This is a genomic window from Devosia elaeis (assembly GCF_001650025.1).
Taxonomy (GTDB): Bacteria; Pseudomonadota; Alphaproteobacteria; order Rhizobiales; family Devosiaceae; genus Devosia; species Devosia elaeis.
In genome coordinates this window covers 56095-110924 of sequence record NZ_LVVY01000068.1, presented here as the reverse complement: position 1 = coordinate 110924, position 54830 = coordinate 56095, and the positions used below count along the sequence as shown (strand labels likewise).

The 54830-nt window shown below is 62.7% G+C and carries 65 protein-coding genes and 3 tRNA genes (2 of these 68 only partly in view); 10 read left to right on the top strand and 58 right to left on the bottom strand.

Annotation, left to right across the window (positions count from 1 at the left end):
- On the top strand, positions 1-87 hold the 3' portion of the coding sequence (locus A3840_RS06020; RefSeq protein WP_067453388.1) for a P-loop NTPase family protein. 468 nt of this gene lie to the left of the window's left edge; 87 of the gene's 555 nt are visible here — the last part of the coding sequence; its start codon lies beyond the left edge, outside the window; it ends in the stop codon at positions 85-87.
- A gap of 535 nt (positions 88-622) precedes the next feature.
- Here A3840_RS06020 and rplQ read toward each other — a convergent pair.
- From rplQ to rpsL, 31 genes are all read right to left on the bottom strand, one after another.
- A complete protein-coding gene (rplQ, locus tag A3840_RS06015; RefSeq protein WP_067453385.1) occupies positions 623-1045 on the bottom strand; it encodes a 50S ribosomal protein L17 in 423 nt (140 codons plus the stop codon).
- A gap of 31 nt (positions 1046-1076) precedes the next feature.
- Positions 1077-2096, bottom strand: a complete 1020-nt coding sequence (locus A3840_RS06010) for a DNA-directed RNA polymerase subunit alpha (RefSeq protein ID WP_067453383.1) — start codon at positions 2094-2096, stop codon at positions 1077-1079.
- Between the two features lie 101 nt (positions 2097-2197).
- Positions 2198-2590, bottom strand: a complete 393-nt coding sequence (gene rpsK / locus A3840_RS06005; RefSeq protein WP_046104437.1) for a 30S ribosomal protein S11 — start codon at positions 2588-2590, stop codon at positions 2198-2200.
- Positions 2591-2719: 129 nt separating this feature from the next.
- On the bottom strand, positions 2720-3088 hold the full coding sequence (rpsM, locus tag A3840_RS06000; RefSeq protein ID WP_067453380.1) for a 30S ribosomal protein S13: 369 nt from the start codon (positions 3086-3088) through the stop codon (positions 2720-2722).
- Between the two features lie 175 nt (positions 3089-3263).
- The gene (locus tag A3840_RS05995; protein WP_067453377.1) at positions 3264-3833 is read right to left on the bottom strand and encodes an adenylate kinase; all 570 of its coding nucleotides are present in this window, start codon (positions 3831-3833) and stop codon (positions 3264-3266) included.
- Positions 3830-5167, bottom strand: coding sequence for a preprotein translocase subunit SecY (gene secY, locus A3840_RS05990; protein WP_067453373.1), 1338 nt, complete (start codon positions 5165-5167; stop codon positions 3830-3832). The genes A3840_RS05995 and secY overlap by 4 nt, the downstream gene beginning before the upstream one ends.
- Before the next feature lie 238 nt (positions 5168-5405).
- Positions 5406-5906: a 50S ribosomal protein L15 gene (gene rplO, locus A3840_RS05985; protein ID WP_067453369.1), complete on the bottom strand. Its 501-nt coding sequence runs from the start codon at positions 5904-5906 to the stop codon at positions 5406-5408.
- Positions 5907-5919: 13 nt separating this feature from the next.
- The gene (rpmD, locus tag A3840_RS05980) at positions 5920-6108 is read right to left on the bottom strand and encodes a 50S ribosomal protein L30 (RefSeq protein ID WP_067453366.1); all 189 of its coding nucleotides are present in this window, start codon (positions 6106-6108) and stop codon (positions 5920-5922) included.
- Between the two features lie 22 nt (positions 6109-6130).
- Positions 6131-6664 (bottom strand): 30S ribosomal protein S5, encoded by a 534-nt coding sequence (rpsE, locus tag A3840_RS05975; protein WP_046104443.1) that lies wholly within the window; start codon positions 6662-6664, stop codon positions 6131-6133.
- A 19-nt stretch (positions 6665-6683) separates the two neighbouring features.
- Positions 6684-7046 carry a 50S ribosomal protein L18 gene (gene rplR / locus A3840_RS05970; RefSeq protein WP_067453363.1) on the bottom strand — a complete coding sequence of 121 codons (363 nt, stop codon included), beginning with the start codon at positions 7044-7046 and terminating at the stop codon, positions 6684-6686.
- 12 nt (positions 7047-7058) lie between these two features.
- Positions 7059-7592: a 50S ribosomal protein L6 gene (gene rplF / locus A3840_RS05965; RefSeq protein WP_067453362.1), complete on the bottom strand. Its 534-nt coding sequence runs from the start codon at positions 7590-7592 to the stop codon at positions 7059-7061.
- A gap of 36 nt (positions 7593-7628) precedes the next feature.
- On the bottom strand, positions 7629-8027 hold the full coding sequence (gene rpsH, locus A3840_RS05960; protein ID WP_067453359.1) for a 30S ribosomal protein S8: 399 nt from the start codon (positions 8025-8027) through the stop codon (positions 7629-7631).
- 12 nt (positions 8028-8039) lie between these two features.
- Positions 8040-8345: a 30S ribosomal protein S14 gene (gene rpsN / locus A3840_RS05955; RefSeq protein ID WP_067453355.1), complete on the bottom strand. Its 306-nt coding sequence runs from the start codon at positions 8343-8345 to the stop codon at positions 8040-8042.
- A 30-nt stretch (positions 8346-8375) separates the two neighbouring features.
- Positions 8376-8933, bottom strand: a complete 558-nt coding sequence (rplE, locus tag A3840_RS05950; RefSeq protein WP_067453352.1) for a 50S ribosomal protein L5 — start codon at positions 8931-8933, stop codon at positions 8376-8378.
- The gene (rplX, locus tag A3840_RS05945) at positions 8926-9237 is read right to left on the bottom strand and encodes a 50S ribosomal protein L24 (protein WP_067453349.1); all 312 of its coding nucleotides are present in this window, start codon (positions 9235-9237) and stop codon (positions 8926-8928) included. Before rplX ends, rplE begins: the two co-directional genes overlap by 8 nt.
- Positions 9237-9605, bottom strand: coding sequence for a 50S ribosomal protein L14 (gene rplN / locus A3840_RS05940; RefSeq protein WP_067453346.1), 369 nt, complete (start codon positions 9603-9605; stop codon positions 9237-9239). Before rplN ends, rplX begins: the two co-directional genes overlap by 1 nt.
- Positions 9606-9669: 64 nt before the next feature.
- Positions 9670-9903, bottom strand: a complete 234-nt coding sequence (gene rpsQ, locus A3840_RS05935; protein ID WP_067453343.1) for a 30S ribosomal protein S17 — start codon at positions 9901-9903, stop codon at positions 9670-9672.
- Positions 9904-9914: 11 nt separating this feature from the next.
- On the bottom strand, positions 9915-10109 hold the full coding sequence (rpmC, locus tag A3840_RS05930) for a 50S ribosomal protein L29 (protein ID WP_067453340.1): 195 nt from the start codon (positions 10107-10109) through the stop codon (positions 9915-9917).
- 11 nt (positions 10110-10120) lie between these two features.
- Positions 10121-10534, bottom strand: a complete 414-nt coding sequence (gene rplP, locus A3840_RS05925; RefSeq protein ID WP_067453337.1) for a 50S ribosomal protein L16 — start codon at positions 10532-10534, stop codon at positions 10121-10123.
- Between the two features lie 15 nt (positions 10535-10549).
- Positions 10550-11287 (bottom strand): 30S ribosomal protein S3, encoded by a 738-nt coding sequence (gene rpsC / locus A3840_RS05920; protein WP_067453334.1) that lies wholly within the window; start codon positions 11285-11287, stop codon positions 10550-10552.
- Positions 11287-11667 (bottom strand): 50S ribosomal protein L22, encoded by a 381-nt coding sequence (gene rplV / locus A3840_RS05915; RefSeq protein WP_067453330.1) that lies wholly within the window; start codon positions 11665-11667, stop codon positions 11287-11289. Before rplV ends, rpsC begins: the two co-directional genes overlap by 1 nt.
- 3 nt (positions 11668-11670) lie before the next feature.
- Positions 11671-11949 (bottom strand): 30S ribosomal protein S19, encoded by a 279-nt coding sequence (gene rpsS / locus A3840_RS05910; RefSeq protein ID WP_067453327.1) that lies wholly within the window; start codon positions 11947-11949, stop codon positions 11671-11673.
- 3 nt (positions 11950-11952) lie between these two features.
- A complete protein-coding gene (gene rplB, locus A3840_RS05905) occupies positions 11953-12792 on the bottom strand; it encodes a 50S ribosomal protein L2 (RefSeq protein WP_067453324.1) in 840 nt (279 codons plus the stop codon).
- Between the two features lie 18 nt (positions 12793-12810).
- Complete coding sequence (locus A3840_RS05900; RefSeq protein ID WP_046104458.1) at positions 12811-13104, bottom strand: 50S ribosomal protein L23; 294 nt, start codon at positions 13102-13104, stop codon at positions 12811-12813.
- Positions 13101-13721 carry a 50S ribosomal protein L4 gene (gene rplD / locus A3840_RS05895; protein WP_067453321.1) on the bottom strand — a complete coding sequence of 207 codons (621 nt, stop codon included), beginning with the start codon at positions 13719-13721 and terminating at the stop codon, positions 13101-13103. The genes A3840_RS05900 and rplD overlap by 4 nt, the downstream gene beginning before the upstream one ends.
- The gene (rplC, locus tag A3840_RS05890; RefSeq protein WP_067453318.1) at positions 13722-14417 is read right to left on the bottom strand and encodes a 50S ribosomal protein L3; all 696 of its coding nucleotides are present in this window, start codon (positions 14415-14417) and stop codon (positions 13722-13724) included.
- Positions 14418-14498: 81 nt separating this feature from the next.
- Entirely contained in the window at positions 14499-14807 is a 309-nt protein-coding gene (rpsJ, locus tag A3840_RS05885) for a 30S ribosomal protein S10 (RefSeq protein WP_035080820.1), read from the bottom strand.
- Between the two features lie 67 nt (positions 14808-14874).
- Positions 14875-16065: an elongation factor Tu gene (gene tuf / locus A3840_RS05880; RefSeq protein ID WP_067453315.1), complete on the bottom strand. Its 1191-nt coding sequence runs from the start codon at positions 16063-16065 to the stop codon at positions 14875-14877.
- 65 nt (positions 16066-16130) lie between these two features.
- Complete coding sequence (fusA, locus tag A3840_RS05875) at positions 16131-18221, bottom strand: elongation factor G (RefSeq protein ID WP_067453312.1); 2091 nt, start codon at positions 18219-18221, stop codon at positions 16131-16133.
- A 12-nt stretch (positions 18222-18233) separates the two neighbouring features.
- Positions 18234-18704, bottom strand: coding sequence for a 30S ribosomal protein S7 (gene rpsG, locus A3840_RS05870; RefSeq protein WP_067453309.1), 471 nt, complete (start codon positions 18702-18704; stop codon positions 18234-18236).
- Positions 18705-18718: 14 nt separating this feature from the next.
- The gene (gene rpsL / locus A3840_RS05865; RefSeq protein ID WP_035080811.1) at positions 18719-19090 is read right to left on the bottom strand and encodes a 30S ribosomal protein S12; all 372 of its coding nucleotides are present in this window, start codon (positions 19088-19090) and stop codon (positions 18719-18721) included.
- A gap of 482 nt (positions 19091-19572) precedes the next feature.
- On the opposite strand from rpsL, the gene A3840_RS05860 reads away from it, so the two are divergent.
- A complete protein-coding gene (locus A3840_RS05860; protein WP_245676556.1) occupies positions 19573-20679 on the top strand; it encodes an NAD(P)-binding domain-containing protein in 1107 nt (368 codons plus the stop codon).
- Between the two features lie 169 nt (positions 20680-20848).
- On the opposite strand, the gene A3840_RS05855 is transcribed toward A3840_RS05860, so the two are convergent.
- The 12 genes from A3840_RS05855 to secE all read right to left on the bottom strand — a co-directional run bounded on the left by A3840_RS05855 (position 20849) and on the right by secE (position 37524).
- Positions 20849-21967, bottom strand: a complete 1119-nt coding sequence (locus A3840_RS05855) for a Gfo/Idh/MocA family protein (RefSeq protein ID WP_067453306.1) — start codon at positions 21965-21967, stop codon at positions 20849-20851.
- Positions 21968-22174: 207 nt separating this feature from the next.
- The gene (locus A3840_RS05850; RefSeq protein ID WP_067453302.1) at positions 22175-22957 is read right to left on the bottom strand and encodes an ATP-binding cassette domain-containing protein; all 783 of its coding nucleotides are present in this window, start codon (positions 22955-22957) and stop codon (positions 22175-22177) included.
- Positions 22958-22960: 3 nt separating this feature from the next.
- Positions 22961-24085 (bottom strand): ABC transporter permease, encoded by a 1125-nt coding sequence (locus A3840_RS05845; protein WP_067453421.1) that lies wholly within the window; start codon positions 24083-24085, stop codon positions 22961-22963.
- Between the two features lie 78 nt (positions 24086-24163).
- Positions 24164-25114, bottom strand: coding sequence for a sugar ABC transporter substrate-binding protein (locus tag A3840_RS05840; protein ID WP_067453299.1), 951 nt, complete (start codon positions 25112-25114; stop codon positions 24164-24166).
- Between the two features lie 173 nt (positions 25115-25287).
- On the bottom strand, positions 25288-29472 hold the full coding sequence (rpoC, locus tag A3840_RS05835; protein ID WP_067453298.1) for a DNA-directed RNA polymerase subunit beta': 4185 nt from the start codon (positions 29470-29472) through the stop codon (positions 25288-25290).
- A gap of 80 nt (positions 29473-29552) precedes the next feature.
- Positions 29553-33695 (bottom strand): DNA-directed RNA polymerase subunit beta, encoded by a 4143-nt coding sequence (rpoB, locus tag A3840_RS05830; RefSeq protein WP_067453295.1) that lies wholly within the window; start codon positions 33693-33695, stop codon positions 29553-29555.
- A 427-nt stretch (positions 33696-34122) separates the two neighbouring features.
- Positions 34123-34503 (bottom strand): 50S ribosomal protein L7/L12, encoded by a 381-nt coding sequence (rplL, locus tag A3840_RS05825; protein ID WP_067453292.1) that lies wholly within the window; start codon positions 34501-34503, stop codon positions 34123-34125.
- Positions 34504-34560: 57 nt separating this feature from the next.
- On the bottom strand, positions 34561-35079 hold the full coding sequence (gene rplJ, locus A3840_RS05820) for a 50S ribosomal protein L10 (RefSeq protein WP_067453288.1): 519 nt from the start codon (positions 35077-35079) through the stop codon (positions 34561-34563).
- Between the two features lie 437 nt (positions 35080-35516).
- Complete coding sequence (gene rplA / locus A3840_RS05815) at positions 35517-36209, bottom strand: 50S ribosomal protein L1 (RefSeq protein WP_067453285.1); 693 nt, start codon at positions 36207-36209, stop codon at positions 35517-35519.
- Positions 36210-36214: 5 nt separating this feature from the next.
- Complete coding sequence (gene rplK, locus A3840_RS05810) at positions 36215-36643, bottom strand: 50S ribosomal protein L11 (protein WP_067453281.1); 429 nt, start codon at positions 36641-36643, stop codon at positions 36215-36217.
- 116 nt (positions 36644-36759) lie between these two features.
- Positions 36760-37290 carry a transcription termination/antitermination protein NusG gene (gene nusG, locus A3840_RS05805; RefSeq protein ID WP_067453279.1) on the bottom strand — a complete coding sequence of 177 codons (531 nt, stop codon included), beginning with the start codon at positions 37288-37290 and terminating at the stop codon, positions 36760-36762.
- A 39-nt stretch (positions 37291-37329) separates the two neighbouring features.
- A complete protein-coding gene (gene secE / locus A3840_RS05800; protein WP_067453276.1) occupies positions 37330-37524 on the bottom strand; it encodes a preprotein translocase subunit SecE in 195 nt (64 codons plus the stop codon).
- 261 nt (positions 37525-37785) lie between these two features.
- Here secE and A3840_RS05795 point away from each other — a divergent pair, with 261 nt between their 5' ends.
- Complete coding sequence (locus A3840_RS05795) at positions 37786-38052, top strand: hypothetical protein (protein ID WP_067453273.1); 267 nt, start codon at positions 37786-37788, stop codon at positions 38050-38052.
- Positions 38053-38233: 181 nt separating this feature from the next.
- Here A3840_RS05795 and A3840_RS05790 read toward each other — a convergent pair.
- The 5 genes from A3840_RS05790 to A3840_RS05770 all read right to left on the bottom strand — a co-directional run bounded on the left by A3840_RS05790 (position 38234) and on the right by A3840_RS05770 (position 42220).
- Positions 38234-38309: transfer RNA gene (locus A3840_RS05790), tRNA-Trp, on the bottom strand.
- Positions 38310-38522: 213 nt separating this feature from the next.
- The gene (locus tag A3840_RS05785; RefSeq protein WP_067453271.1) at positions 38523-39452 is read right to left on the bottom strand and encodes an aldo/keto reductase; all 930 of its coding nucleotides are present in this window, start codon (positions 39450-39452) and stop codon (positions 38523-38525) included.
- Positions 39453-39625: 173 nt separating this feature from the next.
- A complete protein-coding gene (pcaF, locus tag A3840_RS05780; protein ID WP_067453268.1) occupies positions 39626-40828 on the bottom strand; it encodes a 3-oxoadipyl-CoA thiolase in 1203 nt (400 codons plus the stop codon).
- Between the two features lies 1 nt (position 40829).
- On the bottom strand, positions 40830-41501 hold the full coding sequence (locus A3840_RS05775; RefSeq protein ID WP_067453265.1) for a 3-oxoacid CoA-transferase subunit B: 672 nt from the start codon (positions 41499-41501) through the stop codon (positions 40830-40832).
- Positions 41498-42220 (bottom strand): 3-oxoacid CoA-transferase subunit A, encoded by a 723-nt coding sequence (locus A3840_RS05770; RefSeq protein ID WP_067453262.1) that lies wholly within the window; start codon positions 42218-42220, stop codon positions 41498-41500. The genes A3840_RS05775 and A3840_RS05770 overlap by 4 nt, the downstream gene beginning before the upstream one ends.
- A gap of 119 nt (positions 42221-42339) precedes the next feature.
- On the opposite strand from A3840_RS05770, the gene A3840_RS05765 reads away from it, so the two are divergent.
- Entirely contained in the window at positions 42340-43107 is a 768-nt protein-coding gene (locus A3840_RS05765; protein ID WP_067453259.1) for an IclR family transcriptional regulator domain-containing protein, read from the top strand.
- Positions 43108-43176: 69 nt separating this feature from the next.
- Entirely contained in the window at positions 43177-43485 is a 309-nt protein-coding gene (locus A3840_RS05760; protein ID WP_067453256.1) for a hypothetical protein, read from the top strand.
- Between the two features lie 64 nt (positions 43486-43549).
- On the opposite strand, the gene A3840_RS05755 is transcribed toward A3840_RS05760, so the two are convergent.
- Positions 43550-43634 (bottom strand) — tRNA-Tyr (locus tag A3840_RS05755).
- 197 nt (positions 43635-43831) lie between these two features.
- Between A3840_RS05755 and A3840_RS05750 the strand changes: the two genes are divergently transcribed.
- From A3840_RS05750 to A3840_RS05730, 5 genes are all read left to right on the top strand, one after another.
- Positions 43832-43905, top strand: a tRNA-Gly gene (locus A3840_RS05750).
- A gap of 223 nt (positions 43906-44128) precedes the next feature.
- Positions 44129-44884, top strand: coding sequence for a 23S rRNA (guanosine(2251)-2'-O)-methyltransferase RlmB (rlmB, locus tag A3840_RS05745; protein ID WP_067453418.1), 756 nt, complete (start codon positions 44129-44131; stop codon positions 44882-44884).
- On the top strand, positions 44881-45270 hold the full coding sequence (locus A3840_RS05740; RefSeq protein ID WP_131798258.1) for a hypothetical protein: 390 nt from the start codon (positions 44881-44883) through the stop codon (positions 45268-45270). Before rlmB ends, A3840_RS05740 begins: the two co-directional genes overlap by 4 nt.
- 8 nt (positions 45271-45278) lie before the next feature.
- Positions 45279-46526 (top strand): FAD-binding protein, encoded by a 1248-nt coding sequence (locus A3840_RS05735; protein WP_067453251.1) that lies wholly within the window; start codon positions 45279-45281, stop codon positions 46524-46526.
- An 85-nt stretch (positions 46527-46611) separates the two neighbouring features.
- Complete coding sequence (locus A3840_RS05730; RefSeq protein ID WP_067453248.1) at positions 46612-46821, top strand: hypothetical protein; 210 nt, start codon at positions 46612-46614, stop codon at positions 46819-46821.
- A 3-nt stretch (positions 46822-46824) separates the two neighbouring features.
- On the opposite strand, the gene A3840_RS05725 is transcribed toward A3840_RS05730, so the two are convergent.
- The 9 genes from A3840_RS05725 to xylF all read right to left on the bottom strand — a co-directional run.
- Positions 46825-47709 (bottom strand): polysaccharide deacetylase family protein, encoded by an 885-nt coding sequence (locus tag A3840_RS05725; protein ID WP_245676555.1) that lies wholly within the window; start codon positions 47707-47709, stop codon positions 46825-46827.
- An 80-nt stretch (positions 47710-47789) separates the two neighbouring features.
- The gene (locus A3840_RS05720) at positions 47790-48254 is read right to left on the bottom strand and encodes a YaiI/YqxD family protein (RefSeq protein WP_067453244.1); all 465 of its coding nucleotides are present in this window, start codon (positions 48252-48254) and stop codon (positions 47790-47792) included.
- The gene (locus A3840_RS05715; RefSeq protein ID WP_067453241.1) at positions 48247-48798 is read right to left on the bottom strand and encodes an AAA family ATPase; all 552 of its coding nucleotides are present in this window, start codon (positions 48796-48798) and stop codon (positions 48247-48249) included. Before A3840_RS05715 ends, A3840_RS05720 begins: the two co-directional genes overlap by 8 nt.
- Before the next feature lie 180 nt (positions 48799-48978).
- The gene (locus tag A3840_RS05710) at positions 48979-49929 is read right to left on the bottom strand and encodes an alpha/beta hydrolase (RefSeq protein WP_067453238.1); all 951 of its coding nucleotides are present in this window, start codon (positions 49927-49929) and stop codon (positions 48979-48981) included.
- Between the two features lie 21 nt (positions 49930-49950).
- Complete coding sequence (locus A3840_RS05705; protein ID WP_067453234.1) at positions 49951-51078, bottom strand: S-(hydroxymethyl)glutathione dehydrogenase/class III alcohol dehydrogenase; 1128 nt, start codon at positions 51076-51078, stop codon at positions 49951-49953.
- Between the two features lie 63 nt (positions 51079-51141).
- Complete coding sequence (locus A3840_RS05700; RefSeq protein ID WP_082903680.1) at positions 51142-51879, bottom strand: DUF1345 domain-containing protein; 738 nt, start codon at positions 51877-51879, stop codon at positions 51142-51144.
- Between the two features lie 51 nt (positions 51880-51930).
- Entirely contained in the window at positions 51931-52713 is a 783-nt protein-coding gene (locus A3840_RS05695) for an ATP-binding cassette domain-containing protein (protein ID WP_067453231.1), read from the bottom strand.
- A gap of 11 nt (positions 52714-52724) precedes the next feature.
- On the bottom strand, positions 52725-54026 hold the full coding sequence (locus A3840_RS05690) for a sugar ABC transporter permease (RefSeq protein ID WP_245676558.1): 1302 nt from the start codon (positions 54024-54026) through the stop codon (positions 52725-52727).
- 129 nt (positions 54027-54155) lie between these two features.
- Positions 54156-54830, bottom strand: the 3' portion of a protein-coding gene (gene xylF, locus A3840_RS05685) for a D-xylose ABC transporter substrate-binding protein (RefSeq protein ID WP_067453226.1). 360 nt of this gene lie beyond the right edge of the window; 675 of the gene's 1035 nt are visible here — the last part of the coding sequence; its start codon lies off the right edge, out of view; it ends in the stop codon at positions 54156-54158.

The window sequence follows — 54830 nt, the reverse complement described above, 5'->3', positions numbered from 1 at the left end:
CTCGTGTTCACGCATGACCAGCGGGAGCTCGACGCGCTCTATGCAGCCTGGGGACTCTCGCGCCCCGGCAGCAGGTCACGCCTTTAGCCGGACCGCGCTGCCACGTCCGGTTTTCATCACGGTAACGAACGGCCATTGGCCCTGTCGAAACATAAGAGAACGAACCAATGGCCGTTCGTCACGAAACCGGATTTTCCCACGGGTCCGGATTCAGGCGGTACCGTTATTGCAGGTCCGGCTGCCGAGCTTCTACCCGCGTGAAGAGGCGCCCCCCTTCCCGGCCTCCCCGCCCGGCCCTGCGTCGGGGCCGCGTGTGTGACGGGGATGGGAGGAGAATAAGGGCGGCGTTGCGGGCGGGGATAAGTTCTAATCTTCTCTTCCGCGCTGCGAAGGCGGAACGCGCTCCAGGGCGTTTTTGCTATCGAGCTGAAATGGCAACGCATCTCACCATCGTCACCACCGGGCTTGTCCCGGTGGTCCATGCGGTCCCGAGATGGATTGCCGGGACAAGCCCGGCAATGACGGCCAGTTTGAGTTCAGTCGATAGTCGAATGCTTTGGCGCACAAAAAAACGGCCCCGGAAAACCGGGGCCGCTTCATGTTCAAAACCGGAAGCCTGGGCTTATGCCGCTTCGGCTTCGTCGTCCTGGGTGAAGGTCGGGCCGGAATCCTGGCCCTTGGCATCGACGTCGCGATCGACGAATTCGATCACGGCCAGCGGGGCATTGTCGCCATAGCGGAAGCCGGCCTTGAGGATGCGCAGGTAGCCGCCATTGCGCTCCTTGTAGCGCGGGCCGAGAACGGCGAAGAGCTTGGCCACCTGGGCCTCGTCGCGGATCTGCGCGATGGCCTGGCGACGGGCATGCAGGTCGCCGCGCTTGCCCAGGGTGATGAGCTTCTCGACGATCGGACGCAGGTCCTTGGCCTTGGGAAGCGTGGTGACGATCTGTTCGTGCTTGATCAGCGCGGCGGACATGTTGGCAAACATGGCCTTGCGGTGGGATGCGGTCCGGCTGAACTTGCGGCCTCGATTAGCGTGGCGCATGGGTTTCTCCTAAAATCTTGGCAGCGCCGGATCAGTAATGATCTTCGTAGCGCTTGGCGAGGTCATCGATATTCTCGGGCGGCCAGTTGTTGACGTCCATTCCGAGATGAAGCCCCATCTGTGCCAGGACTTCCTTGATTTCATTGAGCGACTTGCGGCCGAAGTTCGGCGTCCGCAGCATCTCGGCTTCCGTCTTCTGGATGAGGTCGCCGATATAGACGATGTTGTCATTCTTGAGGCAGTTCGCCGAACGCACCGAAAGCTCGAGCTCGTCGACCTTCTTGAGCAGCGCCGGGTTGAAGGCCAGCTCGGGAACCGAATCCTGGGCCTTTTCCTTGGTGGGCTCTTCGAAATTGACGAAGACGGAGAGCTGGTCCTGGAGAATGCGCGCGGCAAAGGCCACGGCATCTTCGGGCGACAGCGCGCCATTGGTCTCGACGCTGAGGGTCAGCTTGTCCTTGTCGAGGCTTTCGCCCGCACGGGTCGCATCGACCTTGTAGCTCACGCGGCGCACCGGCGAGAACAGCGCATCGACCGGGATGTAACCGATCGGGGCGTCCTCGGGACGGTTCTTCTCGGCCGGAACATAGCCCTTGCCGGAATTGACAGTGAACTCGATATTGATCTCGGCGCCATCGTCGAGATGGCAAATGACCAGTTCGGGGTTCAGCACTTCGATATCGCCGGAGACCTTGATGTCACCGGCGGTAACGGCACCCGGGCCCTGCTTGGAGAGGGTCAGGCGCTTCGGGCCTTCGCCACCCATCTTCAGGGCGATTTCCTTGACGTTCAGCACCAGGTCGGTGATGTCCTCGCGCACGCCGGGAAGCGAGGAGAATTCGTGCAGAATGCCGTCGATCTGGATTGCGGTCACTGCCGCGCCCTGAAGCGACGACAGCAGCACGCGACGCAGGGCATTGCCCAGGGTAAGCCCGTAACCGCGCTCAAGCGGCTCGGCAACAACCGAGGCCACGCGCGCGTTGTCGCTGCCCGAAACAATGTCCAGTTTGGTCGGCTTGATCAGTTCCTGCCAGTTCCTCTGGATCGTCACGGTATTGTCCTTTCAAAATCGCGGCCATGAAGGCCGCACCGCCGCAAACACAATAGGACTCCCGGCCCATCCAATCGGCCGGGAGCATATTAATGGTCTTGTTAGACGCGGCGCCGCTTGCGCGGACGGCAGCCATTATGCGGGATCGAGGTCACGTCACGGATAGAGGTAACGTTGAAGCCGGCGGCCTGGAGGGCGCGCAGGGCAGATTCACGGCCCGAACCGGGACCGCGCACTTCGACCTCGAGGGTCTTCATGCCGTGCTCCTGCGCCTTCTTGGCGGCATCTTCGGCCGCGACCTGCGCGGCATAAGGGGTCGACTTACGCGAGCCCTTGAAACCCATCACGCCCGAGGACGACCACGAAATCGTGTTGCCCTGCATGTCCGCGATGGTGATCATGGTGTTGTTGAAGGAGGCGTTCACATGTGCGACGCCGGAAGTGATATTCTTGCGCTCCTTGCGGCGGACGCGCGCGACTTCAGTCTTAGCCATTATTATCCTCTGGGATATCGGCGCTGCCGTAATGCCAGCAGCTCCACCTGGAAGTGAGTAGTGAATGAGCGAGTAGCGAATAGAAACAAAACCCTATTCGCTACCCGCCAATCGCTATTCGCTTCAAACTTACTTCTTCTTGCCGGCGATCGGCTTGGCCGGACCCTTGCGGGTGCGGGCATTGGTGTGGGTGCGCTGACCGCGGACCGGCAGGCCACGGCGGTGACGCAGGCCACGATAATTGCCAAGGTCCATCAGGCGCTTGATATTCATCGCCACGTTGCGGCGCAGATCGCCCTCCACGACATAGTCGCGGTCGATGGCCTCACGGATCTGGATGACTTCGGCGTCGGTCAGTTCATTGACGCGACGCTCGGCCGGAATACCGACCTTGGTCGTGATATCGGTGGCGAACTTTTCGCCGATCCCGTGAATATATTGCAGCGCGATCACCACGCGCTTATTCGTCGGGATATTGACGCCAGCAATACGAGCCACGTCTGCTCTCCTTCATTCAACACGCGCCATCCCGGCGGGTGCCTTTAAACAACAAGGGACCGGATTTCGACCCCCAACTAAGGGAAAACCGAATCCAGCCCAATAATCCATGAGACTGGTGCGGTTCTTTAAGGACAAGACCGGCCAGAGTCAACAGCCCCTGCCCGGCCCCGAATTATCTGCCGAGCGCCGATTTGATCGCGGCAGTAACCTCTTCGACCGGCGCCATGCCGTCCACGGCCTTCAACAGGCCCCGTTCGGTGTAATAGGCGACCAGCGGCGCGGTCTGTTCGGAATAGACACCGAGGCGCTTGCGCAGCACTTCCTCGTTGTCGTCCGCACGGGCCCCACCCGATTCCTTGGCGCGATTGATAACACGCTTTACCAGTTCGTCAGCCTCGGCCTTGATCTCGATGACGGCATCGAGGGCAATGCCCTTGTCTGCCAGCATCTGGTCCAGGGCCTCCGCCTGGGCAATGGTGCGCGGGAAACCATCGAGGATGAAGCCCGGCTTGCAATCTTCGGCGTCGAGCCGCTCGGAGACGATGCCGTTGACGATGGCGTCGGACACGAGGTCGCCGCGATCGACAATAGCCTTGGCCTCAAGGCCGAGCGGCGTCTGGGCCGCAATGGCGGAGCGCAGGATATCGCCGGTGGAGAGCTGGGGAATGCCATAGGCCTCCACCAGAATCTTCGCCTGTGTACCCTTGCCCGCCCCCGGCGGTCCCAACAGGATCAACCTCATCGACGCTTGCCTCCTCCAAGACGGGACTTCTTCAACAGCCCTTCATATTGCTGGGCCACCAGATGGCTCTGGATCTGCGTGATCGTATCCAGCGTCACGGTCACCATGATCAGCAGCGAGGTACCGCCGATGAACTGGCTCACCGCCAACTGGCTGAACATGACTTCCGGGATCAGCGCCACCACCGTGAGGTAGACGGCACCGACCACGGTGATGCGGGTCAGCACGTAATCGATATGCTGCGCCGTCCGCTCGCCCGGACGAATGCCCGGAATGAAGCCGCCGGAGCGCTTGAGATTGTCCGCCGTCTCGGTCGGGTTGAACACGATGGCCGTATAGAAGAAGGCGAAGAAGATGATGAAGAAGGCAAACAGCGCCAGATAAAGCGGCTGCCCACGCCCCAGCAGGGCGGTCACCGTCGTCAGCCAGGCCGGAGCGTCGCCCTGGGCCGCGAACGAAGCGATCGTGGCCGGCAGCAGCAGCAGCGAGGAGCCGAAGATCACCGGGATCACGCCCGAGGTGTTGAGCTTCAGCGGCAGGTGCGAGGTGTCGCCCTGGAACATCTTGTTGCCCACCTGGCGCTTCGGATACTGGATCAGCAGCCGGCGCTGGGCGCGTTCGAAGAAGACGATGACGGCGATCACCACCAGGGCCAGGACCAGCATGCCGAGGCCGGCAAAGCCCGGGATGGCGCCGGTACGGGCCAGTTCCAGGGTCTGCGCCACGGTCGAGGGCAGGTTCGCCACGATACCGGCGAAGATGATGAGCGAGATGCCGTTACCCACGCCGCGCGCGGTGATCTGCTCGCCCAGCCACATCAGGAACATGGTGCCGCCGACCAGGGTGATGACGGTCGAGATACGGAAGAACCAGCCCGGATTGAGCACGACGCCCTGGCTGCCCTCGAGACCCACGGCAATGCCATAGGCCTGGATGGCGCAGAACAGCACCGCCAGGTAGCGGGTATATTGGTTCATCTTGCGACGGCCGGCCTCACCCTCCTTCTTGAGGGCCTCCAGGCGCGGCGACGCGGTGGACACCACCTGCACTACGATGGACGCGGTGATGTAGGGAATGAGGTTGAGGGCAAAGATCGCCATGCGCTCGACGGCACCGCCGGCGAACATGTTGAACATGCCGATAATGCCCTGCTGGCTCTGTTCGAACGTGGCGCGGAACGCATCCGGATCGATGCCCGGCAGCGGGATATAGGTGCCCAGACGATAAACAAGCAGCGCGCCCAGTGTGAACCAGATGCGCTGCTGCAGGGCTTTCGCCTTCGAGAAGGTCGAGAAAGAAAGATTACGTGCGAGCTGTTCGGCTGCGGACGCCATATAAATCGCTCCTATGGCCCAGAGCGGCGATCGTTCTGACGAACACAGATGCCGCCCTGGTCATTTGTTTCCGCATCGCCTGACGCGGAAAACCGGTTCCCACTTTTCCGCGCGATGCTCTAAATGCCAGGTGCGCTCGGAGCGCATGGAGAGGCATATATGGGATATGTCCCCGCCAGACGCAACAAACCACAAGAGCGCACCCGGCATCGATCGCCGCGTGCGCCCTGCCGAGTGATTACTCGGCGCGCGGGGCCTTCTTCCAGGTCTCCTTGACCGGGATGAGGTCGAGCTTGCCGCCGGCCGCCTCGATGGCAGCAGCAGCGCCCTTGGTGGCGTAATCGACCTTGAAGGTGACCTTCTTGGCCGAGAAGCCTTCGGAGCCGATCAGGCGCACGCCGTCCTTGGGACGACGGATGACGCCGGCAGCCACGAGAGCCGCGGAATCAACGACGCCCTTGGCATCGAGCTTGCCGCTGTCGATATAGGCCTGGATGCGGTCGATGCGGACTTCGTTGAAATCCTTCGGATTCCAGGCATTGAAGCCGCGCTTCGGCATACGCATGTGAAGGGGCATCTGGCCGCCTTCGAAGCCGTTGATGGCGACACCGGCGCGGGCCGTCTGGCCCTTGCCGCCGCGGCCACCGGTCTTGCCGACACCCGAGCCGATACCACGGCCGATGCGGACGCGGACCTTGTTGGCGCCGGGATTGTCGCGAAGTTCGTTCAAACGGGTCATGTTCGTAACTTCCTTACTCGCCGACGACGCGGACGAGATGCGGGATCTTGTTGATCATGCCGCGCACTTCGGGCGTATCAACCAGCTCACGCTGCTTGTTCATCTTGTTGAGCCCGAGCCCGATCAGGGTCGCGCGCTGGCTCTTCTCACGGCGGATCGGCGAACCGACCTGCTGGACGACGATGGTCTTGGCTTTAGCCATTGTACTTCTCCGCGCCTCTCAATCAGGCTTCGACAGCAGCCTCGCCGCGGCGAGCCTGAAGTTCGGAAACCTTGAGCCCGCGACGGGAAGCCACCGAACGGGGGCTGTCAACGCGCTTGAGCGCATCGAACGTGGCGCGAACCATGTTGTAGGGATTGGCAGTGCCCTGCGACTTGGCAACGATGTCGTTGATGCCAAGCGTTTCGAACACAGCGCGCATCGGACCACCGGCGATGATACCGGTACCCGGAACGGCGGCACGCAGGATGACCTTGCCGGCGCCGTGGCGGCCGGTAACGTCGTGGTGCAGCGTACGGGCATCCCGCAGCGGAACGCGGATCATCTGGCGCTTGGCCTGCTCGGTGGCCTTGCGGATAGCCTCGGGAACTTCACGGGCCTTGCCGTGACCGAAACCGACGCGACCCTTCTGGTCACCGACGACGACGAGCGCCGCAAAACCGAAGCGACGGCCGCCCTTCACAACCTTGGCCACACGATTGATGTGGACCAGGCGATCGACGAACTCGCTTTCGCGCTCTTGAACGTCTCTGCTCATTTTATCTCTTCCTCGCCGGTTAGAACTGCAGACCGCCCTCACGGGCAGCGTCTGCAAGGGCCTTAACACGGCCGTGATAGATGTAGGCGCCGCGATCGAAAATGACTTCGCCAACCCCGGCCTTCACGCCGCGTTCGGCGATCAGCTTGCCAATCGTGGCAGCGGCCTCGGAGGTCGCGCCATTCTTGAGCGAGGACTTGATGTCCTTTTCCAGGGTCGAGGCAGCGGCCAGCGTACGGCCGGTGCTGTCGTCGATGATCTGGGCGTAGATATTCTTGTCCGAACGGAAAACCGACAGACGCGGACGACCAAAGGCACGAGCCTTGAGCGCCTTGCGGACACGGGCCTTGCGGCGATCCGCACCTTTTGCAGAAATTGCCATTTCCGGCGCTCCTTACTTCTTCTTGCCTTCTTTGCGGAAGACCTGCTCGTTGGCGTAACGCACGCCCTTGCCCTTATAGGGCTCAGGGGGACGCCAACCGCGGATCTCGGCCGCAACCTGGCCAACCTGCTGCTTGTCGATGCCGGTGACGACGATTTCCGTCGGTGCCGGAACGGCCAGGGTGATCCCCTGGGGAGCCGCATAGATCACTTCGTGGCTGAAACCCAGCGAGAGCTTCACATCCTTGCCCTGCATGGCGGCGCGATAACCGACGCCCTGGATGGCGAGCTTCTTCTCGAAGCCGGCGCTCACCCCGGTGACCATGTTCTGGATCAGCGCGCGGGTGGTGCCCCAGGCAGCGCGAGCCTCACGGGTGTCGTTGGCGGGGGTGATGACGATGCCATCCGAACCCTGCTCCACATTGACGATATCCATGAGCTGCAGGCTCAGTTCGCCCTTCGGGCCCTTGGCGGACACGGTACGACCGTTGATCGTGACCGTAACGCCGTTTACCGGGGCCACCGGTTTCTTGCCAGTACGTGACATAATGCTTCCTTGAGTAATCGTCTTGCCACGCCTTCCTTAGAAGACGCGGCAGAGTACCTCGCCACCCACATTGGCGGCCTTGGCTTCGTGGTCGGCCATCACACCCTTGGGGGTGGACAGAATCGACACGCCGAGGCCGTTGGCAACCTGGGGGATGTTCTTTACCGACGCGTAAACGCGGCGGCCGGGACGGGACACGCGCTCGATGGTGCGGATCACGCCTTCATTGTCCGAATACTTCAGTTCGATTTCGTATTCGGCGGCACCGTTCTCGAACTTCGTCTCCGAATAGCCGCGGATGAAACCCTCGGACTGGAGCACGTCCAGCACGCGACCGCGCAGGGTCGAGGCCGGAGTCGAAACGGAAGTCTTGCGACGCTGCTGCGCGTTGCGGATGCGGGTCAGCATATCGCCGATGGGATCGGAAAAGCTCATTTGATGTTCTCCTTACCAGCTCGACTTCACCAGACCCGGGATCTGACCCAGGTTGCCCAGCTGACGCAGGGCGATACGGCTCATCTTGAGCTTGCGATAGTAACCACGCGGACGACCCGACACTTCGCAGCGATTGCGAATGCGGACCTTGGCCGAGTTGCGCGGCAGTTCAGCCAGCTTGAGGCTGGCCTTGAAACGCTCCTCGATGGGAGTGTCCTGGTTCTTCACGGTCGCCTTCAGCGCAGCGCGCTTGTCGGCGTACTGCTTGGCCAGAGCGGCGCGCTTCTTGTTCTTTTCGATGGAGCTGGTCTTTGCCATGTCCTGATCCTTTATCCCTTCCCTGCCCGCTTACTGGCGGAACGGGAAGTTGAATGCCTTGAGAAGCGCGCGGGCCTCGTCATCATTCTTGGCCGTCGTGGCAACCACGATGTCCATGCCCCAGACCTGATCGATCTGATCGTAGTTGATCTCGGGGAAAATGATGTGTTCCTTGATGCCGAAGGCGTAGTTGCCACGGCCGTCAAAGGCGTTCGGGTTGAGGCCGCGGAAGTCGCGGACGCGCGGCAGGGCGATGTTCACCAGGCGGTCCAGGAATTCGTACATGCGCGTCTTGCGCAGCGTGACCTTCACGCCGAGCGGCATGCCTTCACGGACCTTGAAGCCGGCGATCGACTTGCGGGCATGGGTGATGACCGGCTTCTGACCGGCAATCAGCTCCAGCTGATCGGCAGCCGACTTCACCTTCTTGGTGTCGTTGACGGCTTCGCCGACGCCCATGTTCAGGACGATCTTGTCAAGGCGCGGCAGCTCCATGACGTTCTTGTAGGCGAACTGCTCGCGCAGGGCGGCCTTGATGTTGTTTTCGTACTCGGTCCGGAGACGCGGAACGTAAGCGGTCTCAGCCATCGATCTGATCTCCGGTGGTCTTGGCGACGCGGGTCTTCACGCCGTCCTTGATCTGGAAACCGACGCGCGTGGGCTTGCCCTTGGCATCGGCGACCGCCAGGTTCGACAGGTGGATCGGCGCTTCCTTGGTGAAGATGCCGGAATCGGTCGAGGCAGTCTGCTTCTGGTGACGACGGACCAGGTTGATGCCCTGGACGATCGCGCGGGTTTCGGACGGAATGACAGACAGGACCTGACCGGTCTTGCCCTTGTCCTTGCCGGCCAGGACGACCACTTTGTCGCCCTTCTTAATCTTGGCGGCCATTACAGCACCTCAGGAGCGAGCGAAATGATCTTCATGTGGTTCTTGGCGCGGAGCTCGCGCGGAACCGGTCCGAAGATACGGGTGCCGATCGGTTCCTTCTGATTGTTCAGAAGAACGGCGGCGTTCTTGTCGAAACGGATGACGGTGCCGTCGGGACGGCGGATGTCGGTTGCGGTGCGAACCACCACGGCCTTCATCACCTGGCCCTTCTTGACGCGGCCGCGCGGAATAGCGTCCTTGACCGAAACGACGATAACGTCGCCGACCGAGGCGTATTTGCGGTGCGAACCGCCCAGCACCTTGATGCACATGACTCGCTTGGCGCCGGAATTATCGGCGACGTCGAGATTGGACTGCATCTGGATCATGACTGGATGCCTTCTAAGTTATCGGCAGCACCGTCACCCGGCGCGCCGACCTGAATTGTTTCTCTTACGCGGACGGAACAAGCGCCCAGCGCTTATTCTTGCTGATCGGCGCAGTTTCCTCGATCCACACGGTCTCTCCGACCTTGGCCACGTTGTTTTCGTCGTGGGCGTGGTACTTCTTGGAACGACGCACGGTCTTCTTCAGAAGCGGATGGGTGAAACGGCGCTCGACACGAACCACGATGGTCTTGTCATTGGCGTCGGAGACGACAGTCCCCTGCAAAACGCGCTTTGGCATGGATCTATTCCTTACTTAGCTGCGTTCTTTTCGGTCAGGATCGTCTTGATCCGCGCGATATCGCGGCGGACTTCCTTGACCCGGGCCGGCTTTTCCAGCTGCTGGGTAGCACGCTGGAAACGCAGGTTGAACTGTTCTTTCTTCAGGTCGACGAGCTGATCTTTCAGTTCGTCTGCGGTCTTGGCCCGCACATCACTGGCTTTCATGCTCGTGTTCCTTAGTCGGCAATACGCGTGACAATACGCGTGGTGATCGGCAACTTCATCGCACCGAGGCGAAGCGCCTCCTTTGCAATGTCTTCGGGCACACCGTCAATCTCAAAAACGATGCGACCCGGCTTTACGCGCGCGGCCCAGTATTCCACGGAGCCCTTACCCTTACCCATACGGACTTCGGTCGGCTTCTTGGAGACCGGCACATCCGGGAAAATCCGGATCCAGACGCGGCCCTGGCGCTTCATCTCGCGAGTGATCGCGCGACGGGCAGCTTCGATCTGGCGGGCAGTGACGCGTTCCGGCTCGGTGGCCTTAAGAGCGTACTGGCCGAATGCCAGGTCGGTACCACCCTTGGCCAGGCCATGGATGCGGCCCTTGTGAGCCTTGCGGAACTTAGTTCTCTTCGGTTGCAGCATAATGAACTAACCTTCTTATGCGCGTTCGCGGTCGCGGTCGCCGCGCTCACGGCGCGGTTCGCGTTCGCTACGCTGACCGCCTTCGCCACCTTCGGTAGCGCGACGCTCATGAGCCGACGGATCATGCTCAAGGACTTCGCCCTTGAAGATCCACACCTTGATACCGATGATGCCGTAAGTGGTTTCGGCTTCGGCGGTACCATAGTCGATATCGGCACGCAGGGTGTGCAGCGGGACGCGACCTTCGCGGTACCATTCGGTACGGGCGATATCGGCACCACCGAGACGACCACCAACATTCACGCGGATGCCGCCGGCGCCCATACGGATCGCGGTCTGCACGGCGCGCTTCATGGCACGGCGGAAGGCAACGCGGCGTTCCAGCTGCTGGGCGATGCCCTGGGCAACCAGCGTCGCGTCGGTCTCGGGCTTGCGCACTTCAACGATGTTGATGTGCACTTCGCTGTCGGTGAACTTCTTCACCTTGGCGCGGATCTTGTCGATGTCGGCGCCCTTCTTGCCGATCACGATGCCCGGACGAGCAGTGTGGATCGACACGCGGCACTTGCGGTGCGGACGCTCGATGACGATCTTGGACACCGCGGCGGCCTTGAGATCTTCCAGAAGAGCCGTACGGATCTTCAGGTCTTCCTGCAGCAGGGTACCGTATTCGCCCTTGTTGGCGAACCAGCGGCTGTCCCAGGTGCGGTTGATGCCGAGGCGGAAGCCGATCGGATTGATTTTCTGGCCCATTATGCGGCCTCCTCAACTTGCCGGACGACGATCGTCAGATGCGAGAACGGCTTCTCGATGCGCGACGAACGGCCGCGACCGCGAGCGGTGAAACGCTTCATGACGAGCGAATTGCCCACATAGGCTTCGGCAACGACGAGGGCGTCGGTGTCCAGGCCATGGTTGTTTTCGGCATTGGCGATGGCGCTCTCGAGCACCTTCTTCACCTGGCCGGAGATGCGCTTGTGGCTGAACTCGAGATCGGCCAGGGCCCGCTCGACCTTCTTGCCACGGATCAACTGCGCGACGAGGTTCAGCTTCTGAGGGCTGATGCGCAGCATGCGCAGCACAGCCTTTGCCTCGTTATCCTTGAGAGCGCGCTCAGTCTTTGGCTTGCTCATCTCTTACTTCCTCTTGGCCTTCTTGTCGGCCGCGTGCCCGTAATAGGTACGGGTCGGAGCGAACTCACCGAACTTGTGGCCGATCATTTCCTCGGTGACGGACACCGGGATATGCTTCTGGCCGTTATGCACGCCGAACGTGATGCCGACGAACTGCGGCAGGATGGTCGAGCGACGGGACCAGATCTTGACCACGTCGTTGCGGCCAGAGGACTGGGCCTTCTCGGCCTTCTTGAGCAGATAGCCGTCGACGAACGGCCCCTTCCAAATCGAACGGGTCATGTCTTACCTGCCCTTCTTCACGTGACGGCTGCGAACGATAAACTGGTCCGTAGCCTTGTTGCTGCGCGTACGCTTGCCCTTGGTGGGCTTGCCCCACGGGGTCACCGGATGACGGCCACCCGACGTACGGCCTTCACCACCACCATGCGGGTGATCGACCGGGTTCATGGTCACGCCGCGGTTGACCGGCTTGCGGCCGAGCCAGCGATTGCGACCGGCCTTGCCGAGCGAGGTGTTGGAGTGGTCCTGGTTGGACACGGCACCAACAGTGGCCAGGCACGAGCCGTGCACGCGGCGCTGCTCACCCGAATTGAGGCGCAGAATGGCCCAACCCTGGTCGCGGCCCACATATTGAGCATAGGCACCGGCCGAACGGGCGACCTGGCCGCCCTTGCGGGGCTTCAGCTCGATATTGTGCACGATGGTGCCGACGGGCATGCGCTCCAGCGGCATGGCATTGCCCGGCTTCACGTCGGCGCCGTTCATCGAGGAGATGACCTTGTCGCCGGCTGCCAGACGCTGCGGAGCCACGATATAGGCAAGCTCGCCGTCTTCGTACTTGATCAGAGCGATCCAGGCGGTGCGGTTCGGATCGTATTCGAGACGCTCAACGGTCCCGACCACGTCGAACTTCACGCGCTTGAAGTCGATCATGCGGTAGCTGCGCTTGTGACCACCACCGCGATGGAACGCGGTGATGCGGCCACGATTGTTACGGCCACCGGATTTGCTGAGGCCTTCGGTCAAAGCCTTGACCGGGGCGCCCTTCCACAGTTCCGAACGATCGGTCGTGATCAGGGTACGACGGCCTTCGGAGGTGGGATTGTAAGTCTTTAGAGCCATTTGTCTGTCTCTCGTCCCTTAGAGGCCGGTCGAAATATCGATCGACTGGCCGTCAACCAGGGTTACAACGGCCTTCTTGATGTCGTTGCGGACACCGACACGACCACGGAAGCGCTTCACCTTGCCCTTGCGGACCAGGGTGTTCACTGCCTTGACCTTGACCGAGAAGAGCTGCTCGACGGCGGCCTTGATCTCGGTCTTGTTGGCGTCGATGGCGACGTCGAAGACAACCTGGTTGGCTTCCGAAGCCATGGTCGACTTTTCCGTCACGACGGGGTTACGGATGATGTCGTAAGCGGCAAGCTTGTTCATGCGAACCTCGCTTCGAGCGCTTCGAGCGCTGCCTTGGTGAGGACGAGCTTGTCACGCTTCAGGATCGACACAACGTTGATCCCCTGCACCGGCAGCACGTCGATATTCGGGATGTTGCGGGCGGCCAGAGCGAAGTTCTGGTCGACAGTCGCGCCATCGATGATCAGGGCATTCGCCCATTCCAGCTTGCCGAAGGTCGTGCGCAGGGCTGCCGTCTTGGCTTCCTTCTGAGCAACGCTGTCGATGACGACGAGCGAGCCAGCCTTGGCCTTGGACGAGAGCGCATGCTTGAGCGCCAGGGCGCGGACCTTCTTGGGCAGGTCGATCGCATGGCTGCGCGGGGTCGGACCGAATGCACGGCCACCACCACGGAACTGCGGAGCCTTGCGGTCGCCGTGACGAGCGCCGCCAGAACCCTTCTGCTTCACGAACTTCTTGCCCGTGCGCGCGCCTTCCGACCGGTTCTTCACGTCATGCGTGCCGGCCATGGCCTTGAGCTGCTGGTAGCGAACCATGCGATGCAGGATATCGGGACGGACCTCGAGACCGAACAGATCGTCCTTGAGATCGACCGTGCCGGCGGCCTTGCCGTCGAGAGTGGTTACCTTGAGTTCCATTTACTTCGCTTCTCCCGCAGCAGCGGCCTCGAACGAGCCCGGGAAGGCTGCGTTCGCGGGAGCCGGCTTCTTGACGGCGTCCTTGATCATGATCCAGGCACCCTTGGAGCCCGGAACCGAACCCTGGATCATGATCAGACCACGCTCCACGTCGGTCTTGACGACCTTGACGTTCTGCGTGGTGATACGACGATCACCCATATGGCCCGGCATCTTCTTGTTCTTGAAGGTCTTGCCCGGATCCTGGCGGCCACCGGTGGAACCGATGGAGCGGTGCGACACGGACACACCGTGCGAAGCACGCAGACCACCGAAGTTCCAGCGCTTCATACCGCCGGCAAAACCCTTACCGATGGAGGTTCCGGTCACGTCGACCAGCTGGCCTTCCGCGAAATGGTCGGCCTTGAGCGTAGCGCCAACCTCGATGAGGTTGTCGGCATCCACGCGGAACTCGGCCACGTGACGCTTGGGCTCGACCTTGGCGACGGCATACTGGCCGCGCTCGGCCTTGGAGATGTTCTTGGCCTTGGCCTGGCCGGCACCGAGCTGGAGGGCGACATAGCCATCCTTCTCGACAGTGCGCTGGCCCACCACCTGGCAGTTCTGCAGGCCCAGCACCGTCACGGGGACGTGGTTGCCGTCCTCGGTGAAGATGCGGGTCATCCCCAGCTTCTGTGCGATCAATCCAGAACGCATCGGTTTTTACCTTCTCATTTGGCGCTCTGCCGGGTCATGTCTTCAGAGGACCCCTTTAGCGGCAGGCGCGGAAACTCGTTATTAGAGCTTGATTTCGACGTCGACACCGGCGGCGAGATCGAGCTTCATCAGTGCATCGACCGTCTGGGGAGTCGGGTCCACAATGTCCAGCAGACGCTTGTGGGTCCGGATCTCGAACTGCTCGCGGGCCTTCTTGTCGATATGCGGCGAGCGGTTGACGGTGAACTTGTCGATACGGGTCGGCAGCGGGATCGGCCCGCGCACCTGCGCACCCGTACGCTTGGCAGTGTTGACGATCTCGCGGGTCGAGGTGTCGAGCACGCGATGGTCAAACGCCTTGAGGCGGATGCGAATATTCTGACCGTTCATCTTCTCAAATCCTGACAAAATGGATCGCGGCGCGCAGACACGCGCGCCGCGAAAGTCTCTAGGACGATTACTTCAGGATCTTCGCGACGACGCCGGCGCCGACGGTGCGGCCACCTTCACGGATAGCGAAGCGGAGCTTCTCTTCCATGGCGATCGGAACGATGAGCTGAACGTTCATGTTGATGTTGTCGCCCGGCATCACCATTTCCGTGCCTTCCGGCAGGGTGACGATACCCGTCACGTCGGTGGTGCGGAAGTAGAACTGCGGACGGTAGTTGCCGAAGAACGGAGTGTGACGGCCGCCTTCTTCCTTGGTGAGGATATAGGCCTCAGCAACGAAGTCGGTGTGCGGGGTCACGGAACCGGGCTTGCAGAGCACCTGGCCGCGTTCCACCTGGGTGCGGTCGATACCACGGATCAGCGCGCCGATATTGTCGCCGGCTTCACCCGAATCGAGCAGCTTGCGGAACATTTCAACGCCGGTCACGGTCGTCTTCTGGGTGGCCTTGATGCCGACGATTTCGACTTCTTCACCAACCTTGACGATACCGCGCTCGACACGGCCGGTCACCACGGTGCCGCGACCCGAGATCGAGAACACGTCTTCGATCGGCATCAGGAAGGGCTGGTCGACCGGACGCTCCGGCTGCGGGATGTAGGCGTCAACGGCTTCCATCAGCTTCAGCACGGCGTCATGGCCGAGGGCCTTGTCGCTGTCTTCCAGGGCAGCCAGAGCCGAACCACGGATCACCGGAATGTCGTCGCCCGGGAATTCGTAGGACGAGAGCAGCTCGCGCACTTCGAGCTCGACGAGCTCGAGCAGTTCCGGATCGTCGACCATGTCGCACTTGTTCAGGAACACGACCAGGGCCGGCACGCCAACCTGACGGGCAAGCAGGATGTGCTCACGGGTCTGGGGCATCGGGCCGTCGGCAGCGGACACGACCAGGATCGCGCCGTCCATCTGTGCGGCACCGGTGATCATGTTCTTCACGTAGTCGGCGTGGCCCGGGCAATCGACGTGAGCGTAGTGACGGTTGGCCGTCTCGTACTCGACGTGCGAGGTGTTGATGGTGATGCCACGAGCCTTTTCTTCCGGCGCATTGTCGATCTGCGAGTAATCGCGGAACGCAGCGCCGCCGGTTTCGGCCAGGACCTTGGTGATCGCTGCGGTCAGCGAGGTCTTGCCATGGTCAACGTGACCGATGGTGCCGATGTTACAGTGCGGCTTGTTACGGGCAAATTTTTCCTTCGCCATCACTTTTCTCCAAATTCGTCAGCGCAATCGCCGACATTCAGTTGAGTTTTTAGCTTGCGCTGTTGTTAGGCGTACTTGGCCTGGACTTCGTCAGCCACCGCCTGCGGAACCTGTTCGTAATGGTCGAACGTCATCGTGTACTGAGCACGACCCTGGCTCATCGAGCGCAGCGAGTTGACGTAACCGAACATGTTTGCAAGCGGCACGAACGCATTCACGACCTGGACAACACCACGGCTTTCAGTGCCCTGGATCTGCCCACGACGCGAGTTGAGGTCGCCGATGACGTCGCCCATGTAATCGTCTGGCGTGACAACTTCAACCTTCATGATCGGTTCGAGGATCTTCGGACCGGCTTCACGCAGGGCTTCGCGGAAGCCCGCACGGCCGGCGATTTCGAACGCGAGCACCGAGGAGTCGACGTCGTGGTAGGCGCCATCGACGAGCGTCACCTTCACGTCAACGACGGGGAAGCCGATCAGCGGGCCAGCGCCCATGACCGATTCGATACCCTTGCTGACGCCCGGCACGTATTCCTTGGGAACAGCGCCGCCGACGATGGCATTGACGAATTCGAGGCCCTTGCCGACTTCACCCGGCTCGACGACGATCTTGATGCGGGCGAACTGGCCCGAACCGCCGGACTGCTTCTTGTGGGTGTAGTCCTTCTCGGTCTTGCGGGTGATCGTTTCACGATACGCCACCTGCGGCTGACCAATATTGGCTTCCACCTTGAACTCGCGCTTCATGCGGTCGACGATGATGTCGAGGTGCAATTCGCCCATGCCCGAGATGATGGTCTGGCCCGATTCCTCGTCGGTCTTGACGCGGAACGACGGATCTTCGGCAGCCAGGCGGTTGAGCGCGAGGCCCATCTTTTCCTGGTCGGCCTTGGACTTCGGCTCGACGGAGATGTCGATAACCGGATCCGGGAAGATCATGCGCTCGAGGATAACCTGCGAGTTGGTCGGAGCCAGGGTATCACCCGTGGTGGTGTCCTTGAGGCCGACGATGGCCACGATGTCACCGGCATAAGCTTCGGTGATCTGCTCGCGGCTGTTCGAGTGCATCTGGAACATGCGGCCAACGCGCTCGCGCTTGCCCTTCACGGTGTTTTCCAGCTGCACGCCGGCTTCGAGGTGACCCGAATAGATGCGGCAGAAGGTCAACGTGCCCATATGCGGGTCGTTGGCGATCTTGAAGGCCAGCATCGAGAGCGGCTCGTTGTCGTCGGCATGACGCTCGATCGGCTCTTCGGTCTTGGCGTCGATGCCCTTGATCGCCGGAATGTCGATCGGCGAGGGCAGGAAGTCGATCACGCCATCGAGCAGGGGCTGCACGCCCTTGTTCTTGAAGGCCGAGCCGGCATAGACGAGGAAGAACTTGGTGTCGATGACGCCCTTGCGGAGCAGACGACGGATGGTGTCGTTGTTCGGCACTTCGCCTTCGAGATAGGCTTCCATCGCAGCGTCGTCCATTTCGACGGCCGCTTCGATCATGGCCTCACGGTACTTCTCGGCCTTCTCCTTGAGGTCGGCCGGGATCTCGACGATGTCCCACTGGGCACCGAGCTCTTCGTTGCGCCAGACAACGCCCTTCATCTCGATCAGGTCGACGACGCCCTTGAACTCGGTCTCGGCGCCGATCGGCAGCTGGACCGGAATGCCCTTGGCACCCAGACGCGAACCGATCATCTCGACGCAGCGATAGAAATCGGCACCGATCTTGTCCATCTTGTTGACGAAGATCAGACGCGGAACGTGGTACTTGTCGGCCTGGCGCCAGACGGTTTCCGTCTGCGGCTCGACACCGGCATTGGCATCCAGCAGGGCGACGGCACCGTCGAGCACGCGCAGCGAACGCTCGACTTCGATGGTGAAGTCCACGTGGCCGGGGGTGTCGATGATGTTGAAGCGGTGCTGCACGCCATCGCGCGACTTCCACGACGTGGTGGTCGCAGCCGAGGTGATGGTGATGCCGCGTTCCTGCTCCTGCTCCATCCAGTCCATGGTGGAAGCACCATCATGGGTCTCGCCCATCTTATGGTTCTTGCCGGTATAGTACAGGATGCGCTCGGTCGTGGTCGTCTTGCCGGCATCGATGTGGGCCATGATGCCGAAGTTACGATAGAGATTGATGGCGGTTTCGCGTGCCATGAGATGCTCCTACTACCAGCGGTAGTGCGAGAAGGCACGGTTGGCATCAGCCATACGGTGCGTATCTTCGCGCTTCTTGACGGCCTGACCACGGCCATTCATCGCATCCATGAGCTCGCCGGAAAGGCGCTCGCGCATGGTGTTCTCGCCGCGCTTGCGGGCGGAATCGATGAGCCAGCGGATGGCCAGGGCCTGCTGACGGTCGGCACGGACTTCAACCGGAACCTGGTACGTGGCACCACCAACGCGGCGCGAGCGCACTTCGACGGCCGGACGGATATTGTCCAGGGCGCCATGGAACACGGTGATCGGATCCTGCTTGGTCTTGGCTTCGACGATGTCGAAAGCGCCATAGACGATGGATTCGGCAGCCGACTTCTTGCCGTCCTTCATCAGGGAGTTCATGAACTTGGTGACGACCAGATCGCCGAACTTGGGATCGGGAATAACGTCACGCTTCTCTGCACGGTGGCGACGGGACATGACTCAAATTCTCCTTACTTCGGACGCTTCGCGCCGTACTTCGAACGGCGTTGCTTGCGGTCCTTCACGCTCTGGGTGTCAAGAACACCGCGGAGCACGTGATAACGAACACCCGGCAGGTCGCGCACGCGGCCGCCGCGGATGAGCACGACAGAGTGCTCCTGAAGGTTGTGACCTTCGCCCGGGATGTACGAAATCACTTCGCGCTGGTTGGTCAGGCGAACCTTGGCCACCTTGCGCAGAGCCGAGTTCGGCTTCTTCGGGGTCGTCGTGTACACACGGGAGCAAACGCCGCGCTTTTGCGGATTGGCTTCCATGGCCGGAACTTTGTTCCGCTTTGGCTTGCTGGCGCGTGGCTTGCGGATCAGCTGATTAATGGTGGGCATTGCGCTCTTTCCATTGGTCCAAAATCATACGGTCAACACAAGCAAACCAAAGCGGCGCTCGCCCGAACCGTTCATGGATTCGGCGGCGCCTCAGTTGCAGCGGACCACCCGCCTTTCGGCAGCAGTCATGCGCACAAGGATTTGCTTCGTCTAGTTACCCGACAGTGTGTTTGACTGCCCTGGATTCCCGCACGAGATGGCAGGGACCCGGTGTGACAATCACGACCGACCGCTTAGGTAGGCGCTGTTTAGAACCGAAGACTCGCCCCGTCAAGGATTCTTTCGTGAAAAATCCGAGGGAGAGCCATGCATTTCCGGGGGTTTGATCGGATCGGGCCCGATTTGCCCGACTGGACGGTTTTGTCCCATATCGTTCGGACGCGCGTTTGAGCCATGCGCGGCGGACCTGCAATGGCTTTCCCATTGCTTGTGCGGCATCGGCATGCACCCTAAGTGTGACGTCCCTGCTGGAGCTTGCCGAATTGACCACCCCTGCCCTGCGCACCGCCCTGAAACTCGACATCGTGGTGATCGGCGCGGGACAGGCCGGCCTGAGTTCGGCCTATCATCTGAAGAAGCTGGGACTTGTCCCCCAACGCGACTTCCTGGTGCTCGACCACGCCCCCTCGCCCGGCGGCGCCTGGCAGCATCGCTGGCCCTCGCTCACCCTCAGCACGGTCAACCGTGTCCATGACCTTCCGGGGCTGGGCTTTGCCGAGTTTTCCGGCACCGACCAATCCGTCCGGGCCTCGGTGGCCGTGCCGCACTATTTCGCCGCCTATGAGAGCCATTTCGATCTCCGCGTCTTGCGTCCCGCCGACGTCAAGGTCGTGTGCCCGCGCGGTGACCACCTGAGGGTGGAAAGCGACAGGGGATTGTTTTCGGTGCGTGGCATCATCAATGCCACCGGCACCTGGGAACAGCCCTATGTGCCGGACTATCCCGGCCGCGATCTCTTCACGGGCAGGCAGTTGCACACAAAGGATTACCGAACCGCGGACGAGTTCAGGGGCAAGCATGTCCTGATCGTGGGCGGCGGAATTTCGGCCATACAGCTTCTCGATGAAATCTCCCAGGTGACGCGGACCACCTGGGTAACGAGGACGCCGCCGCGCTGGCGCACGGGCCCATTCGACGAAGAGGCCGGGCGCATGGCCGTGGCCATGGTGGAGGAACGGGTGCGGGCGGGCCTGCCGCCGCGCGCCGTCGTTTCGGTGACGGGCCTGCCGGTCACGCCGGCGATCGAAGCGATGCAGGCGCGCGGCGCGCTGGATCGCCTGCCGATGTTTTCCGAAATCTCCGAAAGCGGGGTTCGCTGGGAGGATGGCACATCCCGCGATGTCGATGTCATCCTGTGGTGCACCGGCTTTCGCAGCGCCCTCGACCACCTCGCGCCGCTGCAGCTTCGGGAGGAGAATGGCGGCATTGTCATGACCGGCAGGCTCGCCACCCAGGCCGCCAAGGATCCCCGGATACACCTCGTCGGATACGGTCCGTCCGCATCGACCATCGGCGCCAATCGCGCGGGGGCCGCTGCCGCGCGGGAATTGACCCGATATCTGGCCGGCATGGAAGATGGCGCGGCCTGATACGGGTAGGCCATCGCGTTCACCTCTGCACTATAGCGCCAGTAGACCTCATCCTGAGCCAGTCGAAGGGCGGGGTCGTGGCACACAGCTCGTAGCGTGCCCGACCTCGTGGTTCGACAGGCTCACCATGAGGTCTTCTAGCCGGCTGGTTCAGGCCAATATGAGCAGTTTAGCTGTTTAAACTGACCCAGGCCTGCTCCGCATGGCTGCGCGCCATGGCATGAACGCTGCGCTCGATCGTCAGCCCCGCGGCAAAGTCGATCACCCGCGCGGGTTCCCCGGCAATGGCCCGCAGCAATTCGTGGCACTCGATGACCTTGAGGTCGTTGAAGCCCAGGCCGTGGCCGGGCGCGGGAATGAAACGGTCATAGGGCTTGTGGGCGGGGCCGGCCAGCATGGTGGTAAAGCCCTGCCCTGACGCCGGGCCGTTTGCCCGATAGAGCTGCAATTCGTTCATGCGCTCCTGGTCATAGACGATGCTGCCGGCAGAGCCGAAGATTTGCAGAACGATGCGGCCCTTCCGCCCCCAGGCCGAGCGGTTGACGGCGAGAATACCGCCGATGGCGCCGATCTCGAACAGCACGCTGGCGATATCGAAAGTTTCGACAGCGCGGCGCCCTCCTGCCCCAAGCGGCCGATCCGCATAGGGTTTGGCCTGGTGGGCAAAGACCCGGGTGGGATTGCCGAACAGGGTTTGAAGGAGACTGAGCGGATGCACGGCGAAATCGTCGAGCGCGCCATAGCCCGAACTGGCCTCGCTCTTCCAATAGAAGAGCGCCTCCGGATCGGCCATGAAATCCTCGTCCATTTCGACGCGGACATGGTTGACCGTGCCGATGCTGCCGGCGGCGATCAACTCGCCGATCTGCCGGATCATCGGGTTCTGGATGTAGTTGTAGCCGAGTATGGCGACCCGACCGCTGGCCCGTGCCGCCGCTTCCATCCGTTCGGCCTCGGCGTAGCCCACGGCCATCGGCTTTTCGCACCAGACATGCTTGCCGGCCTCGAGAGCGGCAATCGCCATTTCGGCATGGAAGGCATTGGGCGTGGTGACGGAGACCACATCCACATCGGGATCGGCGATCAGCTCGCGCCAGTCACCTGTCGACTTTTCGAAGCCGAATTCTTCGGCGCGCTGGCGCGCCAGCTCGGCATTGGCCTCGGCGAGATGGACGAGGCGCGGACGCGGCCCGTCCCCGAACACGGCCTTGACTGAATTCCAGGCCAGGGCGTGGCACTTGCCCATATAACCGGTGCCGATGAGCCCGACGCCAATTCTATCCGACATGATTGTTCCGATCTGCTCAAAGCCTGTCGTCTTAGCCAGAATCCACTTCCTCAAGGGGTTTCGGCCACCTCCTCCATCGTCACCACCCGGTTTATCCGGGTGGTCCATGCAATATTGCAGCAAATGGATTGCCGGGACGAGCCCAGCAATGACGCAGGATGGGAAGGATCGGCGAAGAGGTTTCCATCACAAGCCCGGCTCAAACATCTAAACCGTGCCGCCCAGCGACGCGCTCAATTCCGCCAGTTCCGCGCCGCCCGCCATCATGTCCTGCAATTGCTCGGGTGTAAGCTCCCCTTTCTTCGCCGTCCCCAGGGTCTTGCCGCGATTGAGGACGGTGAAGCGGTCGCCGACGGCCAAGGCGTGGCGGACATTGTGGGTGATGAAGACGATGCCGACGCCAGTCTTGCGGACCCGGTCGATCGTGGCCAGAACATTGGCCGTCTGCCGGACACCGAGGGCGGAGGTGGGTTCGTCGAGAATGAGCACCTTGGCGCCGAAATAGACCGCCCGGGCGATAGCCACCGTCTGCCGCTCACCGCCCGACAAGGTGCCAACGGCCTGGTCCGGCTCGCGCAGGCTGATGCCCATGCGGCGCATTTCTTCGAGCGTGATCTGGTTGGCCCGATCCATGTCGAGAAACTGGAACGGCCCCCAGCCTTTGCGCGGCTCCCGGCCCATCCAGAAATTACGCGTCACCGACATGAGCGGGATCATCGCCAGGTCCTGATAGACCGTGGCCACGCCCGCAGCCATGGCATCGCGCGGATTGGCGAAGTCGATTTTCTGCCCGTTCATGCGGATTTCGCCGGAGGTCGGCTTGTGGACGCCAGCCATGGTCTTGATGAAGGTGGACTTGCCCGCGCCATTGTCGCCCAGGAGGCAATGACATTCGCCGGGCATGACGGAAACCGAAACGCCATTGAGCGCAATGACCGGCCCGAACTGCTTCTTGATATCGATCAGCTCGATGAGCGGATTATCGGCCATGGCTCAACGCTCCCCGGTAATGAGGCGGCGGATATAGGTATTGAGGATCACGGCGAGCAGCAGGATGACACCGAGGAAGACGCGGAAGAGCGAGCTTTCGACGCCGGCAAAGAACAGGCCCTGCTGCACGACGCCGAAGATCAGCGCGCCCAGCGCCGCACCAATGACGGAACCATAGCCGCCGGTGAGCAGCGCGCCGCCGATGACCACGGCGATAATGGCCTCGAACTCCTTGAGCAGCCCGCGATCGGCCGCGGCCGAACCGAATTCCATCACCTGGCAGGTGGCGAAAATGGTGGCGCAGAAGGCCGAGAACACGAACATGGCGATCTTGACGCGATCAACCGGCACACCGACATAGCGCGCCGCCCTGGCATCGCCGCCCGACGCATAAATCCAGTTGCCGAACCGGGTCCGCGTCAGCAAGACATGGGCGAAGATAATGAGGGCGACGGCCCAGATCATCAGCATGGGGATGCCGTCCACCACCGGCTGCCCTGCCCTGTTGCCGGCCTGGAAGGTGGCGATCCAGCCCATGTCGGCCAGCCAGGAGAAGACGAAACCGAGCACCTTGCCGCCGAACAAGGCCGCCAGCCAATCGCCCTGCGCCGCCTCGCGCACGCCCCCGATAATGGTCTGCCGCGTGGTGGAGATGGACAGATAGATGGTGAGACCGCGCAGGATATAGAGCGAGGCCAGCGTGACGATGAAGGATGGCAGGCCGGTCTTGATGACGAGATAGCCATTGGCGGCGCCGATCAGCATGGCGACGATGAAGGCGGCGATGATGGAGGCCCACATGGGCCAGCCCATATGCACGCTGAGAAGGGCGATGACGATACCCGCGAAGCCGATCATCGAGCCGACGGACAGGTCGAACTCGCCGGCGATCATCAGGAGGCACGCGCCCACGGCGATGATGGCGAACTGGGCCGAGACCACGCCCCAGTTCATGATGCCGTCGGCGGCAAACATGCCGGTGCCACCCGCGACGATGGCGAAATAGACAAATACCAGGACGGCACCCGCCATGGCGCCCAATTCGGGGCGAACGAAAGCACGGCGCAGACCCGATTGGCGCTGGATGCGTTCATCGGCGACCGGGGCGCCCGAGGGCTGGTCAACCATAATCATATCTCCGGGATGCCGCCGGCGCAGGCGCCGGTTTCAGAACGCCCGGGGCCGAAACCCCGGGCGGCAGGCCTGTCAGCGATATTGACCGGCATATTGCTCGACCAGAGCAATATTGTCCTTGGTGATGAAGCCGGGACCGGAATTGATGGAATTGCCCGGCACCACGCCATAGCGCGCCAGATTGGTCAGCACGACCACCGGCAGATAGCCCTGCAGGAAGGGCTGCTGGTCGATGGCGAAATTGATCGTGCCGTCCTCGATCGCCGTGGCGATCTCGTCCGACAGGTCGAAGGTGCCGAAGAAGATGGCGCCGGCCTGGCCATTGGCGTTGAGCGCGGCAATGGTCGGATGGGCCGAAGTGGGGCCGAGGGTCAGGATGCCATTGGTGTCGGCATTGGTCTGGAGATAGGCGGCGACCTTGGACTGGATTTCACCCGGATCCTGGCCGGCATCGATCATCTGGTTGCCCAGCTCGACGCCGAGCGCATCGGCAAAGCCCTGGCAGCGCTCCACCGAGGCCGGATTGGTGATGTAGTGATTGACGCAGAGGAAGCTGGTGACGCCAGCCGCCTTGGCGCGCTCGCCGGCACCGAAGCCGGCATCGTATTCCGGCTGGCCCACATGCAGCAGCGCGCCGATTTCCTTGGATTGCTCGACCGTGCCCGAATTGATGGTGATGACCGGAATGCCGCGATCGACGGCATCGGAGAGCGGGCCGGACAGCACGTCGAAATCGGCGATGGTGGAGATGATCCCGTTCGGGTTCGACGCCGCGGCCTGCTCGATGATGCGCGCCATGTCGGCCAGGTCGCCCGTCGGCGGATTGCGATATTCCACCGTCACGCCCATCTGCTCGCCGGCCAGGGCGATGGCGTTCTTGATGGTGTTCCACCAGCTGTCGGAATCCGGCGCATGCGAGACCAGCACGAACCGTTCGCCTTCGGCAGCGGCCGGCAGAACGCTTGCTGGCAGCGCGATAGCCGCCAGGGCAAGGGCCGCGAAGCTCTTCGTCAGAATGTTCATCGATTTCCTCCCTCGTGAACCAGTATCAAAATGGCCTCTATGTTCCATTTTTGACATTTCACGAAATAAACATTCCATTTCTGCGCCGCAGCGTCAAGCTCCCGCGCATCAAGCCGCTGGAAACAGAAAAGGGGCCCGAAGGCCCCTTTCCCAATTCGTAAATGTCGTTCGCCTTACTCGGCGGCCGGAGCCGCGATCTTGACGGTCTCGGCCTGGCGGCGGCGCTCGTCCAGGATCAGGTCGTCGCGCTTGGCGGCGATCTGCTTGGCCTTGGCCTGGCCCGCACCGGTACCGGCAGGGATCAGACGGCCGACGATCACGTTCTCCTTGAGGCCCTCGAGAAGGTCGGCCTTGCCCGAGACGGCGGCCTCGGTGAGCACGCGGGTGGTTTCCTGGAAGGAAGCCGCCGAGATGAACGAGCGGGTCTGCAGCGATGCCTTGGTGATGCCGAGCAGCACCGGATTGGCGGTTGCCGGCTTCTTGCCTTCGGCCACGAGCTGATCGTTGAGCTCGTCGAAGTCCAGCTTGTCGAGCTGCTCGTCCTTGAGCAGGCCGGAATCGCCGGGTTCCACGATCTCCACCTTCTGCAGCATCTGGCGAACGATCACCTCGATGTGCTTGTCGTTAATCAGCACGCCCTGCAGGCGATAGACTTCCTGGATCTCGTTGACGAGGTAGCGCGCCAGCTCCTCGACACCCTTGATGGCAAGGATGTCGTGCGGAGCGGGATTGCCGTCCAGGATGTATTCGCCCTTTTCGATGGCATCGCCTTCCTGGAGATGGAACGGCTTGCCCTTCGGGATCAGGTATTCGACCGGATCGGCACCCTCTTCGGTCGGCTCGATGATGACACGGCGCTTGTTCTTGTAGTCGCGGCCGAAGCGGATGGTACCATCGATCTCGGCGATGATGGCGTGGTCCTTCGGACGACGGGCTTCGAACAGCTCGGCCACACGCGGCAGACCGCCGGTGATGTCCTTGGTCTTGGCCGATTCCAGCGGAATACGGGCCAGGACGTCACCCGGAGCCACCTTCTCGCCCGGCTCGACGGCGATGACCGCGTCGACGGAGAGCAGGTAACGGGCGTCGCCGCCGCGATCCACCTTGGCAATGGCACCGCCACGGGAAATCGCGAGGGCAGGCTTGAGGCCTTCACCACGCTGATTGCCGCGCCAGTCGATGACCACGCGCTTGGTGAAGCCGGTGGCCTCGTCGGTGTTTTCCGCAACGGAAGCACCATCGACCAGGTCCTCGAACACCACCTCGCCCTCGACTTCGGCGAGGATCGGACGGGTGTAGGGATCCCATTCGGCCAGGCGCTGGCCACGGCGGACATTGTCGCCTTCCTTTACCAGCAGCTTGGAACCATAGGTCACCTTGTGGGTCGCACGTTCCTTGCCTTCGGCATCGACGATGACCAGCGAGACGTTACGGGCCATGACGACCTGCTTGCCGCCTTCGACGGTGGCCAGGCTCGGGTTGCGAATCTCGATCTTGCCTTCGGCGCCCGATTCCAGGAACGAGGAGTCCACCACCTGTGCCGTGCCACCGATGTGGAACGTGCGCATGGTGAGCTGCGTGCCGGGTTCACCGATGGACTGTGCGGCGATAACGCCGACAGCCTCGCCGATATTGACCGGAGTACCGCGCGCCAGGTCACGACCATAGCAGGCGGCGCAGCAGCCCTGGCGGAGATCGCAGGTCAGCGGCGAGCGAATGCGGATCGACTGGATGCGAGCCTCTTCGATCACGTCGACATGCTTTTCCTCGAGCAGGGTGCCCTTGGGAGCGATCAGATCGCCGGTCAGCGGATGGAACACGTCATCAGCCGTGGTCCGGCCCAGAACGCGCTGCCCGATGGAGGCCACGACCTGGCCGGCATCGACGATCGGCTCCATGGTCAGGCCGCGCTCGGTGCCGCAATCCTCGGTGACGATGATCGCGTCCTGAGCGACGTCGACGAGACGACGGGTCAGGTAACCGGAGTTGGCGGTCTTCAGGGCGGTATCGGCCAGACCCTTACGGGCACCGTGGGTGGAGTTGAAGTACTCCAGCACGTTGAGGCCTTCCTTGAAGTTGGCGGTGATCGGCGTCTCGATGATCGAGCCGTCCGGCTTGGCCATCAGGCCGCGCATGCCGGCAAGCTGCTTCATCTGGGCCGGCGAACCACGGGCACCCGAGTGAGACATCATGTAGACGGAGTTGATCGGCTTCTGACGGCCGGTCTCCTTGTCGACCTGCACGGTGCGGATCGCGTCCATCATCTCTTCGGCGACCTTGTCACCGCACTTGGCCCAGGCGTCGACGACCTTGTTGTACTTTTCGCCCTGGGTGATCAGGCCGTCATTGTACTGCTGCTCGAATTCCTCGACCAGCTTCCGGGTCTCTTCCACGATCGTGTACTTGGACGCAGGGATAACCATGTCGTCCTTGCCGAACGAGATGCCGGCGTCACAGGCGTTCTTGAAGCCGAGCTGCATGACGCGGTCACAGAAGATGACCGTCTCCTTCTGACCGCAACCGCGATAGACGGTGTCGATCATCTTGGAGATCATCTTCTTGGTCATGAGCTGGTTCGCAGTCGCGAACGGCACAGCCGGATTCTGCGGCAGGATCTGGCCGATCAACATGCGACCCGGGGTCGTTTCCACGATCTCGGACGTCTTGTTGCCATCCGCATCCCAAGCCGGCACGCGGGCCTTGATCTTGGTGTGCAGGGTGACGACCTTGTTGTCGAGTGCGTGTTCGAGTTCCGCATAGGAACCGAAGGCCATGCCTTCACCCGGCTCGCCATCGTTCATCAGCGAGAGATAGTAGAGGCCCAGCACGATATCCTGCGACGGCACGATGATCGGCTGACCATTGGCCGGGTGCAGGATGTTGTTGGTCGACATCATCAGCACGCGCGCTTCCAACTGCGCTTCGAGCGACAGCGGGACGTGCACGGCCATCTGGTCACCGTCGAAGTCGGCATTGAAGGCCGAGCAGACGAGCGGGTGCAGACGGATGGCCTTGCCTTCGATCAGGATCGGCTCGAAGGCCTGGATGCCCAGACGGTGAAGGGTCGGCGCGCGGTTCAGCAGAACCGGGTGCTCGCGGATCACTTCGTCCAGGATGTCCCAAACCTCGGGCTTTTCCTTCTCGACCAGCTTCTTGGCCTGCTTGACGGTCGAAGAGAAACCCTTCGCTTCAAGGCGCGAGTAGATGAACGGCTTGAACAGCTCGAGCGCCATCTTCTTGGGAAGACCGCACTGGTGGAGCTTGAGGTTCGGACCCACAGTGATGACCGAACGACCCGAATAGTCCACGCGCTTGCCGAGCAGGTTCTGACGGAACCGGCCCTGCTTGCCCTTGAGCATGTCGGAGAGCGACTTCAGCGGACGCTTGTTCGCACCGGTAATGGTGCGGCCACGGCGGCCGTTGTCGAACAGCGCATCGACGGCTTCCTGCAGCATGCGCTTTTCGTTGCGGATGATGATGTCCGGCGCACGCAGCTCGATCAGGCGCTTCAAGCGGTTGTTACGGTTGATGACGCGGCGATAGAGATCGTTGAGGTCGGACGTGGCGAAGCGACCGCCATCCAGCGGCACCAGCGGGCGCAGCTCGGGCGGAATGACCGGAATGACGGTCATGATCATCCATTCGGGCTTGTTGCCCGACACGATGAACTGCTCGACGATCTTGAGGCGCTTGGCCAGCTTCTTCGGCTTCAGCTCGGTGGTGGCTTCGGCGATTTCGACACGCAGGTCCGCCGCGATCTTTTCGAGATCGAGGCTCATCAGCAGGTCACGAATGGCTTCCGCGCCGATCTTGGCGGTGAAAGTGTCCGCGCCGTATTCGTCCTGGGCGTCGAGATATTGCTCTTCGGTCAGGAGCTCGTTCTGGGTGAACGGCGTCAGGCCCGGATCGAGAACGACATAGTTCTCGAAATAGAGGATGCGCTCGATATCCTTCAGCGTCATGTCGAGCAGCAGGGCGATGCGGCTCGGCAGCGACTTGAGGAACCAGATATGGGCGACGGGCGCGGCCAGCTCGATATGGCCCATGCGCTCGCGGCGCACGCGGCTCAGCGTGACTTCCACACCGCACTTTTCGCAGATGACGCCCTTGAACTTCATGCGCTTGTACTTGCCGCACAGGCACTCATAGTCCTTCACGGGGCCGAAGATGCGCGCGCAGAACAAGCCGTCACGCTCGGGCTTGAACGTGCGGTAATTGATGGTCTCGGGCTTCTTGATCTCGCCGTAGGACCAGGAAAGGATCTTTTCCGGCGACGCGATCGAGATTTTCATCTGATCGAAGGTCTGCACCGGAATGGCCGGGTTGAACGGGTCCATGACGTGGGAATGGTGGTTCATCTATTCTCTCCTCTATCCGCCCGGGACCCCGTTGATGAACGGGTCCCGAACGGAAGGTGAATGGGGTGGGAAGTGCCGGATTATTCCGCCGCTTCCTGAGGAGGCGCGAGTTCGCCTTCAGCTTCATTGGCCGGGGCGTCCAGCTCGCGGTTCTCAAGTTCGACATTGAGACCGAGCGAACGGATTTCCTTGACCAGGACGTTGAAGCTTTCCGGAATACCCGCTTCGAAGGTGTCGTCGCCGCGCACGATGGCCTCGTAGACCTTCGTACGGCCCGCCACGTCGTCCGACTTGATGGTGAGCATTTCCTGCAGCGTATAGGCGGCGCCATACGCTTCGAGAGCCCACACTTCCATCTCGCCGAAGCGCTGACCGCCGAACTGGGCCTTGCCGCCCAGCGGCTGCTGGGTGACCAGCGAGTACGGCCCGATGGAGCGCGCGTGGATCTTGTTGTCCACCAGGTGGTCGAGCTTGAGCATGTAGATATAGCCCACGGTCACCTGACGGTCGAACTGCTCGCCCGTGCGGCCGTCATAGACGGTCGACTGACCCGAGGACTTCAGCCCTGCCCGCTCGAGCATGTCCACGATATCGGCTTCCTTGGCGCCGTCGAAGACCGGCGTTGCGATCGGCACGCCCTTCGAGAGGTGTTCGCCCAGGCGCACCAGGCCGTCATCATCGAGATCGGTGATGGTCTCGTCATTGGCGAAGAGTTCGCCGATTTCGAGACGCAGCGGCTTGAGATCGCCCTTGGCATGATAGGCGCGGACCATCTCGTCGATCTTCTTGCCCATGCCGGCGCAAGCCCAGCCCAGGTGCGTTTCGAGGATCTGGCCCACATTCATGCGCGAAGGCACGCCGAGCGGGTTCAGCACGATATCCACCGAGGTGCCGTCTTCGAGATAGGGCATGTCCTCGACGGGAACGATGCGGGACACCACGCCCTTGTTGCCGTGACGGCCGGCCATCTTGTCGCCCGGCTGGATCTTGCGCTTGGTGGCGATGAAGACCTTGACCATCTTCATCACGCCCGGCGGAAGTTCGTCACCGCGCTGGAGCTTGTCGACCTTGTCGATGAAGCGCTGTTCGAGCAGACGACGGCTCTCTTCATACTGGGCATGAAGAGCTTCCATCTCGGTCATGACCTTGTCGTCTTCGACCGCGAACTGCCACCACTTCGAGCGCGGCTGCGCCTCGAAGATGGAATCGTTGAGCTTGGTGCCCACGACATAGCCCTTCGGACCGGCCGTGGCGGCCTTGCCGAACAGCATTTCCTTGAGACGGGCATAGACGTTGCGGTCCAGGATCGACTGTTCGTCGTCACGGTCCTTGGCCAGGCGCTCGATTTCCTCGCGCTCGATGGCCATGGCGCGCTCGTCCTTGTCGATGCCGTGGCGGTTGAACACGCGCACTTCAACGACAGTACCAGCATCGCCCGGCGGCACGCGGAGCGAGGTGTCGCGAACGTCGGAGGCCTTTTCACCGAAGATGGCGCGGAGGAGCTTTTCTTCCGGCGTCATCGGGCTTTCGCCCTTCGGCGTGATCTTGCCGACCAGGATATCGCCCGGCTGCACTTCGGCACCGATATGGACGATACCGGCTTCGTCGAGGCTCTTGAGCGCTTCTTCCGAAACGTTCGGAATATCGCGGGTGATTTCCTCGGGGCCGAGCTTGGTGTCGCGGGCCATGACTTCATATTCCTCGATATGGATCGAGGTGAAGACGTCCTGCATGGCGATCTTTTCGCTGAGCAGGATGGAGTCTTCGAAGTTGTAGCCGTTCCAGGGCATGAACGCGACGAGCACGTTGCGGCCCAGGGCCAGGTCGCCCAGTTCGGTCGAGGGACCATCGGCGATGATGTCACCGGCATTGATGTGGTCGCCCACCACCACCAGCGGACGCTGGTTGATGCAGGTCGACTGGTTCGAACGCTGGAACTTCATCAGGTTGTAGATATCGACGCCCGACTTGGACGCATCGGTTTCTTCCGTGGCGCGGATCACGACGCGGGTGGCGTCAACCTGGTCCACGATACCAGTACGCTTGGCCACGATGGCGGCGCCGGAATCGCGGGCCACGATCGGCTCCATGCCGGTGCCCACGAACGGGGCTTCGGCGCGCAGCAGCGGCACGGCCTGACGCTGCATGTTCGAGCCCATGAGCGCGCGGTTGGCGTCGTCGTTCTCGAGGAACGGGATCAGCGAGGCGGCGACCGAGACCATCTGCTTGGGGGAAACGTCCATCAGATCGACGTTTTCCTTGGGTGTCAGGCCGTTGTCGCCGGCATGGCGGGCCACGACCAGGTCGTCGGCCAGCTCGCCGCCCTTGGTGAACTGCACGTTCGCCTGGGCGACATAGTGCTTCGCCTCTTCCATGGCAGAGAGGTACACAACCTCATCGGTCAGCTTGCCGTCGACGATCTTGCGGTACGGGGTCTCGATGAAGCCGTACTTGTTGACGCGGGCAAAGGTCGAGAGCGAATTGATCAGGCCGATATTCGGGCCTTCCGGCGTCTCGATCGGGCAGATGCGACCGTAATGGGTCGGATGCACGTCGCGGACTTCGAAACCGGCGCGCTCACGGGTGAGACCGCCCGGCCCAAGCGCCGAGAGACGGCGCTTGTGGGTGATCTCGGAGAGCGGGTTGGTCTGGTCCATGAACTGGCTGAGCTGGGACGAGCCGAAGAACTCCCGCACCGCGGCGGCCGCCGGCTTGGCGTTGATCAGGTCCTGCGGCATCACCGTGTCGATTTCGACCGAGCTCATGCGCTCCTTGATGGCGCGCTCCATGCGGAGCAGGCCGAGACGATAGGAGTTTTCCATGAGTTCGCCGACCGAACGGACGCGGCGATTGCCCAGATTGTCGATGTCGTCGATTTCGCCACGGCCATCGCGCAGGTCGACCAGGGTGCGGACGACTTCCACGATGTCTTCCTTGCGGAGGGTCCGCATGGTATCGGGCGCATCGAGCTCGAGGCGCATGTTCATCTTGACGCGGCCGACGGCGCTGAGGTCATAGCGCTCGCTGTCGAAGAACAGCGACTGGAACATGGCTTCGGCGGTTTCGACCGTCGGCGGCTCGCCCGGACGCATCACGCGGTAGATGTCGAACAGAGCGTCCTCGCGGGTCTCATTCTTGTCCACGGCCAGCGTGTTGCGGATATAGGCGCCGATGGTGATGTGATCGATGTCGAGGATCGGCAGCTCGTCGAAGCCGAGTTCGACCAGCTTGGTCAGCACCTTCTCGTCGATCTCGTCGCCGGCTTCGGCATAGATCTCGCCGGTCTGCATGTTGACCAGATCCTCGGCGATATACATGCCGTGGAGATCTTCATCGACCGCCAGCAGGTGGGTGAGGCCATTCTCGGCCAGCTTCTTGGCCTGGCGCGCGGACAGCTTCTTGCCGCCCTCATGGACGACGTCGCCGGTCTTGGCGTCGATCAGGTCGTGGCTCGGCTTGGCGCCCTTCCACTTCTCGGCATCGTAGGGAACGCGCCAGCCCTTCTCGGTCTTTTCGTATTGCAGCGTGTTGTAATAGGTCGCCAGGATTTCCTCGGCGTCCATGCCGAGCGCCTTGAGCAGCGAGGTGACCGGAATCTTGCGGCGACGGTCGATACGCGCATAGACGATATCCTTGGCGTCGAACTCGATATCGAGCCAGGAACCGCGATAGGGAATGATGCGGCCGGCAAAGAGCAGCTTGCCCGAGGAATGGGTCTTGCCCTTGTCGTGATCGAAGAACACGCCCGGCGAGCGATGCATCTGCGAAACGATGACGCGCTCGGTGCCGTTGACGATGAAGGTGCCGTTCGACGTCATGAAGGGCATGTCGCCCATATAGACGTCCTGCTCCTTGATGTCCTTGACCGAACGGGCGCCGGTTTCCTCGTCCACTTCGAACACGATCAGCCGCAGCGTCACCTTGAGCGGGGCAGCGAAAGTGATATCGCGCGCACGGCACTCGTCGATGTCGTATTTGGGCTGCTCGAACTCGTAGCGCACGAATTCCAGCGAGGCGGTATTGGAGAAATCGGTGATCGGGAAAACCGAACGGAAAACGGATTGCAGCCCTTCGTCAGGACGGCCACCCTTGGGCTCGTCGACCAACAGGAACTGATCGTAGGAAGCCTTCTGGACTTCGATCAGGTTGGGCATCTCCGTGACTTCGCGGATGGACCCGAAGGACTTGCGTACCTTGCGACGGCCGTTGAACGTGGTAGCCATGAAAGCTCCTGTTTCAGTTATTGGCGCGCCTCCAAGGCGAAAGTGGCAACCACCTTCCCCGGAAACGCTCCGTTTTTGCTTGTCTCGGAGGCAGATATCCAAAGACCCGACTATCAGCCGTCGGCGCTCGGGATATATGCCCAATAGTCAAATTCTGCGGGCCGGTTGGACGACGCAAAAATCCCGCTCCTGGCCCGGAAACGGGATCACAGACGTGTGATCAGCGGCTAAAGCCCCGCACGCAGGCATACCCGCGGCGAGGTCATCAGAGGCTTCAACGTGCCCGCGACATCCAAATTCGTCATATATTTCCGCAAATTGGCGCCTGGACCCATCCAATCGGCCCTGGCGAATCGTTCCGTCAGAAACGGAAAAGCGAAATGGCACATAAAGCGCCATTTCGCAAATTTCAAGGCAGAAGTCGAAATTACTTGAGTTCGACCTTAGCGCCGGCTTCTTCCAGCTTCTTCTTGATGTCTTCGGCTTCAGCCTTCGACACGCCTTCCTTGACGGCCTTCGGAGCGCCTTCGACCAGGGCCTTGGCTTCGCCCAGGCCGAGACCGGTGATGCCACGGACTTCCTTGATGACGTTGATCTTGTTGTCGCCGAAGGAGGCGAGGATCACGTCGAATTCGGTCTTTTCTTCAGCGGCCGGAGCGGCAGCACCACCACCGGCAGCGGCAGCGACGGCAACCGGAGCAGCGGCGGAAACGCCCCACTTTTCTTCCAGCAGCTTGGACAGTTCAGAGGCCTCGAGGACGGTCAGAGCCGAGAGGTCATCAACGAGCTTGGCGAGATCAGCAGCCATTTTATACTCTTTTCAGTTTGGGTTCGGGTTCGAATGTTGAGGTAGTTCGGAACGGCCTTATGCCGCTTCGCTCTTTTCCGAATGAGCCTTGAGGACGCGAGCAATGCCCGCACCCGGCTGCACGAGGATGGAAGCGATGTTCGTTGCCGGCTGCTTGACGAGGCCTGCGAGCTTGGCGCGCAGTTCGTCCAGCGACGGCATGGTCGCCAGCGCCTTGACGCCATTGGCGTCGAGAGCGGTCTGTCCCATGGCACCACCGAGAATGACGAACTTCTGGTTCTTCTCGGCGAAGGCCGCTGCAATTTTCGGTGCAGCGACGGGATCTTCCGCATAGGCGATGACGGTCGGGCCGGTGAACAGGCCCGAAATGTCCGCGACATCGGTTTCCTTCAGAGCGAGCTTGGCAAGGCGGTTCTTGGCGACCTTGACCTTGCCGCCAGCCTTCTTGACCTGCACGCGCAGGTCGGTGAAAGCAGCGACGGTCAGGCCGGTATTGTGCGCGACGACGATCGATCCAGCGCCCGCGAGGGCTTCCTGGAGCGAGGCAACGACTTCACGCTTTTCCGCTCTTTCCAAAGCTAGTCTCCACAAATAAGTCCAGAAGCGGCAAGCGCCTATGGACCATTGCCAATTGCTGCCCCCTGCCCGTCCGGGCCGGGGAACAACGGTTAGTGCCTGCCAACCGAGCGCCCGCGAGGGGCAACTGGCTTAGGTTCGAACCGAACGAAAATCCGGTCTCACCCCGTCTATTGCTGGCTCCGAAATCGGAATTAACGGCTGATGCCGGCCGGCAGTCTCGGACAGGACTTTTTCAACAAAAGGCGGATCGCTCCGCATTCTGTTGAATACCGGGCGGCGAACCGTCCGGAATTAGGTGTGACCGGGCATATAGCCCAATCCATCCATCCCGTCACCACCCGGCTTGTCCGGGTGGTCCATGGGATATGGAAGCATCGCTTGGATTGCCCGGACAAGCCGGGCAATGACGGCGAACGGAGAGTTCCCGCTCCGAATTAGAGAGCCGTACCCGGCTCGACATGGACACCCGGGCCCATGGTGGACGACACGGCGACCTTCTTGACATAGGTGCCCTTGGCGCCGGCCGGCTTGGACTTCACGACGGCGTCGGTGAAGGCCTTGATGTTGGCCAGCAGCGCTTCTTCCGAGAACGACACCTTGCCGATACCGGCATGGATGATACCGGCCTTCTCGACGCGGTATTCCACGGCGCCGCCCTTGGCAGCGCCAACGGCGCCCTTAACGTCCATGGTCACGGTGCCGACCTTGGGATTCGGCATCAGGTTGCGTGGGCCCAGGATCTTACCGAGACGGCCGACCAGCGGCATCATGTCCGGGGTGGCGATGCAGCGATCGAAATCGAGCTTGCCGCCCTGGATGGTTTCCAGCAGGTCCTCGGCGCCGACGATGTCCGCACCGGCAGCCTTGGCTTCGTCAGCCTTGGCGCCACGGGCGAACACGGCGACGCGAACGGTCTTGCCGGTGCCGTTGGGCAGGGAAACGACGCCGCGGACCATCTGGTCGGCATGGCGCGGATCGACGCCCAGGTTCATCGCGATCTCGACCGATTCATCGAACTTGGCCGAGGCCTTCGACTTCACCAGCTTGATGGCTTCCTCGAGCGAGTAGAGCTTGTTGCGGTCGATGCCTTCGCGGGCAGCGGCGACCTTCTTTGCGATCTTTGCCATATCTCTTAGCCCTCGACCTGGATGCCCATGGAGCGCGCGGAACCGGCGATCATGGTCATTGCGGATTCAACGTCATCGGCGTTGAGATCCTTCATCTTCTTTTCGGCGATATCGCGTAGCTGAGCCTGCGTGATGGTGCCAGCGCTGTCCTTGCCCGGCAGCTTGGAGCCGGACTTGAGGTTGAGCGCCTTCTTGATGAAATAGGTCACCGGCGGCTGCTTCATCTCGAAGGTGAAGCTCTTGTCGGCATAGGCGGTGATCACGGTCGGGATGGGCGAGCCCTTCTCGAGTTCCTGCGTGGCCGCGTTGAAGGCCTTGCAGAATTCCATGATGTTGAGACCGCGCTGACCCAGCGCGGGACCGATCGGGGGCGACGGGGTGGCGGAGCCAGCCGGCACCTGGAGCTTGATATAGCCCGTAATCTTCTTAGCCATTTTTCATCCTATTCAATGCCCACAATCGGGCGGTTGATGGCCGTGGTGCGGTTTCCTGACGCCGGCTAAGCGCCATCCCCTTCCACGGATTTTCACCGGGTTGCCCCGGTGAGTGATCAGACCTTTTCGACCTGACCGTATTCGAGCTCCACCGGAGTGGGGCGACCGAAAATCGAGACCTCGACCTTGAGGCGCGAACGTTCTTCGTCCACCTCTTCGACGACGCCGTTGAAGCTGGCGAAGGGACCGTCCGACACGCGCACGTTCTCGCCCACTTCGAAGCTAACGGAGGGCTTGGGATGATCCACGCCTTCCTGCACCTGCTGCAGGATCGACATGGCCTCGCTCTCCGAGATCGGCATCGGCTTGTTGTCCGAGCCGAGGAAGCCGGTGACCTTGGGCGTGTTCTTGATCAGATGGAACGCCTCGTCGGTCATGTCCATCTTGACCAGCACATAGCCCGGGAAGAACTTGCGCTCGGTGTCCACCTTGCGGCCACGGCGGATTTCCACAACCTTCTCGGTCGGGACGATCACGTCTTCAAACAGGTGCTCGAGCTTCTTCTGCGCAACCTTCTGGCGAATGTCATCCGCCACCTTGCGCTCGAAGTTCGAATACGCCTGAACGATATACCAGCGCTTGGCCATGAAGGGGTCGCCGCTCCCAATAAACCTACAAAAGTCCGCTTAGCGGATCGACAGCATCAAGGATACGAGCCAAGAAATGACCTGGTCGGCCAGCAGGAAAAACAGGCTGGCCAGGATGACCAGCACGATGACCATGATCGTCGAGATCACGACTTCGTTCCGGCCGGGCCAGGTGACCTTGCTGACTTCCGAGCGAACCTGCTGGAGAAACTGGATCGGGTTCGTACGGGCCATGGGCAAACCAACTCTTCTCGTATCTTGGTGCAAAACCAAAGGCCGCGCAGGAATCCCGCACGGCTAGAGACCGGTTCTCTAGAGGCTTTGCCCGCATATTGCAACAGGCAAGCCCAAGAGAATCGCAGCGCCCGGCAACCGCCAGAAACGCGCCCTTGTAAAGCATAAGTGCGAAAGCGCCGCAAATTCCCTTGCACCGGGCGCGAATTTGGATTTGGATCGAAATGTGCCCAAAAAGTGGCGGAGCTCATGGAGGGAGCGATGTCGTTCGAGGTCGTTGGCTGCCAGCTTCTGCATTTCGGCCCCCACAAGACGATTCCCAAAAGGATCACGGGGGCCGTGCGCGTGCGCATCCGCGAGAGCCTCATGGGCAATGTCACCCAATATTCGCTCGACCTGCCGGTCAAGGCCGATTGCGGCGCTGTCGCGCATGAACAGGTGCGCACTGCCCTGCTTACCCATGCCGCCCACCAATTGAACAAGCTCAAGGCCCGCCACGGTGAGCGCCTGTCCGTCGCCGCCGAATAGGCAGCCCCGCCCCGTTGTGATGGAACGGCTGCGGGTCGGCCGGAATTCCCCTCCCAGCGACGGAGGATGACGATGGCAGTTCTGATGATCCTTGGCGTCATGGCGGTGCTCGCCGCCTTGACCATGCCAAAAGCCGCGCGCTGACGCGACGCAGGCAAACCGGCAATGTTCGATTAAGGCCTGGCAGGGGCTGGGGGACTCGAACCCACGACCCTCGGTTTTGGAGACCGATGCTCTACCAACTGAGCTAAACCCCTTCAGGCGAGGCCGTGTCTAATGGCAAAGGCCGTCGGATGCAAGTGGGTCTTGCATCTTGCGGGCTTGTTATGTGGGTGTTTTTCATGGGTATCCAAGGCTCGGATTTTTCGTGATGTCGTCTTGTGAACGATGTCATTCCCGCGAAAGCGAGGGCTTTTGCGGGAAGACAATGCCGGGATGACAGCGAGGCTAATGCCGCGAAATCTCCAGCCTCACGGCACCTTGTGGCCGGCGGCGCGGAAGAGGCGGTACCATTCCTCGCGGGTGAGCTGGATATCGGAGCCGGCGGCGGCTTCGCGGACGCGCTCGGGACGAGTGGTGCCGAGCACGACCTGGATATTGGCCGGATGACGGGTGATCCAGGCCACGGCAATGCCGGTGGCCGTCACGCCATAGGCGGCGGCCAGTTCCTCCAACAGGTCGTTGAGCTCGGCGTAATTCTCTCGGTCACCGATGAAGACCCCGTCGAAGAACTGCTTCTGGAACGGCGACCAGGCCTGCAGCATCATGCCGTTGAGGCGGGAATAATCGAGCAGGCCATTGTCGCGGGAGATGGACTGGTCGAGCCCGGCCATATTGGCGGCGACGCCCTGGGCGAAGAGATTGGCATGGGTGATGCTGAGCTGGACCTGGTTGAACAGCAGCTTCTGACGCACGGCTGACTTGAGCAGCTCGATCTGGCCCGGCGTGTGGTTGGACACGCCGAAATGGCGCACCTTGCCGGCGGCGTGGAGCCTGTCGAAGGCCTCGGCCACTTCCTCGGGCTCGACCAGCGTATCGGGCCGGTGGAGCAGCAGCACATCGAGATAGTCGGTGCGCAGCGCCGCCAGCGATTCATCGACCGTAGCGAGGATGTGCTCTCGGGAGAAATCGAACCAGCCGCGGCGAATACCGACCTTGGACTGGATGATCATCTTTTCGCGCTTGGCGGGTGTGAGCTGCATGGCCTCGCCGAACCGGGCCTCGCAGCGATGGCGCTCGCCGCCATAGATGTCCGCATGATCGAAGACGGTCACGCCGGCTTCCAGCGCTGCTTCGACGAGGGCGCGGATATCGGCATCGCTCATCGCGGCAATGCGCATCAGGCCGAGCACGATGCTGGAAACGGTGAGATCGGTATGGGGAAGCGGATAGATCTTCATGGGCGGGCACCTCGTGGAACTGGGCCGAGCCTATATGATCCCCGAAGTGGGCATCCCCCTTAGAGGGCAGTGTCTGGTTCGGTCACAACCGAGCGTGGGTTTCTCGCCATGTCATGCCCGCGAAAGCGGGAATGACCCGGTGATGAGCCAAGGGGACATGGAGGGCCCACCCCCTAGACCCGCTCCAGCGCCACGGCGATCCCCTGCCCCACGCCGATGCACATCGTCGCCAGGGCCAGCCTGCCGCTGCCGAGGCTGAGATCGAGCGCAGCGCTGCCGGTGATGCGGGCGCCGGACATGCCGAGCGGATGGCCGAGCGCGATGGCGCCGCCATGGGGATTCACACGCGGATCATCTTCGGCAAGACCCAGGTCCCGCAGCACGGCGATGCCCTGGCTGGCAAAGGCTTCGTTGAGCTCGATCACGTCGAAATCGGCGGGCGCCAGGCCGAGCCGGGCGCAGAGCTTCCTGGTGGCCGGCGCCGGCCCCATGCCCATGATGCGCGGCGGCACGCCGGCGCTGGCGCCGCCCAGGATGCGGGCAATGGGCGTGAGGCCATGCTTTTTCGCCGCCGCTTCGGAGGCCACGATCAGCGCCGCCGCGCCGTCATTGACGCCGGAGGCATTGCCGGCGGTGACCGAACCACCGGGGAAGAGCGGGCGCAGGCCGGCCAGCGTTTCCATGCTGGTGCCGGCGCGCGGATGCTCGTCCTTGGTGACCATGACAGGATCGCCCTTTTTCTGCGGAATCGCGACTGGGGTGATTTCGCGCGCGAGGCGGCCATTCTGCTGCGCGGCGACGGCTTTTTCCTGGCTGCGGACGGCAAAGGCGTCCTGATCGGTGCGGCTGACGCCGAATTCACGCGCCACATGCTCGCCGGTCTCGGGCATGGAATCGGTGCCATGCAGCTTTTCCATGCGCGGATTGACGAAGCGCCAGCCGATGGTGGTGTCGTAAATCTCGGCCTTGCGGGAAAAGGCGCTCTCGGCCTTGGGCAGGACGAAAGGCGCGCGCGACATGGATTCGGTGCCGCCGGCAATGATCAGCTCGGCCTCTCCGGATTTGATGGCCCGGGCGGCAGTGACAACCGCATCCAAGCCCGAGCCGCAGAGGCGGTTGATCGTGGTGCCGGTGACCGTCACCGGCAGGCCGGCCAGCAACAGGCTCATGCGCGCGACATTGCGATTGTCCTCGCCCGCGCCATTGGCATTGCCGAAAATAACGTCGTCCACCGCATCCCAATCCAGCCGGCCATTGCGCGCGGCCAGGGCCATCAGCGGCACTGCGCCAAGATCGTCGGGGCGCACGCCGGACAGGGAGCCGCCAAAACGACCGATGGGGGTGCGGATATAATCGCAGATGAAAGCGTCGCTCATCTCACAGCTCCGGGGCGACAAGGTCGCCGATAGTGTCGGGCAAAACCAGTTCGGCGCCGGTTACCGATTGCAACTCATCCACGCTCATCCCCGGCAGCTTCTCGCGCAGCACGAAGCGGGCGTTCTCGATATCGATGACGGCAAGGCTGGTATAGACACGCGTAACACAACCGATACCGGTCAGCGGCAGGGTGCAGGCCTTGAGCAGCTTGGGCCGCCCATCCTTGGTGACGTGATCGGTGATCACCGCGACGCGCTTGGCGCCATGCACCAGGTCCATCGCCCCGCCCACGGCCGGCACGCCCTTGGGGCCGGTGGACCAATTGGCGAGGTCGCCATTCTCGGCCACTTCATAGGCGCCGAGAATGGCCACATCCAGATGCCCGCCCCGCACCATGGCAAAACTGTCGGCATGGTGGAAAAAGGCGGCGCCGGGCTTGAGAGTTATGGCCTTCTTGCCGGCATTGATGAGGTCCCAATCCTCCTCGCCCTCGGGCGGGGCCTCGCCGAAATTCAATACACCGTTCTCGGTGTGGAAAATGGCCTGCCGGCCCGGCGGCTGGAATTTCGCCACCATTTCGGGAAAGCCGATGCCGAGATTGACATAGGCGCCGTCCTCGATGTCCTGCGCCGCGCGCCAGGCGATCTGGGCGTTGGAGAGTTTCGTGCTCATGAATAGGCCACTCCTTCGCGCATCAGGGCTTCTTCCTGTTTCGCATCGGCGATCTCGATGATGCGGGTGACGAAAATGCCGGGGGTGACGACGATTTCCGGATCGATCTCGCCGGGCTCGACGATCCGGCTGGCCTGCACGATGGTGAGTTTTGCCGCCGCAGCCATCAGCGGCGAGAAATTCCGCGCCGCCTTCCGATAGGTGAGATTGCCCAGCCTGTCGGCCAGTTCCGCCTTGATCAAAGCCGCATCGGCCTTGAGCCAGCGCTCCTGCACGTAATGCTTGCCGTCGAATTCGGCTACCGGCTTGCCCTCGGCCACATCGGTGCCGTAGCTGGCCGGAGTATAGAAGGCGGGGATGCCGGCGCCGCCGGCGCGGATCCGCTCGGCCAGCGTGCCCTGCGGCACGATTTCGAGACCGATTTCGCCGGCGAGATATTTCTCGGTGAAAGCGCGCGGATCGGCCGAGCGCGGAAACGAGCAGATCATCTTGGCCACCATGCCGGCATCGATCATGGCCGCGAGGCCGACCCGGCCATTGCCCGCATTGTTGTTGATGAGCGTGAGGCCTTTCGGGCTGCCCGTCGCCTTGAAGCGGTCGATCAGCGCGTGAATGAGCTCGATCGGCGCGCCGGAACCGCCAAAGCCGCCCACCATCAGGCTCATGCCGTCTTCGATTCCCGCCAAGGCCGTGGCGAAATCGGGGACCGTCTTGTCCATGCTCGTCCTTTCCGCCGGGCTATCCTGAGCCGGGCCGTCGGAGAGCGATTATGGCGAGGAGAGCCCTGTCCGCAATGTAACTTGTGCGATATGCTGTATTTGTTGACATATCGCACAAAATGGAGGCCGCCTTGTTGGAACGGGATATCATGGGTGGGCTGGCCAAGGGCCTGCTGGCCATCGAGACCTTCACCGCCGACCGTCCCCGCCAATCCATCGCGGAGGTCTCGGCGTCTTCCGGCCTCGACCGGGCCACGGCGCGGCGCTGCCTGCTGACGCTCGCCCACCTTGGCTACGCCGATTACGACGGCAAATATTTCACCCTGACTCCGCGCGTCCTGCGGCTGGGCACGGCGTGCCTCGCCACCATGCCGCTACCGCAAATGGTGCAGCCCCTGCTCGACCGGCTTTCGGACCAATTGGGCGAGAGTTCGTCGGTCTCGATCCTGGACGGTGCGGAAATCGTCTATGTGGCGCGCGCGGCGCAGCGCAAGGTGATGTCCATCAGCCTCATGCCCGGCTCGCGCCTGCCGGCCTTCTGCACCTCGATGGGCCGGGTCATGCTCGCCGCCCTGCCCGAGGCCGAAGCGCGCGCCTTGCTCGACGCCGCTCCCCTGGCCCAACGAACGCGTCATACCAGAACCGAGCCCGGGGCCATCATGGCGGAATTGGCCCTGGCCCGGCAGCGGGGTTTTGCACTGATCGACCAGGAAGTTGAACTGGGCCTGCGCTCCATCGCCGCCCCCCTGCGCAATGCGCGCGGCGCCACCATCGCCGCCCTCAATATCGGCGTGCCGGCAACACAGCGGCAGGTGGAGGATTTGGCCAGGCTCTATTTGCCGGCCATGCAGACGGTGCAGGCAGAACTGAAAGCCATGCTGCGCTGATCGCCGGCGCCCCGCAACCCGGAGGCGATCTGAGCCATTCCTTCACGCATAGCGGTATTGGAGGAAGTCATGAACGTTTCGAACCTGCAGCTCCAGGGTCTCTACCTGGCCATTGCCTCGGTCAACAATGCGCTCGTCGCCAAGGGGCTACTGACGCGGGCGGAAGTCGATGTCGCGCTCAAGCGCGCCGAGCAGACCGCCCTGGGCGACGACCGGGTCATGGAAGACATGAACCCCGCCAATCGCGACGCCGTCGCCTTCGCGCCACGCTTCCTGATGCTCGCCAATAACAGCGCCTCGGAGACGGAAATCTCCGGTTTCCACGAATTGGCCAAGCTGGTCGGACAGACCAAGGACCATTATCCGGACGAGGTGTAGCCCCGCTTGCAAGCTCAAGGGGAACGTGAAGGACGGCAATCGGGGGGCTTGGCCAATGGCCGGGTGGTGGAGGGGACTGGATTCGAACCAGTGTAGCCTGAGGCGTCAGATTTACAGTCTGATGGATTTAACCACTCTCCCACCCCTCCACATTTCCGGGCAGGAGACGAACACTCTTGCGCGTCGTCGGGGCGGTTTATGGTAGGCTGTCGCAAAGGTGTCAACACCCAAGCGCGCATCACCCGCAAGATTTTGTGCCTCCTGCCATTTTATGATCGTCCCCGGCCCCATCCCCTTGCCACAAGTGGGGCGATCTTGCTAAGCGGAGCCATGGCTTCGCCTCCGGGCGGGTATAGCTCAATGGTAGAGCAGCAGCCTTCCAAGCTGAATACGCGGGTTCGATTCCCGCTACCCGCTCCAAATCCCCCTTACCTCCGCAAAGCGGCTTTGCTGGCTCCCCGCAATTGGATGCCGACGTGGCGCCATTGCTCCTGTGGAACGCGGCACTTTAGCGTGGTGGGGAAGCAAACACGGGAAGAATCGATGAGCCGCGCTGCACCTGGCAATGCCCGGCGGCAGAGCGTCGTCTCAACGGCCACAAGCCTTGCTTGCGAAGCCGTTGCAAAACGGCTACCGCTCGGCCATGAGCCGCAACAAGTTTCCGCCCAAACCGAAATATGATCCCGATACCGGGCCGGTCTATCTCTATGGCCTGCACACGGTGCGCGCCGCGCTGGATAACCCCCATCGCGTCAAGAAGGCGCTGCTGGCGACGCCCAATGGGCTGAACCGGCTCAAGGAAGGCGGCGACATCGGCAAGGTGAAGGTCACCGAGACCAATCCCAAGGAACTCGACCGCCTGCTGGGCGGGGAGGCCGTACACCAGGGCGTGGCGCTGGAAGTCGATCCGGTGAGCCGTTTCGGCCTCGACGATATCGGCGATCTCAAGCTGGTCGTGGTGCTGGACCAACTCACCGATCCGCACAATGTGGGCGCCATCCTGCGCACCGCCTGCGCCTTCGGCGCCGATGCGGTGATCACCACGGCACGACACTCGCCGCGTGAAACCGGCGTCATGGCCAAGGCCGCCTCCGGCGCGCTGGACCTGGTGCCGATGATCGAGGTTCGCAATCTGGGCGACACCCTAGAAAAGCTCAAGCAGCGCGGCATGTTAGTGCTGGGCTTTGATTCGGAAGCTGAAGCCACCCTGCGCCCCCGGACCGACCGGACGCCGCTGGCCGTGGTCATGGGCGCCGAGGGCAAGGGCCTGCGCCAGCGTACCCGCGAGCTGTGCGACGAAATGGTGCGGCTCGACATGCCGGGACCGCTGAAATCGCTCAATGTCTCCAATGCCGCCGCCATCGCCCTGTTCGCGGCCACTGCAGGATGGTCCTCATGAGCCAGTTCGAGCCCTTCGCCATGGCCTTGCGCCTGTCCGGCGTGACCGTGCAGCAGCAGGACCTCGATATCGCCCTCAAGCAATTGAGCGTGCGTTATGAGCCCGAAGACGCCGACAACAGCTTCTACGCCCAGATCGATGTGCCGGTGAGCAATCCGGTACGCGCCATACTGGACCTCGCCGACCGCTCCGGCGCCACCATTGCCGCCATGCTGGACGACCGACGGATCGGCAAGGCAGTGCTCGACATCGCCTTCGACTATCCGGCCGAAGGCGAATCCATGTCCGCCCGCCTGCCCGCCCATGCGGCGGCCGCGATTGCAGGCTTCGGCATCGACATCGAGATTTCCGTCTATCTCACCGACGTCGAGGACGACGAGGAATAGGCACAGGCATGGACGCTCCGCTGCGCAACTGGGCCGGTAATGTCGCCTTCGGCGCCGCCGATTTCGAGCAGCCGACTTCCCTTGCCCAATTGCAGGACATGGTGCGGCGCGCCGGCCGGGTGCGGGTGCTGGGCTCGGGCCATTCGTTCAGCCGCATCGCCGATACCGATGGCAGCCTGATCTCGCTGGCGCGCCTGCCGCGCCGGATCGATATCGACAGCGCCGGGGCAAAGGTGCGGATCGATGGCGGCGCGACCTATGCCGACCTGGTGCCGGCTTTGCACGCGTCCGGCCTGGCGCTGCCCAATGTCGCCTCCCTGCCCCATATCACCGTGGCCGGCGCAGTGAGCACCGCCACCCATGGTTCGGGCGACGGCAACAAGAACCTGGCGGCCTCGGTGTCGGCAATCGAACTCGTCACCGCGTCGGGCGAGATCGTCACCCTACGCCGAGGCGATGCCGATTTCGCGGGGGCAGTGGTCGGCCTGGGCGCGCTCGGCATCATCAGCGCGCTGACGCTGGACCTCGTGCCTGATTTCACCATCCGGCAGAATGTCTATCTGGGGCTCGACCTCGCCGTTCTGATCGAGAATTTCGACGCCGTCATGGGCAGCGCCTATAGCGTCAGCCTGTTCAGCCAATGGCAGGACGACGTGATCGACCAGGCCTGGATCAAGGCCCTGACCGACGGGCAAACGCCACCCGACACGTTCTGGGGCGCCCGGGCGGCCGAGGGGCCGATGCATCCGATCCCCGGCATGAACGGCGGCGATTGCACCGGGCAGATGGGCATCGAAGGGCCCTGGCATGAGCGCCTGTTCCATTTCCCCATCGGGCACAAGGCCTCGGCCGGCGCGGAATTGCAGTCGGAATTCTTCGTCGCCCGCGCCGATGCACCGGCAGCCCTTCGCGCCCTCCGGGCGGTGCGGCAGGACTTTGCCCAGGCGCTCCTTGCCGCCGAAATCCGCTCAGTGGCGGCAGACGATCTGTGGCTGAGCTCGGCCTATGGCCGCGACAGCATCGGTTTTCATTTCACCTGGCGCCCGGAATGGGAGCGTACCATCGTGGCCATCGGCGTGGTGGAGGCGGCCCTGGCCGCGTTCGATTTCCGGCCGCATTGGGCCAAGGTCTTCGTGACGCCCTGGCCTGTCGTGCGCGAGCGCTATCCCATGCTCGGCGCGTTCCGCGGCCTGGCGGCCCGGTTCGATCCGCACGGCAAGTTCCGCAATCCCATGCTGGACCAGGTGCTGGCCTGACGCGGCCGTAAACCATGGCGCGCGAGAATCTTGGACGTTCGGCGCCCTGGCGCGTTAAGGTTTCGCTAACCACAGCGAGGCCGCCATGCGCGTACCATCGATCGGACCAGCGCTCTACGAACGCCGCATCGTGCGCGAGGGCAAGCATATGGCTGCGGCCATGCTGGAAAATTACACCGTCACCGCCAATGGCCGCTTCATCCGCAGGACATCCCGGCAAACCACCCTGCCCGCCTGGCTGACCGAGGCCTTGGCCTGGACCGGGTTTCGCCGCGATGCCGCGAACGGCAAGTGACGGTCATGAGCCGATGCCAGCCGAGGCCTGGGCGGTGATGACGCTGCGCGAGAAGATGCCGTCATGGCGGGGCGCCAGTCGCACGACGCTGTAGCCGCGCGCGGCGAGCTCGTCGAGGAAACCTGGCAGCATGTCGACCGTGCGCTGGTGAATGTCATGGAAGAGGATGATGCCGCTGCCGCGCGCCTCGAGCCGATCGAGGGTGCGCGCCGCTACCACGGCGCCGGGCTCGCGGTAATAATCCTTGCTGTCGATATCGACGTCCAGCACCACCACATCGCCTTGCAGGAGGCTGGTGCGCAGATAGCCGGACTGGGACAGATAGGGGAAGCGGAAGAAGGGCGAGAGCCCCTGCCCGGCCCCGGCCAGCGCCTCGGCCACGGCGGCCTCGCCACGGGCAATCTCGTCCAACGCCGCCTGGCGGCTCAGCGTGTTGAGATCGACATGGCTATAGGTATGGCTGCCCACGCTATGGCCGCGCTGGGCGACCATCTGCGCCAGCTTCGGATTGGCGCTGGCCGCCGAACCCAGCATCAGGAACGTCGCCTTGACGCCATGGGCATCGAGCGCATCGAGAATGGCCGGGGTCTTGCCGGCGCGCGGGCCGTCGTCGAAGGTCAGGATGACCTCGCCGGGCTTGAGGATAATGTCAGCGGTGGTGGCGACTTCGAGGGTGCGCCCGGCCAGCGCGCCATGGGACACGATTCGATCGGGCATGGGCTGCTGCAGGCGGGCACTGGCGCTCTGGCGGACGCTGCCGGTAATGGTCTGATCCTGGAAGGCGAGCGGGCCGGACGCGAAGTGGTCGTTCTGGCTGGGCGGCTTGGCACAACCGGCCATGGCCGCAGCCAGCAGAACGGTGACGGACAGCACACGCAGCAAACGCAAGACAACACCCGCAACAAAGGTTTAGGCGGGTCTCACAATTTGCGATTATGGTTAATATTCCCCTCGTGAAAACTTAAGAACTACTTACCGGCAAGGCTTTTCGCCTTGCGCCCCAGCGTATCGAGCGCGCTGAGAAAGGCGGAGCGATCGGCGGGCCGGAAGCCCGGATTGTAGCCCTGGATTTCTCCGGTCTCGCGCAGATGCTGCTTGAGATCGCGCATGGCGAGAGCCATGCCGATGGACGCGGGCGTGAAAGGTTTTCCGGTAAAACCCAGCACATGGCAGCCCTTGTCGATGGCGCGGCTGGCCAGGGGAATGTCGGCCGTCAGCACGATGTCGTTGGGCTGGGCCTGTTCGACGATCCAGTCATCGGCAGCATCGGCGCCGGTCGGCACCACCACGACCCGCACCATGGGATCGCGCGAGGGGCGAATACCGCCATTGCTGACATAGGTGATGACGAGCCCGAGCCGCTCGGCCACGCGCTTCGCCTCCTCCTTGACCGGGCAGGCATCGGCATCGACGAAAATGGCAGGGTCAGGCATGGGCGATCTCGTCGAGCACGAAAGCGAGCCTGTCGGTCACGGGCGCCTTGGGCAGCTCCACGATGCGATAGCCGAGTTCGGCATAGGCGTCACGCATCGGCCCGTAAATCCGCTGGGCATGTTCCCAACCCTCGATCCGTTCGGCATCGTCGGCATAAATCTCGCGCCAAGGCGGCGCGAAGAACACTTTTGAGTTGTAGCGATAGAGCGCTGCGGCGCGGGCGAAGTGGTCGGTTTCGGCGAGCCTGAGGATGCGGCCATAGGCCACGAGGTCCGGAATGCCACGGTCGCAGAGGGCGGGCGCCGGATCGAGGCGGAGGTTTTCATGGGTCTGGATATCGCGGTCCAGCATCAATTCGGCAAAGCGGGCGGGATCGCGCCATTGCAGGGCCGGCCCGTCAATGGCCTTCTGCACCTGGATGACGGCCCGCGCGGCCTCCCGCCCGACACGCAGGCCATGAGCCGCCAGCGCATCGAGCAGCGTGGTCTTGCCGGCGCCCGGCGCGCCCGTGAGGATGAAGAGATTGTCGGCGTGAATGGTCATGGTTGGTCCTGGAAGCCTCCATTGTAAAGGCATGTCAAATTGCACTCGGTCGGCCCCTGAGGGCAAAACGGTGTGGGGTAAATCGGGAAAGAAATCCGAACAAGCATTCCCTCTCAAGGAGGGGAGGCGATGAAGCCGGGTTCATTCATAGCGTCCTGGCAAACGGACGCTCAGCGCCGCCTACAGGTTCCCGAGAAATGCCGCCAGTGCCGCGTCATAGCGGCCGGGATTCTCGTGCCAGGACTGGATGTGGTCGGCCCGGGTGCGCAGATAATCGGTAACCGAAACACGACGGGACAACAAGCCATCGCTGCCCGATACCGGCACGATACTGTCGGCCCCGCCGTGGGACAGGAAGAGCGGGCCGGCAAAGCCCCCCAGCTCCGGACGCACATCGGCTTCGCCCAGCCGGAACGGCATGGTGAAACCGGAGAGCCACAGGCCCACATTGGCCAGGACCGGCGCCAGGGGCAGGCCCATATGCCCCGTCGTCGCCGCGACGATGGCCCGGAAATCCAGCGCCGGCGCATCCAGCACGATGGCCGAGACCGCACTGGCATGGGCCGAATGGCGCAGGAACTGCCCCACAATGCCACCGCCCATGGATTCGGCAATGAGGACCAGATCGCTCGCCCCATTGGCCAGGGCATATTGGGCGGCAGCGTCGAGATCTTGCCATTCGGTAAGGCCGAAGGCGTAGGCACCGGAGGGGTCTGCGGGCGCGCCTTCGTCATTGCGATAGGATATCATCAGCGTCGGCAGGCCGGCCTGATGCAGCACCGGCAGGAAGCGGTAGCCGTTTTCGCGCCGCCCCCCGATCCCGTGCACGAAGATGGCCCAGCGGGACGCCCCCGTCCCGCCAGCGGCCGGAATCAGCCAGGCCGGCATATCCCCCAGCGGGCCGGCCACGCCGATATCGCTGAAGGCATAATCATAGGCGGCGCGGGGATCGCCGGCATAGCCGATATCGGCCGGCCCCTGCGGCGCCGGCCAGCCGCTGCCCTGCGCCGTGGCCGCACCCACATGCAGAGTAGCCGACAGATCGTGCGCGATGAGGAAGCCGCCAATGGCGACATAGAGGGCGGCGAGGCCGGCGAGAAACCCGGCGCCGAGCAGGACTGGCTTGAGCATGGCCGCCCCCCGAAGCCGGCGTCAGTACACCACGACGGAGCGGATGCTGTCGCCCGCATGCATCATCTCGAAGCCTTTATTGATGTCTTCGAGGCGCAGCGTGTGGGTGATCATCGGATCGATCTCGATCTTGCCGTCGAGATACCAGTCGACGATTTTCGGCACATCGGTGCGGCCCTTGGCACCGCCAAAGGCCGTGCCCATCCAGGTGCGGCCGGTGACCAACTGGAACGGGCGGGTGGAAATTTCCTGCCCGGCCCCGGCCACTCCGATAACGACCGACTTGCCCCAGCCGCGATGGCTGGCTTCCAGCGCCTGACGCATAACCTTGGTGTTACCGGTGCAGTCGAAGGTGTAGTCGGCCCCACCGATCAGGTCGCCCCGGCGCTTGGTAAGGTTGACCAGATAGGGAACGATATCCTCGCCGATCTCGGTGGGATTGACGAAATGGGTCATGCCGAAGCGCTCGCCCCATTCCTTCTTGGCATTGTTGAGATCGACGCCGACAATCATGTCGGCGCCCGCCAGGCGCAGGCCCTGGATGACGTTGAGGCCGATACCGCCCAGGCCGAACACCACCGCCGTGGCGCCGATTTCCACCTTGGCCGTGTTGATGACGGCACCGATCCCGGTGGTCACCCCGCAACCGACATAGCAGACCTTGTCGAAGGCCGCCGCCTCATCGATCCTGGCCACGGCGATCTCGGGCAGAACAGTATAGTTCGAGAAGGTCGAGCAGCCCATGTAGTGGAAGATCGGCTTGCCTTCGAAGGAGAAGCGCGAAGTGCCGTCCGGCATCAGTCCCTGGCCCTGGGTGGCGCGAATGGCCGTGCACAGGTTTGTCTTGCCGGAGCGGCAGGAATAGCACTCGCGGCATTCGGGCGTGTAGAGCGGAATGACGTGATCGCCCTTCTTGAGGCTGGTGACGCCCGGACCGACATCGACCACCACGCCGGCACCCTCGTGGCCCAGGATAGCCGGGAACAGCCCTTCCGGATCAGCGCCGCTCAGGGTGAAGTCATCTGTGTGGCAGATGCCCGTCGCCTTGATCTCGATGAGGACCTCGCCCGCCTTGGGGCCTTCCAGGTCGACCTCGACGATCTGCAAGGGCTTTCCGGCTTCAAAGGCGACGGCGGCGCGAGTCTTCATGAGGGGCATCCTTCTTGGTTCTTTGCCACGATGATGCCATGCGCCGGCCGAATCCCGCAACCGTCAGCCGCCCCCTGCCCCCAGGCTGAGCATGACATTGACCGCCGCGGCCAGGATGATGGTGTTGTAGAGGTGGGAAAAAACCAGGTGGACGCCGACGAGCCGGCGCATCGCCCCGCTCGTCGTCTTGGTATCGGACGTGGCGACCGAAGTGCCTACCGTATAGGAAAAATACATGAAGTCGTAGCCGTCCGGGTCGTCGTCGCCCTGGAATTCCAGCCCGCCCTCCACCGCGCCGTTCTCGCCGGTTGCCGGCTCCTGGTAATATTCATAGGCGTAGTGTAGCGCGCCCATGGCCTGCACTGTGAACCAGCCCAGCAGCACCGAGACGATGCTGGCCGTCACTTCCCAGGGATCGGGCTTGTCGCCGCTGCCGAGCGCCACGAAAAGCGAGACGATCGAGGCCACCACGACAATAAGGACGACGAGGAAAATCCCGGCGGCCGGCGTGTCCTCCTCCCGGGCATGTTCCCGCAGATATTCCGCGGTCAGGTGCGGCATCTTGAAGAAGGTGAGTAGCAGGAAGCCGATGAACAGGGCATTGCTGCCCAGGCTCACGGCGAATTTCGGCACCAGCCAGAGCGAGAGCGCGAAGGTGAGGCCGCCCAGGGCCAGACCGAAATAGAACGGCGCATGGCGCGGCATCAGCCGATCCAGCGCCCGGCCCTGCAAAGGCTTGGTGCGGTCGGTCCTGGCCGCGACCTTGCGGCGGCGTGTGGTGCGGGCGGCGGGCTTGGCCATCTTACCGGGCTGAAACAGGCCGGCGAGGCTGCCGGCCCAGGGACAACGCGATCAGTCGCGAATGGCTCCCGGGCCGGGCGTGGCGCCGGGCGGCACCTTGCCCATGATGATCATGCCCAGCACCTCGTCCTTGGTGACGTCGCTGGTCTTGGCCTGGCCCACCACCTGCCCGTTCTTCATCACCACCACCCGGTCCGCCAGGTCGAACACGTCATGGATATCGTGGCTGATGAGGAAAATGCCGATGCCGTCGGCCTTGAGCTGCTTGATGAGCTCGCCCACCTGCGCGGTTTCCTGCGGCCCCAGCGCGGCGGTCGGCTCGTCCATGATCAGGATGCGGGCATTGAACAGGATGGCGCGGGCGATGGCCACCGATTGCCGCTGGCCGCCCGAAAGCGCTTTGACCGGCTCCTTGAAGCGGCGGAAATTGGGATTGAGCCGCCCCATCACCTCGCGCGCCTTGGATTCCATGGCCGCATCATCGAGCGTGCCGAGCGCGGTGGTGATTTCCCGGCCCAGGAACAGATTGGCGGCGGCATCGACATTGTCGGCGACAGCAAGCTGCTGGTAGATCGTCTCGATGCCATAGGCCTTGGCGTCGCGCGGATTGTTGATCGTGGCGGTCTCGCCATTGATGCGGATTTCGCCCGCATCGCGGCGATAGGCGCCGGACAGGATCTTGATCAGCGTCGACTTGCCGGCTCCGTTATGGCCGAGCAAGCCCACGACCTCGCCCCGATGCAGGCTGATGGAGGCGCGATCGACCGCGCGGATGCCGCCGAACGCGATGGAGATGTCGGTCATTTCGACCAGTGGCGTGCTGGTGTCCAGCATGATCGGGACTCCTAATACTTGTTCCGGCGGTAGAGCGTGTCGAGCCACACCGCGAAAACCAGAACGATACCGACGACGATCGATTGCAGGGGTGAGTCGATGCCCATCAGCACCATGCCCGATTGCAGCGATTGCATGACCAAGGCGCCCAGAAGCGCCCCGGCTACCGTGCCGACGCCACCGGCCAGCGAGGTGCCCCCGATCACCGCGGCGGCGATGACATAGAGCTCGTCCAGAGTACCCAGCGCATTGGTGGCGGCATTGAGGCGCGCGGTGGAGATGGCGGCGGCGATGGCGCAGAGCGCGCCCATCAGCATGAAAATCTTGACCGTTACCCAGCGTGTATTGATGCCGGCCAGTTCCGCCGCCTCGGGATTGCCGCCCATGGCATAGACATAGCGGCCGAAGCGCGTGCGGGTGGTGAGGAAGGTCATGGCGACGCCGACACCCACCGCGATCAGCACCGGAATGGCGATGCCATGCGAAACGAACAGCCCGCCTTCGGGCACCGCAATGCCGTTGGCATTGGCGAAATTCTGCGCGATGCGCACCGGCCAGGGATAGGCATTGGCCACCGCGACCGCGCCGATCGTGGCGCCGCAGCCGATCAAGGCCAGGGTGATTTCGGCCCAGACCGGGCGCTGCGGGAAATTGAAGCGGCGGCGCTGACGGCGGCCGAAATAGAGCCCGATGATGATGGCGGCGCAGGCGATAACGGCGACGACCCAGCTCCAGAGCGCGCCGATCGAGCCGAACGGCCCGCCGCCCATGAGTTGGAAGGTCGAATCCATCGGCGCCACGGTGCGGCCGGCCGTGACCCACCAGGCGGCGCCGCGCCAGACGAGATAGCCACCCAGGGTGACGATGAAGGCGGGCACCTTGAGATAGGCGATGATCGTGCCCTGCAGCGCCCCGATGCCCACGCCCACCGCGATGCCGATCAGCAGCGACAGGATCCAGATCATCGGATGGCCGAGCCCCAGCCCGAGCTGCACCGGCAGGATCTGCGTCTGCATGACGCCCATCACCATGCCGACCAGGCCGAGAATAGAGCCCACCGACAAGTCAATATTGCGGGTGACGATGACCAGCACCATGCCGGTGACCATGACGGCGACCGAAGCGGTCTGCACCGACAGGTTCCAAAGGTTGCGCGGCGTGAGGAACAGGCCGCCCGAAAAGATGTTGAAACCCACCCAGATGATGGCAAGCGCGCCGATCATGCCGAGCAGGCGCGTATCCACCTCGGTGGCGCTCAGAAAGCGTTGAAGGGGACTTTGCGCAAAGCTGCTGGGATGCGCGGGGGTCGTCATGGCATGCTGCTCGGCCATCAAAATCTCCCGTGGAGGCGACGCCCCGGACAAGCGGGACGCGGTCCGATCACAAAAGTGCCGCAGCGCGGCCGCCGCGGCACCTTGCAACCAGTTTATCCGGTTTCAGTCTCAGTTACACGCGGCGACCGAACCGGCGGCAACGCCCTGGCAGACCACGTCCTTGGAGACCCAGCCGGCATCGATGACGACGTTGAGATTGTCCTGGGTGATCGGCACGGGCGCCAGAAGCACCGCATTCATCTCGACGCCATTGGGGCCGTCGGAGAACTTGACCGCGTCGGTCACGCCGTCCAGCGCCGTGCCGCCGGCCAGTTCCAGGGCGATCTCGGCGGCCTTCTTGCCCAGCTCGCGCGCATCCTTCCACACCGACACCGTCTGGGTGCCGAGGGCGATGCGGTTGAGCGCGGCATGGTCGCCGTCCTGCCCGGAAACCGGCACCGAGCCGGCCAGGCCCTGGGCGGCGAGCGCCGCGATGGCGCCGCCGGCCGTGCCGTCATTGGAGGCCACGACCGCGTCAACGTCGTTGTTGTTGGCGGTCAGGAACTGTTCCATGTTCGCCTGGGCGACTTCGGGATTCCAGTTCTCGGTATAGGCCTCGCCGACATTCTTGATCGTGCCGGCATCGATGGCGTCCTTGAGCACTTCCATCTGGCCTTCGAACAGGAAATCGGCATTCGGGTCGGCGGAATTGCCCTTGATGAAGACGTAATTGCCTTCCGGCTGCACTTCGAAGACGCCGCGCGCCTGCATGCGGCCCACTTCCTTGTTGTCGAAGGTGAGGTA

Bases quoted from the DNA above. Each gene is read 5' to 3' on its own strand.
- rplQ (WP_067453385.1), bottom strand. From the start codon at position 1,045: ATGCGCCACGCTAATCGAGGCCGCAAGTTCAGCCGGACCGCATCCCAC.
- rpsK (WP_046104437.1), bottom strand. From the start codon at position 2,590: ATGGCTAAGACTGAAGTCGCGCGCGTCCGCCGCAAGGAGCGCAAGAAT.
- A3840_RS05995 (WP_067453377.1), bottom strand. From the start codon at position 3,833: ATGAGGTTGATCCTGTTGGGACCGCCGGGGGCGGGCAAGGGTACACAG.
- secY (WP_067453373.1), bottom strand. From the start codon at position 5,167: ATGGCGTCCGCAGCCGAACAGCTCGCACGTAATCTTTCTTTCTCGACC.
- rplO (WP_067453369.1), bottom strand. From the start codon at position 5,906: ATGACCCGTTTGAACGAACTTCGCGACAATCCCGGCGCCAACAAGGTC.
- rpmD (WP_067453366.1), bottom strand. From the start codon at position 6,108: ATGGCTAAAGCCAAGACCATCGTCGTCCAGCAGGTCGGTTCGCCGATC.
- rpsE (WP_046104443.1), bottom strand. From the start codon at position 6,664: ATGAGCAGAGACGTTCAAGAGCGCGAAAGCGAGTTCGTCGATCGCCTG.
- rplR (WP_067453363.1), bottom strand. From the start codon at position 7,046: ATGGCAATTTCTGCAAAAGGTGCGGATCGCCGCAAGGCCCGTGTCCGC.
- rplF (WP_067453362.1), bottom strand. From the start codon at position 7,592: ATGTCACGTACTGGCAAGAAACCGGTGGCCCCGGTAAACGGCGTTACG.
- rpsH (WP_067453359.1), bottom strand. From the start codon at position 8,027: ATGAGCTTTTCCGATCCCATCGGCGATATGCTGACCCGCATCCGCAAC.
- rpsN (WP_067453355.1), bottom strand. From the start codon at position 8,345: ATGGCAAAGACCAGCTCCATCGAAAAGAACAAGAAGCGCGCCGCTCTG.
- rplE (WP_067453352.1), bottom strand. From the start codon at position 8,933: ATGGCTGAGACCGCTTACGTTCCGCGTCTCCGGACCGAGTACGAAAAC.
- rplX (WP_067453349.1), bottom strand. From the start codon at position 9,237: ATGGCCGCCAAGATTAAGAAGGGCGACAAAGTGGTCGTCCTGGCCGGC.
- rplN (WP_067453346.1), bottom strand. From the start codon at position 9,605: ATGATCCAGATGCAGTCCAATCTCGACGTCGCCGATAATTCCGGCGCC.
- rpsQ (WP_067453343.1), bottom strand. From the start codon at position 9,903: ATGCCAAAGCGCGTTTTGCAGGGGACTGTCGTCTCCGACGCCAATGAC.
- rpmC (WP_067453340.1), bottom strand. From the start codon at position 10,109: ATGAAAGCCAGTGATGTGCGGGCCAAGACCGCAGACGAACTGAAAGAT.
- rplP (WP_067453337.1), bottom strand. From the start codon at position 10,534: ATGCTGCAACCGAAGAGAACTAAGTTCCGCAAGGCTCACAAGGGCCGC.
- rpsC (WP_067453334.1), bottom strand. From the start codon at position 11,287: ATGGGCCAGAAAATCAATCCGATCGGCTTCCGCCTCGGCATCAACCGC.
- rplV (WP_067453330.1), bottom strand. From the start codon at position 11,667: ATGAGCAAGCCAAAGACTGAGCGCGCTCTCAAGGATAACGAGGCAAAG.
- rpsS (WP_067453327.1), bottom strand. From the start codon at position 11,949: ATGACCCGTTCGATTTGGAAGGGGCCGTTCGTCGACGGCTATCTGCTC.
- rplB (WP_067453324.1), bottom strand. From the start codon at position 12,792: ATGGCTCTAAAGACTTACAATCCCACCTCCGAAGGCCGTCGTACCCTG.
- A3840_RS05900 (WP_046104458.1), bottom strand. From the start codon at position 13,104: ATGAACAAGCTTGCCGCTTACGACATCATCCGTAACCCCGTCGTGACG.
- rplD (WP_067453321.1), bottom strand. From the start codon at position 13,721: ATGGAACTCAAGGTAACCACTCTCGACGGCAAGGCCGCCGGCACGGTC.
- rplC (WP_067453318.1), bottom strand. From the start codon at position 14,417: ATGCGTTCTGGATTGATCGCACAGAAGCTGGGGATGACCCGCATCTTC.
- rpsJ (WP_035080820.1), bottom strand. From the start codon at position 14,807: ATGAACGGTCAGAATATTCGCATCCGCCTCAAGGCGTTTGACCATCGC.
- tuf (WP_067453315.1), bottom strand. From the start codon at position 16,065: ATGGCGAAGGAAAAATTTGCCCGTAACAAGCCGCACTGTAACATCGGC.
- fusA (WP_067453312.1), bottom strand. From the start codon at position 18,221: ATGGCACGCGAAACCGCCATCAATCTCTATCGTAACTTCGGCATCATG.
- rpsG (WP_067453309.1), bottom strand. From the start codon at position 18,704: ATGTCCCGTCGCCACCGTGCAGAGAAGCGTGACGTTATTCCCGATCCC.
- rpsL (WP_035080811.1), bottom strand. From the start codon at position 19,090: ATGCCCACCATTAATCAGCTGATCCGCAAGCCACGCGCCAGCAAGCCA.
- A3840_RS05855 (WP_067453306.1), bottom strand. From the start codon at position 21,967: ATGTCGGATAGAATTGGCGTCGGGCTCATCGGCACCGGTTATATGGGC.
- A3840_RS05850 (WP_067453302.1), bottom strand. From the start codon at position 22,957: ATGGCCGATAATCCGCTCATCGAGCTGATCGATATCAAGAAGCAGTTC.
- A3840_RS05845 (WP_067453421.1), bottom strand. From the start codon at position 24,085: ATGGTTGACCAGCCCTCGGGCGCCCCGGTCGCCGATGAACGCATCCAG.
- A3840_RS05840 (WP_067453299.1), bottom strand. From the start codon at position 25,114: ATGAACATTCTGACGAAGAGCTTCGCGGCCCTTGCCCTGGCGGCTATC.
- rpoC (WP_067453298.1), bottom strand. From the start codon at position 29,472: ATGAACCACCATTCCCACGTCATGGACCCGTTCAACCCGGCCATTCCG.
- rpoB (WP_067453295.1), bottom strand. From the start codon at position 33,695: ATGGCTACCACGTTCAACGGCCGTCGCAAGGTACGCAAGTCCTTCGGG.
- rplL (WP_067453292.1), bottom strand. From the start codon at position 34,503: ATGGCTGCTGATCTCGCCAAGCTCGTTGATGACCTCTCGGCTCTGACC.
- rplA (WP_067453285.1), bottom strand. From the start codon at position 36,209: ATGGCAAAGATCGCAAAGAAGGTCGCCGCTGCCCGCGAAGGCATCGAC.
- rplK (WP_067453281.1), bottom strand. From the start codon at position 36,643: ATGGCTAAGAAGATTACGGGCTATATCAAGCTCCAGGTGCCGGCTGGC.
- nusG (WP_067453279.1), bottom strand. From the start codon at position 37,290: ATGGCCAAGCGCTGGTATATCGTTCAGGCGTATTCGAACTTCGAGCGC.
- secE (WP_067453276.1), bottom strand. From the start codon at position 37,524: ATGGCCCGTACGAACCCGATCCAGTTTCTCCAGCAGGTTCGCTCGGAA.
- A3840_RS05795 (WP_067453273.1), top strand. From the start codon at position 37,786: ATGTCGTTCGAGGTCGTTGGCTGCCAGCTTCTGCATTTCGGCCCCCAC.
- A3840_RS05785 (WP_067453271.1), bottom strand. From the start codon at position 39,452: ATGAAGATCTATCCGCTTCCCCATACCGATCTCACCGTTTCCAGCATC.
- pcaF (WP_067453268.1), bottom strand. From the start codon at position 40,828: ATGAGCGACGCTTTCATCTGCGATTATATCCGCACCCCCATCGGTCGT.
- A3840_RS05775 (WP_067453265.1), bottom strand. From the start codon at position 41,501: ATGAGCACGAAACTCTCCAACGCCCAGATCGCCTGGCGCGCGGCGCAG.
- A3840_RS05770 (WP_067453262.1), bottom strand. From the start codon at position 42,220: ATGGACAAGACGGTCCCCGATTTCGCCACGGCCTTGGCGGGAATCGAA.
- A3840_RS05765 (WP_067453259.1), top strand. From the start codon at position 42,340: ATGGAGGCCGCCTTGTTGGAACGGGATATCATGGGTGGGCTGGCCAAG.
- A3840_RS05760 (WP_067453256.1), top strand. From the start codon at position 43,177: ATGAACGTTTCGAACCTGCAGCTCCAGGGTCTCTACCTGGCCATTGCC.
- rlmB (WP_067453418.1), top strand. From the start codon at position 44,129: ATGAGCCGCAACAAGTTTCCGCCCAAACCGAAATATGATCCCGATACC.
- A3840_RS05740 (WP_131798258.1), top strand. From the start codon at position 44,881: ATGAGCCAGTTCGAGCCCTTCGCCATGGCCTTGCGCCTGTCCGGCGTG.
- A3840_RS05735 (WP_067453251.1), top strand. From the start codon at position 45,279: ATGGACGCTCCGCTGCGCAACTGGGCCGGTAATGTCGCCTTCGGCGCC.
- A3840_RS05730 (WP_067453248.1), top strand. From the start codon at position 46,612: ATGCGCGTACCATCGATCGGACCAGCGCTCTACGAACGCCGCATCGTG.
- A3840_RS05720 (WP_067453244.1), bottom strand. From the start codon at position 48,254: ATGCCTGACCCTGCCATTTTCGTCGATGCCGATGCCTGCCCGGTCAAG.
- A3840_RS05715 (WP_067453241.1), bottom strand. From the start codon at position 48,798: ATGACCATTCACGCCGACAATCTCTTCATCCTCACGGGCGCGCCGGGC.
- A3840_RS05710 (WP_067453238.1), bottom strand. From the start codon at position 49,929: ATGCTCAAGCCAGTCCTGCTCGGCGCCGGGTTTCTCGCCGGCCTCGCC.
- A3840_RS05705 (WP_067453234.1), bottom strand. From the start codon at position 51,078: ATGAAGACTCGCGCCGCCGTCGCCTTTGAAGCCGGAAAGCCCTTGCAG.
- A3840_RS05700 (WP_082903680.1), bottom strand. From the start codon at position 51,879: ATGGCCAAGCCCGCCGCCCGCACCACACGCCGCCGCAAGGTCGCGGCC.
- A3840_RS05695 (WP_067453231.1), bottom strand. From the start codon at position 52,713: ATGCTGGACACCAGCACGCCACTGGTCGAAATGACCGACATCTCCATC.
- A3840_RS05690 (WP_245676558.1), bottom strand. From the start codon at position 54,026: ATGACGACCCCCGCGCATCCCAGCAGCTTTGCGCAAAGTCCCCTTCAA.